Annotated in this window: 29 protein-coding genes; 24 read left to right on the top strand and 5 right to left on the bottom strand. The window is 46.2% G+C overall.

The window, feature by feature from the left end:
• Positions 1–192: 192 nt before the first annotated feature.
• From J2736_RS32765 to J2736_RS32740, 6 genes are all read left to right on the top strand, one after another.
• Complete coding sequence (locus J2736_RS32765; protein WP_310502716.1) at positions 193–1,704, top strand: glycoside hydrolase family 28 protein; 1,512 nt, start codon at positions 193–195, stop codon at positions 1,702–1,704.
• Positions 1,705–1,710: 6 nt separating this feature from the next.
• Entirely contained in the window at positions 1,711–4,131 is a 2,421-nt protein-coding gene (locus tag J2736_RS32760; RefSeq protein ID WP_310502719.1) for an alpha-L-rhamnosidase-related protein, read from the top strand.
• A 179-nt stretch (positions 4,132–4,310) separates the two neighbouring features.
• On the top strand, positions 4,311–5,348 hold the full coding sequence (locus tag J2736_RS32755; RefSeq protein ID WP_310502715.1) for an AI-2E family transporter: 1,038 nt from the start codon (positions 4,311–4,313) through the stop codon (positions 5,346–5,348).
• Positions 5,349–5,534: a hypothetical protein gene (locus J2736_RS32750; protein ID WP_310502714.1), complete on the top strand. Its 186-nt coding sequence runs from the start codon at positions 5,349–5,351 to the stop codon at positions 5,532–5,534.
• Positions 5,535–5,566: 32 nt separating this feature from the next.
• Positions 5,567–7,780 carry a helix-turn-helix domain-containing protein gene (locus J2736_RS32745; protein ID WP_310502713.1) on the top strand — a complete coding sequence of 738 codons (2,214 nt, stop codon included), beginning with the start codon at positions 5,567–5,569 and terminating at the stop codon, positions 7,778–7,780.
• A gap of 121 nt (positions 7,781–7,901) precedes the next feature.
• Positions 7,902–10,961 carry a glycosyl hydrolase gene (locus J2736_RS32740; protein WP_310502712.1) on the top strand — a complete coding sequence of 1,020 codons (3,060 nt, stop codon included), beginning with the start codon at positions 7,902–7,904 and terminating at the stop codon, positions 10,959–10,961.
• Positions 10,962–11,174: 213 nt separating this feature from the next.
• On the opposite strand, the gene J2736_RS32735 is transcribed toward J2736_RS32740, so the two are convergent.
• Positions 11,175–11,348, bottom strand: a complete 174-nt coding sequence (locus tag J2736_RS32735; protein WP_310502711.1) for a hypothetical protein — start codon at positions 11,346–11,348, stop codon at positions 11,175–11,177.
• A 32-nt stretch (positions 11,349–11,380) separates the two neighbouring features.
• Positions 11,381–12,202 carry an AraC family transcriptional regulator gene (locus tag J2736_RS32730; RefSeq protein WP_310502710.1) on the bottom strand — a complete coding sequence of 274 codons (822 nt, stop codon included), beginning with the start codon at positions 12,200–12,202 and terminating at the stop codon, positions 11,381–11,383.
• A 120-nt stretch (positions 12,203–12,322) separates the two neighbouring features.
• On the opposite strand from J2736_RS32730, the gene J2736_RS32725 reads away from it, so the two are divergent.
• Positions 12,323–14,350 (top strand): beta-galactosidase, encoded by a 2,028-nt coding sequence (locus J2736_RS32725; RefSeq protein WP_310502718.1) that lies wholly within the window; start codon positions 12,323–12,325, stop codon positions 14,348–14,350.
• A 115-nt stretch (positions 14,351–14,465) separates the two neighbouring features.
• Here J2736_RS32725 and J2736_RS32720 read toward each other — a convergent pair whose 3' ends face one another.
• The gene (locus tag J2736_RS32720; RefSeq protein WP_310502709.1) at positions 14,466–15,248 is read right to left on the bottom strand and encodes a phytanoyl-CoA dioxygenase family protein; all 783 of its coding nucleotides are present in this window, start codon (positions 15,246–15,248) and stop codon (positions 14,466–14,468) included.
• A gap of 136 nt (positions 15,249–15,384) precedes the next feature.
• Between J2736_RS32720 and J2736_RS32715 the strand changes: the two genes are divergently transcribed.
• The 14 genes from J2736_RS32715 to J2736_RS32650 all read left to right on the top strand — a co-directional run bounded on the left by J2736_RS32715 (position 15,385) and on the right by J2736_RS32650 (position 43,749).
• On the top strand, positions 15,385–16,260 hold the full coding sequence (locus tag J2736_RS32715) for an AraC family transcriptional regulator (RefSeq protein WP_310502708.1): 876 nt from the start codon (positions 15,385–15,387) through the stop codon (positions 16,258–16,260).
• Positions 16,261–16,331: 71 nt separating this feature from the next.
• The gene (locus J2736_RS32710; protein WP_310502707.1) at positions 16,332–16,946 is read left to right on the top strand and encodes a PH domain-containing protein; all 615 of its coding nucleotides are present in this window, start codon (positions 16,332–16,334) and stop codon (positions 16,944–16,946) included.
• A 170-nt stretch (positions 16,947–17,116) separates the two neighbouring features.
• Positions 17,117–18,265 (top strand): type III polyketide synthase, encoded by a 1,149-nt coding sequence (locus tag J2736_RS32705; protein WP_310502706.1) that lies wholly within the window; start codon positions 17,117–17,119, stop codon positions 18,263–18,265.
• Positions 18,258–18,974: a methyltransferase domain-containing protein gene (locus tag J2736_RS32700; RefSeq protein ID WP_310502717.1), complete on the top strand. Its 717-nt coding sequence runs from the start codon at positions 18,258–18,260 to the stop codon at positions 18,972–18,974. Before J2736_RS32705 ends, J2736_RS32700 begins: the two co-directional genes overlap by 8 nt.
• The gene (locus tag J2736_RS32695) at positions 18,974–20,128 is read left to right on the top strand and encodes an NAD(P)/FAD-dependent oxidoreductase (RefSeq protein ID WP_310502705.1); all 1,155 of its coding nucleotides are present in this window, start codon (positions 18,974–18,976) and stop codon (positions 20,126–20,128) included. The genes J2736_RS32700 and J2736_RS32695 overlap by 1 nt, the downstream gene beginning before the upstream one ends.
• A 9-nt stretch (positions 20,129–20,137) precedes the next feature.
• Complete coding sequence (locus J2736_RS32690) at positions 20,138–22,291, top strand: MMPL family transporter (protein WP_310502704.1); 2,154 nt, start codon at positions 20,138–20,140, stop codon at positions 22,289–22,291.
• Positions 22,292–22,375: 84 nt separating this feature from the next.
• Positions 22,376–26,845: an AAA family ATPase gene (locus J2736_RS32685; protein ID WP_310502703.1), complete on the top strand. Its 4,470-nt coding sequence runs from the start codon at positions 22,376–22,378 to the stop codon at positions 26,843–26,845.
• A 208-nt stretch (positions 26,846–27,053) separates the two neighbouring features.
• A complete protein-coding gene (locus J2736_RS32680; protein WP_310502702.1) occupies positions 27,054–32,165 on the top strand; it encodes an immunoglobulin-like domain-containing protein in 5,112 nt (1,703 codons plus the stop codon).
• 11 nt (positions 32,166–32,176) lie between these two features.
• Complete coding sequence (locus tag J2736_RS32675; RefSeq protein WP_310502701.1) at positions 32,177–38,545, top strand: S-layer homology domain-containing protein; 6,369 nt, start codon at positions 32,177–32,179, stop codon at positions 38,543–38,545.
• A gap of 170 nt (positions 38,546–38,715) precedes the next feature.
• The gene (locus J2736_RS32670) at positions 38,716–39,540 is read left to right on the top strand and encodes an AraC family transcriptional regulator (protein ID WP_310502700.1); all 825 of its coding nucleotides are present in this window, start codon (positions 38,716–38,718) and stop codon (positions 39,538–39,540) included.
• 118 nt (positions 39,541–39,658) lie between these two features.
• On the top strand, positions 39,659–40,747 hold the full coding sequence (locus J2736_RS32665; protein ID WP_397342153.1) for an amidohydrolase family protein: 1,089 nt from the start codon (positions 39,659–39,661) through the stop codon (positions 40,745–40,747).
• Between the two features lie 2 nt (positions 40,748–40,749).
• Positions 40,750–41,115 (top strand): Rieske (2Fe-2S) protein, encoded by a 366-nt coding sequence (locus J2736_RS32660; RefSeq protein WP_310502698.1) that lies wholly within the window; start codon positions 40,750–40,752, stop codon positions 41,113–41,115.
• 15 nt (positions 41,116–41,130) lie between these two features.
• Positions 41,131–42,195, top strand: coding sequence for an alpha/beta hydrolase family protein (locus J2736_RS32655; RefSeq protein ID WP_310502697.1), 1,065 nt, complete (start codon positions 41,131–41,133; stop codon positions 42,193–42,195).
• A 63-nt stretch (positions 42,196–42,258) separates the two neighbouring features.
• Positions 42,259–43,749, top strand: a complete 1,491-nt coding sequence (locus tag J2736_RS32650; RefSeq protein WP_310502696.1) for a glycoside hydrolase family 88 protein — start codon at positions 42,259–42,261, stop codon at positions 43,747–43,749.
• Positions 43,750–43,836: 87 nt separating this feature from the next.
• Here the strand turns inward: J2736_RS32650 and J2736_RS32645 are convergent, their stop codons facing one another.
• The gene (locus J2736_RS32645) at positions 43,837–45,291 is read right to left on the bottom strand and encodes an aldehyde dehydrogenase family protein (protein WP_310502695.1); all 1,455 of its coding nucleotides are present in this window, start codon (positions 45,289–45,291) and stop codon (positions 43,837–43,839) included.
• A 15-nt stretch (positions 45,292–45,306) separates the two neighbouring features.
• Complete coding sequence (locus J2736_RS32640) at positions 45,307–46,350, bottom strand: zinc-dependent alcohol dehydrogenase family protein (protein ID WP_310502694.1); 1,044 nt, start codon at positions 46,348–46,350, stop codon at positions 45,307–45,309.
• A gap of 128 nt (positions 46,351–46,478) precedes the next feature.
• Here J2736_RS32640 and J2736_RS32635 point away from each other — a divergent pair, with 128 nt between their 5' ends.
• From J2736_RS32635 to J2736_RS32625, 3 genes are all read left to right on the top strand, one after another.
• Positions 46,479–47,363 carry a LysR family transcriptional regulator gene (locus J2736_RS32635; RefSeq protein WP_310502693.1) on the top strand — a complete coding sequence of 295 codons (885 nt, stop codon included), beginning with the start codon at positions 46,479–46,481 and terminating at the stop codon, positions 47,361–47,363.
• A gap of 136 nt (positions 47,364–47,499) precedes the next feature.
• Complete coding sequence (locus tag J2736_RS32630) at positions 47,500–47,925, top strand: MerR family transcriptional regulator (protein ID WP_310502692.1); 426 nt, start codon at positions 47,500–47,502, stop codon at positions 47,923–47,925.
• Positions 47,926–47,942: 17 nt separating this feature from the next.
• Positions 47,943–49,187, top strand: a complete 1,245-nt coding sequence (locus tag J2736_RS32625) for an MFS transporter (RefSeq protein ID WP_310502691.1) — start codon at positions 47,943–47,945, stop codon at positions 49,185–49,187.
• Positions 49,188–49,312: the final 125 nt, after the last annotated feature.

The following is a 49,312-nucleotide window of genomic DNA, read 5'->3' as shown; positions in this document are numbered from 1 at the left end:
ACTCATTACGGAATATTTCATGAACCGCCGTATACCGAACGGTACGTACGGTGGTGTGAGAGGTCGGGGACTAGCCGTCCCCTCCTACTCGATTGCAGGCATGTTAACCCTGCAAAGAAATGTAGATTGCTGAGGGAGATCGAAGTCGGTAAGGTAAACCTATTAGATAAGAAGCATCATAGGAGGATAAGTATGCCAGCAACAATTGAGACCTATTCTGTACCGTCCATTTACTCGGAATCAACGTATTATTCAGTCAAAGCTGATCAAATCGGAGTACCGGTGATCTCCTTTCTGACGGATCGTGATTATGATTATGCTCATTTTTCTTTTTCCGGCGAGACGACCATAACCATTACGGTGTGCGAGCCGATCGATACGTATTCAATAAGTCCGTTAGCGTTTGAGATGCAAGGAACGGCAGAGGGGAATACACTAACCTTCAACATGGCAGAGTCACGTTATCTTATTGTGAAAATCAACAATTTGAAAGAGCTCGTCCTCATCGCTGATCCTTTAGAGGTGAACGTTCCGCCTGCATCTGGCAACGGTATTTATCATGTGGTCACGGATTATAATGCAGACTGCACAGGTAAGTCGTTGGCTACTCATGCGATTCAAGAAGCGATTAATTCCGCAAGTTCAGCTGGCGGTGGTATTGTTTATGTGCCCGAAGGTGTATACCTCATCGGTAATCTAACGTTGAAAAGCCACGTAACCCTGTATCTGCAAGGGGGAGCCGTCCTTCGAGCAACTGATCAGAAGGAGGATTACACCGTCGATTTTCATAAGGATTCCCTCAATTACGACGGGACTTGGCTTATTCAAACAGAGCCCAACTCCACTCATATTGCGATTACTGGCAGAGGGACGATAGATGGGAATGGCTCTTGGTTGAGAGCGAATCAAAACTTTGTTAGCAATTTAATCGTGCCCATCGCTACATCCAACTTTACGATTGACGGTATTATTGGCCGTGATGCAGGGCTTTGGGCGCTCATTCCGACTCGCTCCAATCATGTCAAAATTGCCAACTACAAGGGCTTCCAATCGCTGGTTGACTATGAGGATGACGCTATTGATATCGTAGAGTCCCAGCACGTGCGAGTTATACATACGATTGCGATTTCGGAGGACGACCCGTTCTCAACCAAAACATGGAATGAAGCGACAGATATTGCGAAAAATTGGCCTGGAACGCCTCAAGTACTTGAGGATGTGGTGTTCGATGATTGTGTAGCATGGACGTGCTGTGCGGCATTTAAGGTAGGGATGGGTGTCGAGCAAGCGCAGCGGCATGTTGTCTTTAAAAATGGATACGTCTACCAAGCTAGCCGTGCTATTGCGATTCATCATCGATTTGGTACGTTTCCTGCGGAGTATATCACCTTTGAGAATATCGATATCGAACAAGTGATTCACCACAGAAATGGACCCTTTTGGCTGCATCTGGAAATCGAAGATAGTGGAAGAGGAATAGGCCCAGTCAATCATGTTATTTTGAAAAATATAAACGTGCGCGATCAAGGTCGACTTCCCTCTATGCTGCGTGGAACAGACTCGTTCCTCATTGAAAATGTGACCTTCGAGCAGATTTATATGAATGGCAGTACGAAGCCGGCTGCCTCCTTAGAAGAGATGAATATTCGCAACCTAGCGCGATACAGTTTAAATGAAATTCGCTCCATGAATGAGGTGCTCTAATTGCGCGTGCTTCTTACGGACTTACCCTATAGCGAACAAATCGCACGAAATCAATCACAAAAACCCTGGGAGCAGGCGACAGGTTGGCCGAGTCGTTGGGTGACTTGCGCAGAGGCTGTTAAACCGCCACATGTCACTGTTTATCGTTGCAAGTTCACGCTTAGTGAAGCTCGTCGATTAAGGGTTCACGTATCTGGCGACGAAAGATATGAGCTGTATCTGAATCAAATAAGGATTGGCCGAGGCAGCGAACGTGGAGATCGCACCAATTGGTTTTATGAAACCTATGAGGTCGAGCTTCCGGCAGGAGAACATCAATGGATTGCCCGCTGTTGGGCGATTGGCAAGCATAAGCCATGGGCGCAGGTTAGCGTTCAGCCAGGCTTTCTGCTAAGCCCAGATGATGAAACGCTGGCCCCATTGATGGGGACCGGCGTTGCGCAGTGGGAAGCGAAGCCAATGCCCGGTTATCGGTTCATACCGACGCATTCAGGCATCGGTACCGGCGCTAAGCTGGTTATTGATGGCGCTGCTTTTGATTGGGATGCCCTTGCTGGGGGAGGCGACGGTTGGCATCCGGTACAAGTGACGGAGAAAGTCTACCACAGGACAGATAATTATCATTTTACATCGGTGCAGCGTCTGATGAGCCCTGCTACCTTGCCTGCGATGCAAGAGGTTCGGTTTACGCCGCAAGCTGTTCGCTTTGTGGAGCAGGCTGGCATCCTCGATTCAGAGAGTCAACCGATTGACGCAAGTCGCGATCTCCTAGATGAGCATGACAGTTGGCACGATCTAATTTCCGGAAAACCGATGTCCATTCCAGCTTTTACCCAAAGACGTGTCATTATCGATTTAGGTAATTACTATTGTTTCTATCCTGAGCTTGTTGTATCGGGCGGGAAAGGTTCCATCATTCGACTTCATTGGGAGGAATCCTTATATGACGAAGTGCAAGGTGGACGCAAGACGAATCGGAACGAGATTGAGGGCAAATGGTTCAAAGGTATCGGCGAAACGTTTCGTCCAGATGGCGGAGTTCACCGCAAGTTCGATACCCTCTGGTGGCATGCGGGACGATATGCTGAGCTGGTTGTGGAAACGGATAGCGAGCCACTAAACCTTGATGCGTTCAGACTGTTGGAAACGAGATATCCCTTGGAAATGGAAGGTTCGATTCATAGCAGTGATGAACGCGTCAATCAAATCGTAACCCCAGCCTTCAGAACGCTGCAAATGTGTGCGCACGAAACGTACATGGACTGCCCTTATTGGGAGCAGCTGATGTATGTGGGGGATACTCGCATCCAATCACTCGTTACTTACGTGAGCACGCTCGATGATCGATTACCGCGTAAAGCGCTGGATATGTTCCGAGCTTCGCGCAACAATCATCTTGGTCTTGTGAATTGTGCGTATCCAGACCAAGGCGGCAAACATATTTCCTCCTTCTCCTTGTGGTGGGTAGCGATGGTCTACGATTATGCCCTTTGGAGAGGAGACAAGGAGTGGGTTCGCGTCATGATGAGCAGTGTCCGTGACGAGTTGGATCGGCTATTGCTGCATCGTTCACCGAATGGGGCTATTAAGTTGCCAATCTCATGGAACTTCATGGATTGGCAGACCGCGCCTTCCGATGCATGGAGTCAGGGCGTGCCGCCGCATGCAGCGGACCGATTAAATGCAGCGTACAATCTGCAGATGATCCATACGTTGGAGCTAGTCGCGAAGTTGGAAGCTTACCTTGGCGAGGTCGAGATGGCATCGCGTGCACAACGGCTGGCTCAGGAGCTGGCGAGCGTGGTCGAGCAGCTGTTCTGGAATGAGGAGAGAGAGCTGTTTGCTGATGATACTGGTCATCAGTACTATTCGGAGCATCCTCAAGTGCTCTCCTTATTGTGCGAGTCGATTTCACCTCAGATCAGCCAGCGCGCAGTACCTGAAATGCTGAAAACGGATGTCGACTTGATGCGCACCAGCATCTATTTTGACCATTATACATTCGAAGCGTTAGCGTCTACCCATCAGATTGACGCGCTACTGGGTCGACTCGAGCCATGGTTTGGCATGGAGGCGAATGGGCTGAAGACGACGCCGGAAATATTCCTCGATACGACGCGTTCAGACTGTCATGCATGGGGCGCTCATCCGATCTACCATCTGTACACGAACTTGCTTGGCATTCGCCCGGCGTCGATGGAGTTCGCCTCCGTCGTTATTCGTCCGCAGCCAGGCTCGTTAACATCACTGTGTGGTGAAATCCCACACCAGAATGGCTTTATTGGAGCAAAAGTGGTGCGTAGTGACCATGATTGGCTTATTGAGGTTGCACTGCCGGATGGTTTACCAGGTACACTTGTTTGGAACAATGAAAGTTATCCCTTGAGTGAGGGGAAGAATGAATTTAATTTCAGGAGCGAGAATTAAACGAACGGGGTCAAAATAGATGAAACGGAGCCATTGCACCGAGGTGTAGTAGGTTCCGTTTTCTCATTTCGAAGTCGATTTCAGACGCTTTTTTTATGCTAGTCTTGTGTGTGAATTGCTATAAGAACGTTATTTCTGTACACTAGAAAAGGAGAGACAGTTCAAGTTTGTTCATTGGAATGGAGACATTTATCATCATGGCGTATATTAAGAATTTCTTTATGAATGGAACAGTACGGCGGTTTTCGATTCTCATTCTGATTGGCCTTATCTTATTCGTTATCAGAGACATGCTCAATCTAGTTCTCTTAACTTTTTTAATGGCTTTTCTGATGAACAGTATTCTAAATTTGGTAACCCTAAAGCTAAGCAGATACATCCCCATAAATAGTAAAGTCATTCTCATCTTCTTATATCTGGTCATGCTGACTGTCATTGTCGTATCCATCGTCAACTACATGCCTAAGGTGTTTGAACAAATCTTGCAATTAAAAGAAGTTTTAGTCAGAATGACGAATTCACCCGTACCTGATGATGAAGTCTCGCGCTTTATGTATAAAACGTTAAAAGATTTAAATTTGCAAAACTATATGAAACATGGCATTGAATATATCCTTCGCATCAGCAATTGGGGCACCACGTTTATTTTGGCAACGATTTTGAGCTTTTTCTTTAGTCTTGAAAAGAAGCGAATTGTTGCTTTTACTTCCCGGTTGAGTGAAAGTAAAATTGCTTGGTTCTATGTAGAATTGAAATATTTCGGTAATAAGTTCATCTTATCTTTTGGAAAAGTGATTGAGGCACAACTCCTTATTGCCCTGTTTAATACGATATTTACCGTGATTGGACTGTGGGTCCTTGGTTTTCCATATCTGTTTGCGCTAGCCATAATGATTATGCTATTAAGTTTAATTCCTGTTGCAGGCTTTCTTATTTCTTTGCTACCCTTAACTATCATAGGTTACAATATTGGCGGGTATTGGATGGTGATCTATGTGATCGCCATGATTATGGTGCTGCACTTCCTGGAAGGGTATTTCTTAAATCCCAAACTGATGTCATCCAAAATGAACCTTCCAATGTTCTACACATTCATTGTCCTCATTTTTTCCGAACATTATCTGGGGACGTGGGGCTTAATTGTGGGGATTCCAATCTTTATTTTCTTGCTCGATATTATTGATGTAGATACAGGGAAAGACGTGAGTCGATCGTAGATGAAGAACCAGCAAACCGTCAGTAGAGGGTTCGCTGGTTCTTTGCTTTTACTGGGGGATCATGTTGGCTATCCGTTGCAAGCGGGGAGGAATGCGTTTGAATTTCTCGTACTGCCGGGCTATGTTAACTCCGCGAAAGGTTGTATATTGCTCCTTCATCACATCAAGGATAGAATGGTAAGATAAACACCCTCTTATCATGAAGGAGAGAGCCCAACTTGAGAAGAAATTGGTTCCATCGCTTGCTACTTTCCTATGTGCCTGTGCTTATTCTTATCGTATGTTTATTCGTATTTATTGGGGTCGTTCAGCTTAACGATTTGTCTCGCAAAGAAGCGCTGAAATCTAGTGGCGTGTATGTGCAAAATATTCAGAGCAGCATCGATATGTCATTGAACTCGATTGAAACGATGATGCTGGAAACGATAACTCGCAATGTGAACATAACGACCTTCGCTGGCATGCAAAATGATACGATTTTTTTCATCGAGCTTTCCCGGTTGCTGCAGAGCCTAACCTCTACCAATCCGTGGATTGATTCTGTCTACTTGTATCGAGCTGGGGATAGCACGGTGATAAGTGATAAAACGAAGCTGAACGTTGAGCTATTTGGAGATAAATCATTTATAGAAAGTCACATAAATCATCCTGAATTGGATAGCTGGAGCTTGCCACGCGCTTACAGATTGACGAAAGACGGCAATATAGAAGGTACGGTCATCTCATTGGCCAAAAGCATTCCTTTGCAAAGTAAAGGGATCGCGATGATGGTCGTGAATGTGAAAGTTAACGGGATTCAAGAATTTTTGAGTAAATACGGTATTTCAGAAGTGAATCAGATTGCCCTCAGAGACAGTGAAGGTCAGAAGATTTTTCAGCAAGAAGGCAAAAATCCGAACGAAGACGACATTACTGTCGTATCCAACTACACTGGCTGGACGTATACAAGCTCTCTCAAAAAGCAGGAGCTGGGCAATATTTTCAACTATATGAAGAGTGGTTGGTTTATTGTCGGGTTCTTAGGTCTGCTGTTAGCCATCGGTTGGATTGTATATATTACGCGCAAAAACTATAAGCCAATCGAAACGATCATGTCTCGTATTGAGAAATACAATCAAGTGCACAAAGAGCGTCCGATTCAAGGACCTACGGTTGATGAGCTAAGTTATATTGATTACACGCTCAGCAGTATCATTGAGGTGAGTCAAGAGTATCAAAATCAAAGCCTCGTTAATCAAAAGTATCGACGTGTTCAGCTTTTTCATGAAATCGTGGATGGCAGCCGTCCGCTGGATCAGTCCGAATGGATCCATGAATTGTCAGAGCTCGGGATGAAAGAGTTGGGCAGCGCTGCCGTAAGTGTTGTTGAGATTGACAAATATATCGAGTTTCTAAGTCAACACTCGCGTGAAGATCAGGGTCTATTTAAATATATTTTGAAAAAAGTCGTGGAAGAGACGGCGGAAGCTCGTGGTTTGCGCATTTGGCAGGAATGGGTCACCAACCACCGGTTGTGTATGATTGTGCTGGATGAGCAGCATGAGGTGCGCATGGAATCTGTGATGCTAGCGCTGACCGATCAAGTGCGTCAATGGATGCAGGATAATTTGAAGTTGACGGTGACATTTGGCTTAGGATCAACGGTGGACAATGTACACGCAATTGACCAGTCGTATGAAGCGGCGGCAAGGGCGCTGGACTATAAGTCTGCGCTTGGCAGCAATCGGGTGATCGGTCATTGGGAAATCGAGCTGTTATCGCATGATGATCTATACGTCTACCTGCAGTATGTACGGACGATTGCACAAGCTTTCCGTGTTGGTAACGATGGGTGGCAGGAGCAGCTGAAATTGCTGTTTGAGGGTTTGCGTCGGCTTTTGCTTCCAAAAGAAGAGATCAGCGGTATTCTCAGTTATATGAACTACTATTTTTATCGGGAAATGATGGAGCTGCCTCCGGAGTATCAAGAACTTTGGAATAGGGAATTCCGTACACCATGGGATGAAAATATGGAGACACTTGAAACGTTGGATGAGCTTGAAACTTTTTATTTAAAAACGATTTCGTCCTGCGCACAGCAAATGGAAGACATTCGTGTCAGCAAGGGCAATCACGGTGTAGTACAAAAGGTAAAAGAGTACATAGAAGCCAATTTCAGTGATCCGGATCTTTCTTTATCGAGCCTAAGTGAACAATTCAATATGAATTCTTCCAGCTTAAGTACGATTTTTAAAGAAGATTTCGGTGAGAAGTTCGTCGTCTATCTGTGCCAAATCCGGATGGAGCATGCCAAGGAATTGCTAAGAACGACTCCGCTGCCTATTCAGGAAATTTCAGAACGTGTAGGGTACTTACATCAGATGTCTTTCATTCGTGCTTTTAAAAAAATGATTGGTACAACGCCGGGAGATTATCGGAAGGTTCATCAATAGGATCGCCACGCATGTTAATTGGGCAAAGAATTGTAGATTGAAGAGAACCTCCGAAGTAGGTAAAGTGAGTGAAAAGTGATGCCATGTTGCCTTTCACCTACAACTACTTTCGGAGGTTTTTATGTTAAATATATGGGAAAAATTGCATCATCCACCCAATGATTACCGGACGATTCCCTTTTGGTCATGGAATGATAAATTAGAGATCGCAGAATTAGAACGGCAAATTGAAGAGATGCATAAAGCGGGGATTGGCGGCTTTTTCATGCATGCGAGAGGCGGACTTCAAACCCCATATATGGGGGAGGAGTGGATGGATGCGATTCGTGCTTGTCTTGTAAAAGGCAAAGAATTAGGCATGTCGCCATGGCTGTATGATGAAAATGGGTGGCCAAGCGGGTTCGCAGACGGGCAAGTGCCTGCCAAAGGGGTGGCTTTTCAGCAAAAGAAGCTGATGGTTGAACAGGTTCCTTTTCAAAATCCTGCGGGGCATACCATTGCCTATTACGAGCAGGTGGAGAACGGATATAAGCTGCTAGGACAGGCTGATGAAGCGAAGGCACAGCTCCGAATCTACTATGAGGTCAATCCCTTCTATATTGATGCACTCAGTATGACGGCGGTTCGAGCGTTTATTGAGTCCACTTATGAGGTCTATTGGGAGCGCTTCGGGGAGGAGTTCGGCGATGTAATTAAGGGCTTTTTTACCGATGAGCCTCAGTTTGCTCGTGGTCAATTACCGTGGTCTTTTGAATTAGAAGAGGCTTTTCAAGCCGCGAATGGTTATGTGTTGAAGGAAGTATTGCCAGCATTATTCCTGCAATTAGACGACTCTGCGAAAGCCAGATACGATTACTGGGCATGTGTAACAACGATGTTCACGAAGGCGTATGCGAAGCAAATCGGTGACTGGTGCCAAAGTAAAGGATGGTCATTTACTGGACATGTGGTTGATGAACAAGCGCTAATGATTCAGGTAACCTCCACTGGGGATCCCATGGCGTTTTATGAACATTTGCATATGCCCGGGTGTGACTGGCTCGGCCGTTTCATTGGAGATGAACCGATTGTCCCGAAGCAGGTCGGATCTGTTGCTCATCAACTTGGGAAAAAGCAAACAATTACCGAAAGCTTTGGCTGTTCGGGTTGGGATATTAGCTTCGCGGATTTGAAGCGAATTGGTGAGTGGCAGTTCGTCCATGGCATTACAATGATATGCCAACATTTGCAAAGCTATAGCTTGAAAGGCCTGCGGAAGCGGGATTATCCACCTTCCTTGTTTGTCCAACAGCCATGGTGGGATGACTATAAGGGCTTCAATGATTATTTCGCCAGATTGTCGATGCTGTTGTCCGAAGGGACAAGACAAGTCGAGGTGCTGCTCTTGCACCCGATTCGCAGTGCGTGGACCTTGCAGCGCGGCGAGGATCGCTCCGACATTCCGCGGTTCCACGCGGCGTTCGCTCAGCTGTCGCGCTGGATGTGCCAATCTTTTATAGAGCATGATTATGGCAGCGAAACCATCATGGAGGGACATGGCCATGTGAAAGACGGCCAGCTCATCATCGGAGAGGCGGCCTATTGTGTGGTGGTTCTGCCGCCAAGTGTGACGATGAGCCGGACGACTTTCACGTTGCTTCAACAATTCGTACAACAAGGTGGCCAGCTGATTGCATGCGAACCTTATCCGCAGCAAGTTGATGGGGTGCTGGAGAGTGAGCTTGCGGGGTTGCTCTTGCAAGCGAACAAACCAACGTGGTCATCCGCAGCTATAGTTGACGCCATAACGAAGGTAAGTGCACCTTCCATTCGGATGAAGGACGAGCGCGGAGTTACGATCGCTGCGGACACCGTCAACGTGCAAACCTTGGAACTTGAAGGATCACGTATGTATTATGTCGTCAATTCAGGCGAGGAACACTATGAGCAGGTTGATATCGAACTGCTTCACAAAGGCTGTGTGAGCCTGATTGATCTTTCGAGCGGCGACGAGTTTGGATCACTAGAGCAAGAGGAAACAGCAGAAGGCATTCGGGTTCAGCTGCCGCTGCATGCTGGTCAATCCTATATGTTGCGATTGGTACCGTGGAACGGACAACCATCGGAGATGATTGAACTCGCACAGGCAAAGAGGGAGCGACAATCCTCAGAAACAACGATACTAAGTTCCCATTGGGACGTAGTCTCCCTCACACCAAACAGCCTTACCTTGGATACGTGCCGATTACGTGTGGAAGATGGCGAGTGGTCGGAACTGCTCCCTGTGATTCTTATCCAGGAGCAATTACTAGCGCTTGGTCGTTCTGTTGATATCGAGCTAGACTTTCCATTTCATGTCGGATGGGATACCGGGTATAACAGGGAGATATATGTTGTGATGGAAAGCCCAGAGCTTTTTGCCATAGAAGTTAATGGCCGTAAGGTCTCCTCCGAGAGTTGTGGAACTTGGCGAGATGTTTCTTTTCACAAGGTCGATATTAGCGGAAAGGTGCAAAGTGGAGAAAATCATATTTGGATGAAAAGACATTTTTATAACTCGCCTGAAACGTATCAAGCGATTGAGAATGCGAAGAAATTCGAATCAGAAGGAAATAAATTAACTTTTGACACCGAAATTGAGAGCATCTATCTTCTTGGCGAATTTGGTGTTGAATCCCAATCGGGGTATGTGTACGGTGAACGAAATGCGGTACAGACGGAGGGGCCTTTTGTACTTACCGGGATTCCTCAGGTCGTGCAAGTGAGCGAACTTGTTCAGCAAGGACTTCCTTTCTTCGCAGGTACGATTCGATTGCGGCAGCAGATCGTTGTAAATGTGGAAGATGGAGCATCTGCGAAGTGGTTCTTTCCAGAGCCGCCTCATGCTGCTGTAGGTAAACTGTGGATGAATGGACATGAAGTGCATACCTTCTTATGGGAACCCTATGAAGCTGACATCAGTAAATGGCTGGTTGCTGGGGAGAATGTCATCGAGATGGAGCTAACGAATAGTTGTCGGAACTTACTTGGCCCTCATCATCATATCCATGGTGAAATTTACAAAGTAGGCCCATCCAGTTTCACGAATACACCAGGTTGGACGGATAAAGGAATCCCTCATGGCGTCTCCATGTACGTAGACCGATACACGTTTGTCAGGTTCGGATTGCCGGTTCCGCCGCGTATTGTAGTGTCATCTTAAAAAACAGATCACAGACAGATATTATCTGACTGTGATCTGTTTTTTTTGGTAATCACCGGCCACGTCTGAGCCGTCGAATATTGCTGTCTCAGATAACAAACTAGTCTGTAATGAAGCGATTCCCTTCATGAGCCGTTGATAAACGCAGTCTCAGCAGCCAACCAGCACCAACTGTGCTCTGAGCCGTCGAAAATTGCTGTCTCAGATAACAAACTAGTCTGTAATGGCGCGAATTCCTTCATGAGCCGTCGATAAATGCAGTCTCAGCAGCCAACCAGCACCAGCCGTACTCTGAGCCGTCGAAAATTGCTGTCTCAGATAACAAACTAGTCTGTAATGGCGCCATTCCCTACTTGAGCCGTCAATAATTGCAGTCTCAGCAGCCAACTGTTTCTAGAAATCAGCCGTGGTCCACTTCCTCAATTCAAATCTCTAAATCGCTCCGGCGTAAGGCCAATTTGTTTGCGAAAACTCGCAATAAAATGGCTCGTATCCCGAAACCCTACACGCACAGCAATCTCTTTGATGGCGAGATGTCGTTCAGTGAGCAATATCTCTTTGGATTTGCGAAGGCGCATCATAATGAGATAGGCATAAGGTGAAAGACCGAAAGCATGCTGAAACAAGGTATTTAAATGGCGTGGTGTAATCGCAAGGACTGCGGCCATCTGCTCAATGCCAGTATCCGGATTCGGATAGTAATCCTCTAACCAATCCGTTAGTGGCTGCAAATGAAGCATTTGATTCGTAATCGACGTGCGATTATTGGTTTGGGCATGCTTTTTAATCTGAATCAAGAAATGGTACAAATCAGCCGATGCATCATAGCCGGAATAATCAGCTTGTGTCTTAAGTTTGTTCAAAATATGGGTGAGAGCTAGGCTGAGAGGACCATCCTCGTCCCAACGGAAGACGGCGGATTCCAGCATATCTAGTGTGCTTAAGATCGTATGAACACTATTACCTCCGAACGTGACGTACTGTGTGCACCAAGTAGGCGTAAGGGCATAATAAGCGTGCGGTTCACCGGGCAGCATGAGGACACCAGAGCCTTTGGTTAAAATGACTTTCTTATTGCCCATTTCATACTCGCCTTCACCAGAAAAAGTCTGCAGCCATTGATAATAAGGGAGGCCATCCTTACGGTTGAGCTTCTCCTGATCTTCGTGATGTCCAATGCTTTCTATAAATAAAGGGTAGGGCTGGGCTGTGCTAGGCGTTAGGAGAAATCGGGTATGCATACTGTATCATCCTGTTCCATTTTCTTATATCAGAATGTAATTTTATTATATTTTAACATGAATATGAATTTTATATAATGGACTTATTCTTATATGAATCTACACGAAGAGGTGCAAATTGTGATACATGCTAAGCTGCCAAAAATTTGGTACGGTGGAGATTACAATCCCGAACAATGGGATAAAGAGGTCATGGATGAAGATTTACGTATGTTTAACCTTGCAGGAATTGATGTCGCGACGATCAATGTTTTCTCGTGGGCGCTGTCACAGCCGAATGAAGATACGTACGATTTTACTTGGCTGGATGACATCATTCATCGTCTCCATGCGAATGGAACTTATGTATGCTTAGCAACGAGTACAGGAGCTCACCCGGCTTGGATGGCTAAGAAATATCCGGATGTTTGTCGTGTAGATTTTGAAGGACGTAAACATAAATTTGGTAAGAGACATAATTCTTGTCCGAATAGTCCAACTTATCGTACCTACTCGGAGCGAATTGCCGACAAATTAGCCCAGCGATATAAAGATCATGAAGCTGTTCTCATTTGGCACGTATCGAATGAATATGGCGGATATTGCTACTGTGATAACTGCGCCGCTGCTTTTCGCACATGGCTGCAAGCACGGTATACAACATTAGAGCAGTTAAACAAAGTGTGGTATACAGGATTCTGGGGTCACACATTCTACGACTGGGAAGAAATTGAGCCGCCTAATGCACTTACTGAGGAGACACCTGGTGATCGCTCTTTCTTTCAATCGATTTCACTCGACTATCGCAGATTTATGTCGGATAGTTTACTAGATTGCTATAAATTAGAGTATAACGCGATCAGACGACATTGCTCTGAAGTGCCCATTACCACGAATTTAATGGGTCTTTACAAAGAATTAGATTATTTCAAATGGGCGCCTTTTTTGGATGTAATCTCATGGGATAACTATCCAGCGCTAGACACGCCGGTCAGTCTGACTTCCATGACACATGATCTCATGCGCGGCTTGAAGAACGGTCAGCCTTTCATGCTAATGGAACAGACGCCAAGTCAGCAGAACTGGCAGAAGTACAACTCTTTAAAACGTCCCGGTGTCATGAAGTTATGGAGTTATCAAGCGGTTGCTCATGGCGCGGATACCATTCTGTTCTTCCAGCTTCGCCGTTCAGCGGGAGCTTGTGAGAAGTTCCATGGGGCAGTGATTGAGCATGTCGGACATGAACATACGCGTGTATTCCGTGAGTGCGCTGAGCTAGGACATGAACTGGTGCGCTTATCAGATAAAGTGCTTGATGCAAGAGTGAAGGCACGTGTTGGTATCGTTTTTGATTGGGAAAACCGCTGGGCAGTTGGACTCTCGAGCGGACCGACCATCGCGTTAGATTATGTAAATGAAGTTCATAAGTACTATGACGCCTTGTTTAAGCAAAATATACAAGCAGATATGATCGGCACGGATACGGATCTCACGGGTTATGATATCGTCATTGCACCTGTACTTTACATGGTAAAAGAGGGATATGCGAAGCGCGTGGAACAATTCGTTCATGCTGGAGGAACTTTTCTTACTACCTTCTTTAGTGGCATCGTCAACGAGCATGATCGTGTGACCCTTGGCGGGTATCCGGGTGAATTACGGAAGGTACTCGGGATTTGGGCGGAAGAAATCGACGCGTTATTCCCAGATCAAAGCAACGAAATCCAGTTGAATAAGCCTTGGGGAATGCTTGAGGGCAGCTACCAATGCGGGATTCTGTGTGATTTAATTCATGCGGAGGGTGCGGAAGTGAAAGCGGTGTATGGCAAAGATTTCTATCAAGGCATGCCTGCACTTACGGTGAATTCATACGGAGCGGGTCAAGCTTGGTATGTGGCTACAAGTCCAGATCCAGCATTTTTGCAAGGTTTGTTGGGGAATTTATGCCAAGATAAAGGAATTATGGCACCAATCACAGCAGTACCTGGTGTAGAAGTTTCTATCCGAACGAACGACAATAACGATGACTTCGTCTTTATTTTAAACCATAATGATCAATCTTCGACGATTGCGCTTGGAGACTTGAAAGGAACGGACTTACTATCCGGTGATTTCATTGAAAATGAAGCGACACTGGCAGCCAAGCAAGTCCTTATTATAGCGAAGTAAATTCGGGTCAATAGCGCGGACTGTGAACACGCAAGATAAGGTGATGGCATCAGATGGCATCATCTTATCTTGCGTGTTTTCTCATTTTTACTGGAAATAAAATGATGGTATAACGCTAAGCGTCTTTAATAATCTTGTAGTTAGGCTTCACCTTCGTAAAATTAGGATTCTCACCGCTGACCATTAACCCCATGCCCCAGTCATAATGCTCCTGTGTCGTCGGAAAATCACTAGCCTCCCGATATTGGAACAACACATTTCGCCGTGTTCTTGAGCTTTTATTCGATGATGAGCCATGTATCGTTAAATAGTTAAAGAACAAGACATCGCCGGCTTCTGCCTCACACGGAGTTCCCAGATGAATGGGATATTCCTTATGATTCAGATAATGACTGCCGATATGCGGCAAACTCCCTGCGAGGTGTGAGCCCGGTATAACGCGGAGGCAGCCATTTTCTTCGTCTGCGCGATCCAAATGAACACTTGCCGCTAGCATCGTATGCTTCTCATGCGGGAAATACGGATAATCTTGATGCATGGGGAAAGCTGCGCCATTCTCAGGCGGTTTAACCAGCATTTTCGAATGATGGAGTTGAACGTTCGGTCCTATAATTTGTCTCAATACCGCTACCATATTCGGATGAATAACAGCTCGCATGAAGGCTGAATCGTGATAATGCACATCATGAAAGCCTTTGAGGACGAGCTTTTTTAATTCCTCCACAGGTAAATAGTCTCCTTGCCAAGCATCATTTCGATCAGCTTTCGCGAGTGCAGCACGCTTAATAATGCTCTCAACCGCTTCTCGCATCTCTACGACTTCCGTTTCATTAAAAACACCTTTGACTAACAAATACCCATTCTCTTTATAAAAATCAACATCCTTGGGTTGTATCATGGTACCATGCCTCCAATTTGTGCTTGCTCATTAAACCACTATCTATCTATAATTATAGGAGAACGCGTCGATGTAATCTTTTTCAATAGAGGACATTCTTTTGCACAATAAGGCCATTTTGGAAAAGGTGAAGTTCATGTATCAGTATAAAGAAACATATGCCATGTTAAATGAAGCGTTAACAGTGATCCAAGGTGCGCAAGCTATTTTTAAAGTGCATTATTGGGGAGTTGATCCCTGTCTGTACGATAATCAACCACATAAGCATTCCTTTTTCGAAATCTGTTATATTTTGGATGGGGAGGGTGAATATTCAGACGGAGATCTCGTATTTCCGTTGCGTCGGAGAACGCTGTTCTGCTCCAAACCTGGCATTACGCACCAAATTCGAACAGGCCAAGGACTCAACATCGTATATATTGCATTTGAATTAGATGAGAACATGAGTGAGGACGTGGTTCGGGACGCGTATCACGAGCTTGCTATGCATGGTGATGTCATCCTGTATGAGGCTGATCTTCAGCCAACGGTTCAATTATGGTTGTCCCTTCTGATTCGTGAGGGGCATGGCAGCTTACCGTATGCGGCTGTGCATGCTGTGGCTTATGCTTTGCTGGTATCGTTTCCAGCAGTATTCGGGACAACTACGAGATCTTCCGTCGTTCGTCATAAAAGCACGCATGTCTTGATGAGACGTGCAAAGCTCTATATTCGCGACAATCTCTCGCAAACGCTGCAACTGAAAGATGTTGCCGATTATTTGAGTGTATCAGAGCGGCATCTCTCACGCCTTTTTTCAGAAGGGATTCATGAGAATTTTACTAATTTTATTCGTAGAGAACGTATCCGACAAGCCACACATCTCTTACTTAACAGCGAGTTGCCAATTAAAGAGATAGCTGAATTGACAGGGTTTTCCTCGGTTCATTATTTCTCACGCACATTTCAAATGGAAAAAAAGCTTCCGCCAGGTCAGTTTCGCCAAAAGGAGAAGCGGTACGATGGCGAATAATCTCCTACTTATCTAATTTCTACCAATAAAGTATAATAGGGGTTAATCTACAAAATGAGAGGATGATTGCAGTGTTCAAGAAATTTGCAGCAGATGCATTAGGCTTAAGTGATATTGGTAAAGTAATTAGCCCAGCGGATTTCGATAAGGTCGATTCTGATGATTATGTGATGCATGAGGATGGCGAGAAGATTTACTTCATTATTAAGTCCAAGAAGGATGAATATTGTTTTACGAACCTTGCCCTCATCCATTTAGATGGAGATAGTGCGATTAGCTCTAAGCGAGTGCTGAAACGTTTTAGCTACCATACACATGCGATCTCCCAAGTGTATATGGAAACGGCAGGAACGATCGACCTTGATGTGGAGATTAAATTCATTATCGGTAACACAAACTTCTCCATTGATGTAGATAAAAAGCAAATTGAACAGATCAAAGATTTGTACAAAGCTTTGATAAAAATTTCGGAGACAGTCGCGCATAACGAGGAGTTATTCGAATACGCCAAGCAAAGCATAGCTGTTGCGAAGGAAGCCACAGGTCGCATCTCCACACAGACAACTTCACCGGTCACCCAATTCGATGCGATTAATGAATCCACCTACAATTGGTTGAAAGGGAAACACACGGAGTTAAAGGTTAAGGATTTCGGTGCCATTTTCGAACGTTATATTAATAACTAAATGACACATAGATGAAGAAAGCCATGCTGTTGCATGGCTTTTTCGTTTGTATTTTTTTAGCCTACCATGGAAAAATTTCTCATATCCGCTGCTGCACATGAATAGATATGTGTAAAGTGACCTGCATGTCCAGCTAAGAATTGAATGAGCCAAGGGGATGAGATTAGATCATGAAACAAGAAGATCAGGTTATCGCAATTCTTGGGATTGGGACAACTGTGCCTGAATTCCGTCTAGATCAAGCAGATACTTCTCACCGATTAACGGACGCCTTACGTGACAATCCTAACTCCGCGCGCTGGGCGAAAAAAATTTTCAAGCAATGCGGCGTAGAAACCAGATATACGTGTGAACCGAACCTGCTAGAAACAGCAGAGAATTGCCGATATTTTTCACAAAACAATGACCAAGCGCCATCGACTTCTGATCGAATGGCGACGTACAAGCGCGAGTCTGTGCCTTTAGCCTTGCAGGCGGCCAACAGAGCATTGGATGATGCTCAAGTAGACGTGTCTGACATTACGCATCTGATTACCGTAAGTTGCACGGGGCAGTTCCTGCCTGGACTCGATGCTGCGTTGACACATCAGTTGGGACTAGCCGCTAATGTCAATCGAATCCCATTTAATTTCCTAGGATGTGCGGCTGGTTTGAAAGCTGTGTGTTTGTCACGCCAAATCGCCTCCAACATGCCAACAGCCAAAATACTAGTAGTCTGTGTTGAACTATGTACACTTCACATTCAGCCTTCTAGTGATCGCGAAGCTTTATTTGGTGCTTCCTTTTTCGGAGATGGTGCTTCTGCTTGTGTAGTAGGTGTCGGTAACGATCAGCAGCAACCCATTTTTCAACTAGGGAACGATCATTCGATTCTTTTGCAAGATTGTGCGGATGAAATGAAATGGGATGTAGGAAATCATGGCTTTGATTTGTATTTATCACCGAATATTCCTAAATTAATTGGGACATGGATCCCCGAACAAATAGAGCATCTGCTTGCCGGTGGTCCTCGACCGGAGATATGGGCGATTCATCCTGGCGGTAAAGGGATTATCGATACGTTAGAGGAAGTTTACGGATTATCTGCCGATGAAACGCATCCGAGCCGAACCGTATTGCGCAATTTTGGCAATATGTCCTCTGCAACGATTCTTTTTGTATTAGATCATACTAGGCAGGAACTCGCGAATCGCGGAGCAGGACCAACAAGCGGAATATCCCTTGCATTCGGACCAGGACTTACTTGTGAAATGATTCAAATTACTTATTTGGGAATACCTGTCCATGATGAAAAGCAATTAGATGAATCCTATGTTTAAAGGACTCAAACAACGGGCTGTGCAGCATGAATTAATGGATGACTTTTCGTCAGGTGGCCCTGAACTTCGACAAGCTCTGCAGCATTTGCGATTGCTTAATCGTATTTTTGGTGCAGCAGGGCCAACTTTATTTGGTTTTAAGCGCCTCTGGCTACAAGCAGGCAAACCCCGGACGTTATCGATTCTGGATGTTGGATCTGGCTCTGGAGATATCAATCGGCATCTTTTGCGCTGGGCGGATGACAATGGGGTAGCACTAAGCATCACGTTAGTTGATATCACCGAGGAAGCTTGTGAGGAAGCACGAGAGCTTTTCCGCAGCGAACCACGTGTACGTGTCATGCGAAGCAGTTTATTTGAGCTTCCAGAAAATGGAGCCGATATCACGACCAGCACACAATTTGTGCATCATTTTAATAATAACGAACTTCCTCAAGTGGTCGGTTGTCTATTGAAGGCATCGCGGCTAGGCGTCGTTATAAATGATATTCATCGGCATTGGATCGCGTGGGCAGCCGTATGGGTTACAGCACATCTCATTTCCAGTAATCGATATATTCGGAATGATGGGCCTTTGTCGGTAGCGAAAGGTTTCCGTGCAAGGGATTGGATGTTCCTTCGAAATGCGCTGGGCATCTCAGATATGTTGGTTTCTTGGAGACCTTTATTCAGATATGCGGTTGTGATTGAGAAAAGGGAGCAAGCCTGATGATTCACACCTATGACGTTGCCGTTATTGGAGCAGGTATCGCAGGTAGTGTGATGGCGAAGTCCTTAGCTGATCACGGCTGGAATACCGTATTGTTCGATCGCAAAGCATTCCCAAGGCATAAGGTTTGCGGAGAGTTTCTGTCCCCTGAATCCCTTGCAATGATGAAAAAGCTTGGACTGCGTGAAGCAGTTGCTGCCCTGAAGCCAAGTAAGATCAAGCAGACAACCCTGATTCTTAGCCGAGGAAAGCGACTGCAGATAGCTCTTCCGGGAACAGCTTGGGGCGTAAGCCGATACCAGCTGGATACGGTTCTTCACCAGGCCGCTTTGCGCTCAGGCGTGCAGGTGCAGACGGAAACCATGGTAAGTGCTGTACAGCCTGTTGAACGGGGATTTGTGATTGAGACGAAACAGCAAGGAGAAGCTCACGAGTATCATGCGCGGGCTGTGATTGCTGCTTGCGGTGCGATTGGGTTAAGCACACTGAACAAGCATCTTCAGCGAGATGTTGTTAAGGCGATACCTGGCGCACATCTAGGCGTGAAATCCCATTATGAAGGGATAGACATGCGTGGAGTTGTTGAACTCTATTTCTTTGAAGGCGGTTACCTAGGACTATCGCCAATTGAAGAGGGACGGGTGAATATGGCCGCTTTACTGGAGCGAGGAAAGTTTCCGGATGCGGAGAAATCGATTCTCGGGTTGATTGAAGCCGCAAGCGCTAGACATAGTAAGCTGTCCGAACGCCTATCGTCTGCACGAGCAGTTCCTGGAACACAGGTGGCTGTTTCGCCTGTAAAGCTAACGAGCAAACCGATGGCATGGAATGAAATGCCTTGCCTTGGAGATGCGGCCATGATGTTACCGCCGCTTTGTGGTGACGGGATGTCGATGGCGCTGCGATCAGCAGCGCTATGTGCACCTTTGGCCTCACGGTATCTAAAGGGAGATATTTCCTTAGCGGTGTGGGAACAGATGTATACGCATGCTATTCATCGGGAATTCAAGGGACCCCTGAAATGGGGCCATCTGTTGCAAGGAATGTTTCGTGTGCCGTATCTCCCTAACATGATGTTTGCTGCAGCCCAATACACACCTCGCTTAGCTGAAAAATTGGTTAGAGCGACTAGGCTTAACGAATCTGAGTTTTGAGAAGGGGACATGACTTTGCGCAAACTTGCCATGATTTCCCTTCGCTATCCTAAGATGATCCTGCTAATCTGGGTTATTTTTTTCCTCTATTCCGGGTTCTTCGCCCCCAAGTTACCTACCGTACTGAAGGATCATGGGTTAATTTCGGACGGTGCCTTTGTCAAAGTACGAGACACATTAACCGCAGATTTTCATCTCCCAGCCAATCCGATTATGGTCGTATTTGAAAAAAATAAGAAGCTGGACGCCAGACAATTTGAGCGATACATTCAACAAGATTTGCAAACCTTACATGGTATGCGAGGTTTGCAACAGATCATATCTCCTCTCGAAACAGAAGGGATGTTTCAGGGGGATTTTGCTTATGCGCTGCTTGATTTTAAGCAAAGTCCACATGAAATGAAACCTGTCTTGCGTGAGCTTCACATGCGCTTGCCTGCGCACAAAGACATGAAAGTGACATGGACAGGGAAGTCTGTTGTGCAAGAGGATGTAAATCGAGCGAGTCAACATGATTTAAGAAGAGCGGAAAGCTTAGGCCTTCCAGCGGCCTTCCTTATCCTTTGGTTGGCTTTTGGCGGCGTGACGTCAGCTTTCATCCCAATTATTGTTGGGGGGATTGGCGTTACTAGCACAATGGGCATGATGTATGGAATGGGAACTAAGATCGATTTATCTAACTTTGTACTGAATGTCATTCCGATGGTAGGGCTCGCGCTTAGCATCGATTTTGCCTTGATGATGGTTAGTCGTTTTCGCGAAGAAATACATCAGAATGATGTAGGAACAGCCATCCTTATCACAATGACTACAGCGGGAAGAGCCGTCTTATTCTCTGCGCTTAGTGTAGGTTTAGGTCTTATGGGGATATTGTTCATTCCATTGCCCATGTTTGCGACCGTAGCGTTAGGTGCAATGATCGTAGTAGCCGTTTCGGTCTCCCTGACGTTAACTTTAGTACCAGCGCTTCTGACTTTGTGGTGGCCTGCCATTCAGGCCGAACGCAGACCTTTTTCAATGGCAAAAGGTAAGAACAATTTTTGGGTTGTCATGGCGCGATTTGTCATGAGAAAACCTGTTCAAATGACCTTGCTCGCGGGTTGCATCCTTCTATGTTGCTTCTTGCCTTTAACGAAGATGAAATTAGCCATTCCTGATGCGACATCCTTACCGGAAGGATATGCTTCCCGCTCCGCTTTCGAGGTGTATCAAACGCATTTTGGCAGTAGTGAAAGGAACTCAGATGTTATCTTTCTTGTGACTGGAAGATCAGCCCAACTGACGGAGAGTGAGTGGAAACACGCTTTCTTGCTCATGCAAAAGTTAGAGAGAGAGCCGCTCGTTGCCAGGGTAGATTCGGTTTTTAATAGAATGCCAGTGCCCTATGATCAACTCTATGGGTTATTTCACAATGCAACGACCAAAGCCAAATACGAGCCAATTCTTCATGCTTTTGTGCATGAGAACAAGATGCTCATGCAAGTGCGACTAAAGGATGAACCGTCCTCCCAGCAAGTGAGGGACTGGCTGAGGGTTTGGGAAAGAGAGGGAAAATCGGGGACGCTTCCATATCTGCTAGGTGGAGAAGCCAAATATCAGCAGGAGATTTTCGATGATATCTTTGACCATTTACCCTATGTGCTGCTGTTCATTCTTGTTTCGAATTATTTGGTGTTATTCATCGCATTCCGTTCTATCCTTGTTCCTCTAAAAACGATCATCATGAACCTGTTGAGCCTTGGAGCTTCTTTTGGAATTCTTACCTGGCTCTTTGAGCAGGGGCATTTCGGTTTGGAGCCGAGCAAAATCGCTATTATGATTCCCGTCTTTATCTTTGGGCTCGCGTTTGGAATTTCAATGGATTACGGCGTATTCTTAGTCTCGCGAATCTATGAGGAGTATCAGCGGACTCATGATAATCATCGGTCTGTGCTTATCGGTTTATCTTCGATAAGTAAAATCATCAACTCTGCTGCTGCCATTATGATAGCTGTCACATTGCCGTTTGCGTTTGGCGAGGTTGTGGGTGTGAAACAGCTTGGACTGGGTATTGCAGCTGCCATATTTATCGATGCAACGGTGATCCGGTTAGTGCTAGTGCCAGCGCTGATGATCATCTTAGGCAAATGGAATTGGTGGGGACCGCAGAATCATAGTAGATGAGACTACCATCCGCAAAACGAACTGTGTATGATATAATTTGCTTCATTAGAACAATGTGCTCGGAATGAGTGTGTGGGAGGCAGTATGGTCACGAAGAAAATTAGAGACGGTTCTCTTCCTGAATATTGGACAAATCAGCAGGGCGGACTGCAGGACTTTTTGAGAATCGCAGAAGCCATGACAGAAACGGTTCTAGCGTTTCATGAAGAACATGGTGTTCATCGTCGTTTGAGTCCGGAAGTGTTTGGCTGTCAAATCGAAGATGAAGCCATTCGCGTTACGCTGCTCAAGTTTCATACGGACTCACAGGTAGGAAGTGAGTTAGCTGTGTCCAGCTGGGCGTATCGTGCGCCTGAACAATCCAGGAGGATGTGCTCAGACATCGATGAACGGACCGATTTGTATACGCTGGGGGTTATCTTTTTCGAGCTTTTGACGGGTGAACTTCCTTATCATGCGGCAGAGCCGACAGAATGGATTTATGCCCATCTCGCGAAACGACCGCCACACCCAAGCGTGATGAAACCTCATATTCCACATATGTTGGGGAACCTTATTGTAAAACTGTTAGCAAAAACACCGGAAATGCGCTACCAAAGTGCCTATAGCCTGCTCTACGATATTAAAAAGTGTCGCTCCACTTGGGAGGAAAACGGCGCTATTGAAGCTTTCCTGCTCGGAAGTAAAGAGTTTGCGAGTCAACTGCGGATGCCGATCGTTGTGAGTGGCCGTGATCATGAGCTGTCCGAATTGACGAACGCATTTGTGAAGACGATGGACGGGAAGGCGGAAATCGTGGCTGTAAGCGGAGAGCCGGGAAGTGGCAAATCAACGATTGTTCGTGAATGGTTCAGAACGCAGCAGCAAGAGAGAGGCTATTTTATTTCCGGGAAATCGGAACAACTGCTGCGGGATATCCCGTATGCACCGTTAATCCATGCTTTTCGAGAGCTCATTCATCGATTTCTATCCAGCAGCACGGAACAGCTCACACGTTGGAAAGACAAGCTAATCGCTGCACTAGGCGATCATGCGAGCATTATAACTGAAATTATTCCGGACATGATCTTACTCATAGGCGAGCAGCCAGCAGCTGACATGTTGCCATGGACGGCGTCAAGAAATCGACTTCATTTTGCTTTTCAAGCGATGATTCGGACAATTGCCGTGAAAAGATCACCTCTTGTTTTATTTCTTGACGATGTCCATTGGGCGGATGCGGCAACATTGGATTTTATTCATAGCATCACGGAAAATGAAGATTTAGGATATTTCTTATGTATCGTCGCCTATCGCGAGAAAGAAATGCCTGCAGGACATTGGCTTTGTGATCAAGAGGCCATACCGCATCGGCGAATCGTGCTCTCTTCATTAACGTTGGCAGAGACCGAGCAGTATCTATGTAAAATGCTGCAAATCGAGGAATCTCGATCGCTTGCTGAGGTGATTTTTCAGAAAACAGCTGGCAATCCGCTCTTTATGAAGCAACTCTTACAATCTTTATACGATCATAAATGGCTGCGTTTTAATACCCATGAGGAAAGATGGCAGTGGGATGCTGAGCAAATTCGTAAGCAAGATGCGCTGGGTGATGTTCGGGACCTTATGATGGATCATTTGCAAACGCTCCCCGATCCAACGGGAAAAGCGATAAGTCGAGCAGCGTGTATCGGTCATTCATTTGATTTACATACGTTGGCAGCGATTTGCCAAGATTCCATTGAAGATGTGATGCTGCATTTGGAGCCAGCACTGCGTGAAGGATTGGTTCTGCCTGTGCGAGAACGTGAGTCTTGGCAAGGGAGATCTCAGGCAATAGATGCTGGGTCCTTCGCCTATTCACAACCGAATGTGTGGTTTGTTTTTATCCATGATACGATTCAACAAGTTGCTTATGAGGCAATTCCCACCACTGACCAAGAAACGATTCATGTGGCATTAGGACGATACAAATGGGGGCAATATTCGCCTGACAAGCCGGAAGAACAGTTGTATACCCTGTTACACCATCTGATGCTGGGGAAAAATCAATTAATCGATCGTGAGGAAAAGTTGAAAGTGGCCGAACTTTCATTACAAGCGAGTCGGAAAGCTAGAAAATCGGCTGCTTACTTCTCTGCTGTTACTTTCATTACATTCGGTACAGAGCTATTGACCGATCAGGAGTGGGTATCACGATATCCCCTCACATATGAAATATTTTCGGAACGCATGCAGGTAGAGTATGCATGTGGCCATCTAGATGAGGGACAACGGTTATTCGAACAGCTTATCGCTCATTCTGGCGGCAGTGTGGACGAGCTTCGAATACAGGCAATCAAGCTTGAAATAGATATTAATCGCGGCCAGGCGAAAGCAGCTTTTGAGGAAGGCTTGCAGCTGTTGGAACGATTGGGAGTGAAGCTGCCAAGGAAGGTTGGGACAGCGAGGCGCAAAAAGGAACTGAATCAAACACGCATCCTGCTTCAAGGTGACATGGCAGGTGAGCTGCATGCTTCACAAAGACAGGAAGCCTCTCCGCATGAATTAGCCATGCTTCAATTGTTGCCCATCGTTGCGCGAGCCTCATCTTTTGTAGATATGAATCTGTTTGTTGTGATAATTTGTCAAAGTATCCGCAAAATGCTCAACCACCATACGGCAAATCAATTTCCGGAAATCATCTCGATTTTTGCCTCTTTCATCTCCAGTGAAGAGGGTTGGCATAAGGAGGGAAATGAGCTATCAGAAGCAGCATTACACCTAGGTGAAGCGTCATTCTCTCCTGTGAAAGCAAAACTTTCATTCATTTATGCCTTAACTCATTTCTGGAGTATGAGTACGCAAGAGACTTGGCCTCTGTTTAAGGAGGCACATCGTATCAGTCTGGCGAGTGGAGATTTCTATTATGCAGGATTTTCGCTTCGCGGCATGATGTTTAGCTTATTTTACGGCGGTCAATTGAGTGAGTTGCGCGAGTTTTGTGAAACACAAGGCGGGAATTTATACAAGAAAGATCCCTTCACACAACAATCATTTCGACTGTATCAACAGTTTACTAAATGTTTGCAAGGTGAAACAGAAGGGCGTTTATCTATGAATGATCGTTCATTTGAAGGAGAGAAGTTTCTGGAGGAAATGACCCCTGCAGACATTCGAATTGGCCTTCTATTTGAATATCATATTTGCACCATTCAACTCATGTATATGTTCGGCCAATATGAGTCAGCGGTAGAGCTTTGGGAACGAACCGAGCATAGTGAACGATACTATACGTATCACTCGCATTTGCCTGAGGGACTGCTGTACGGTTACTTGGCCATGTCACGGTTGTATTCAACCCTGTGCGAAGAGCAGCAGGCAGAGGCAGCTCGGAAGATGCGATCGATGCTCGCTTATATGCGCAAGTGGTCGGAGCTGGGACCCCGTCACTTTGAACATAAGTATTTACTTATGCAAGGAGAGGCGTTACGGCTGAAAGGGAAGTGGGAGCAAGCATTAGTCTGTTTCGATGAGGCGATAGCGTCAGCGAGTGAATCCGGGTATACCCATATGGAAGCTATGGCGTGTGAGCTTGCCGGGAGCTTGTTGCTAGAAATGGGCAAAAAGAAGTTCGCCAAAACGTACCTGATGGATGCCTACCACGGTTATCAGCAATGGGGAGCGCACGAAAAGTGCTTGCAGCTGCATGAACAGTACGCGGATTTGCTGCTGGTGTCACAGGAGCATGGTCGCGTATGGGAGCAGGATTTGAAGCTTGCCCGAGAATCGGCAAAAGTTGAACAGGTGGATGTGGATGACGAGCAGTCATTGGAAGTGGAACGGGATATGTTCAAAAAGGCGGCAGCTCGGCTGACGCAAGCAAGCGGCTTGGAGCAGCTGCTAGGTCAATATCTAGTCACCTTAATTGAAAATGCTGGGGCAGCCAAAGGCTTTTGGATCGTCAATAAAGACGGTGACTGGTGGATCGAAGCAGAGCATGACGTTAATCGTAATGTGTCAAGAAGCGGTCATTCCGCTCCGTTGGAAAGCTGCTTTGATTTACCGATTTCAGTGGTCCGGTTTGTAGCCCGAACGCAAGAGCCGTTGATACTTGGCGATGCCCATCTGGATGATCTATTCGCATGGGATCCTTATATACGCAGCGTTCGACCTCGTTCCATCATCTGCTTACCCGTTCAGCAATTGGACCGATTAGCAGGCATAGTCTACTTGGAAAATGAGGCCGTGACCGGGGCGCAAGCCAGCCAGCGTATGGAGCTTATGCAGATGTTGTCTGCTCAACTTGCGGTGTTAAATCGTTTCGCGAGTGAAGTGGCTGATGGCAAAATGGAGCCGGTGATCTCGGATACAGGGAAATCGAGAATGGAAACGAGTCTGCTGCTTCAATCGCTGACCGAGCGTGAAAAAGACGTGCTGCGATTAATGGTAAAAGGCTTGTCGAACCCAGAGATTGCACAACGATTGGAACTAGCAGTTGGAACGGTGAAGAACATTACACTGGTCATTTATGGCAAGCTTCAGGTGAACCGGCGCACACAGGCCGTAGCGAAAGCAAAGGATTGGTCGATCTAGGTGGAGATAAGGAGTTAAGCAGGAGGTAGGAGCTGCTTAACTCCTTTTTTGCTGCGCCGAGTTGCTCATACAGGACTATTTTCGTATCTTATTTTCCCGAAAATGACCTTTGGTACTATCGAATCTTGTCGATTCGCGCTTAGAATAGGGTGGTTCTAGCATCTTACATCTTGTATCTAGCATCGCTGGTTCGAACAAAGGAGGCTTTATGAGAAAAATTGTTGCGCTTGTAACAACGATGTTACTGGCTACTGCTGCAGTACCTTTCACCAATACAACGATGGCTGCCACACTAAAACCAGCTGGTGCCGTCAAGCAGCCTACGGCTGTCACAATTAGTTCTGTTGGAGCAACGGTTGCTCCGGTAAATGGTAATTACTTTTTTACAGCTGGGCAGACGATCAAAATGAGTGTGGCTTTTGAGACATCAAGTCCCTCTGTCAAGTGTGATATGGAATCGGTCATTCCCATATCCATCAACGGTACACAGGACTGGCTTCGCGTATTCGACGCGGTGTTTGAAGGATATTCACCACCCGTCTACGCTCGGGGAATAACGGCGGATATGGCCTCGGGTGCCATCTCGATCCAAAGAGGACCAGATAGCTGCGGCCCCTCTGACGGCGTGAACCTTCCCATGAATGGGTGGAATGCGAATGCCAATGGCACAACGTATTTTACAGACGGCACATCGATGAATAATGTTGACTATTTCAAGAGTCTGATTGCAACGCCGATGTATATTGACAACACGGCGCCATCGATTGATTTTGGTAATTTGCCAGTGGACACCAGTTACAAGAAGTCATTGGGGATTACACTGACGGCCAATGATCTACCGCTGAACGAAAACTTGAAGCTCTATTACACGTGGACACAGACGCAGACAGCACCATTGCCTACAGCCATTAACACAGGGATAGCAAGCGGAACTGCTGTGCCAGATCCTGCTGCACCTGGTACTTATTTTCTTCATGCTCGCGTGGTTGACGTTGTTGGACATGAAGTTGTCCAGACCAAAGGACCTTTTTATTTGGATAATACGGTACCAACCCTTACTTTCGGCAAACAGTCGGATGCCACTTATAAGAAAAGCCATGGTGTAACTGTCACGACCTCGGACACACCGCTAACAGCCAATACGACGCTTTACTACACATGGTCGCAGAGTGCATCAGCACCGGCAGCATCGGCTATTTCAAATAATCTGCTCAACGGAGCAGCTCCTATAGATCCAACCGGTACTGGCTCTTATTATTTGCATGCGAAGGCGGTTGATCTTGCTGCTAATACAATCATTAAGTCAGCGGGGCCATTTAATTATGATAATCAAGGGCCAACAGCAACGATTACACCGAATTCTGGCGTAGCGAAGGCTAGCCATACCATTACCTATACGGTGACAGATGCGAATGCTGGTTTAAAACAGGTGAATTACGAATGGCTGAAAGATGGTACTTCCTATTCGACGGGTACCGGGAGTATCGCCGGAGGTACGCTTGCGGTGCCAAACACCGCAGAAGGCAGCTACAAGTTGAAGCTCACCATGAAGGACAACTTGGATAATGTAAGCACACAGGAAAGTTCAACGTATATCATTGACAAAACGGCACCAAGCGTCACGTTTACGACGCAGGGCAATCCTGTACCAGCCCCCTCCACCCAAGTGGGCTTTACTTTGCAGGAGTCGAAAGGAACGTTAGGCCAGGCGCATTATATCTGGTCAACCGATGTAACGACACCTCCTGCGAGTGATTCTCGTTGGCAGCAGATTTTTGATGGTACAGGTGCTAAGACGACATGGACCACGACATTGACTTCGCCACCAACAGCGAATGGTCTCACCTACCTGTATATCAAAACAAGTGACAGTGCAGGTAACATCGGATTTGCAAAAACAACACAGGGATTTAAACTCGACACGACGGCGCCTACGGTTTCTTTTACACTAAATTCAACGACAGGCTACAGTAAATCGGTTACTACCGCTTTAAATGTGACAGATAACATCACAACCGCTCTAGCCTCATTTGTTATCAAATATAAAATAGATCAAGTAGCAACAACGGACGGCAATGATACATCATGGAATACTTCAACAAGTAATGAGTTTTCGATGACTGGCCAGACGGGAAATTTTTATATCCATGCCAAAGTGTATGATGAAGCTGGGAATGCAACGGTTGTAAATAGTGGGGCCTTCAAGCTGGATAACACGAGCCCGACAGGAACGTTACTAATTCCGAATAAGGTTACGAATATCACAACAGTGCCGATCCAATTAAATGCCACAGATGCACAAGGCTCCGTCGATAAGATGAGGTTCGCCATAGACGGCGGCGTGTGGGGTAATCTGGAGACTTACGTGTCGACACCGCCACTTAAGCAGATCACCATTCCTGCGACGCAAGGTGTACACACGATAGCTGTTCAATTTATCGATGCCTTGGGCAATTATAGTACCACGTATTCCGATACGGTAACGTATGACACGGTTAAGCCTGTGTTAAACAAAATTGTGTATAGTACAACTTCTTGGACAAACCAGCCTGTGTCTGCAACATTGTCCGCGACGGATAATGTTACACCTGCGGCCGACATTATTGTCGATAGTGTGACAGCGGCTACGTATCAATTTCAGTCCAATGGGGTGTACACGTTCACTTTCCGAGATAAGGCTGGAAATGTGAATACAGCGCAGGCGAAAGTAGATTGGATTGACAAGACCAATCCGATCATTACGCTGCAAAACAACGGCTCCTCGTCGCAGCAATCTGTGAGTACAGCCGTAACAGCGAGTGACACGGGGGCACCACAGAGTGACTTAACGTTCGTTCATGCCTGGTCGAACTCCAGTTCGACGGTTCCAACGACATGGACACCGCTTCCGGCTAATGCAGGAGGCGATCGTATTGCAACGAAATCTGGTGTGACCGGTACGTGGTATTTATGGGTGAAAGTCACAGATAAAGCGGGAAATGCTGCAACGCTCATCAGCAATCCGTTTCTCATTGATAATACAAAACCAATTGGCACAGTTTCGTACAAACCTACTGGTTTGACGGCGAATAATGTGACAGCGATGCTTTCGACAAACGAACCTGTTACGGTAACGAACACAGACGCTGGGAAGAAAGAAGTTGTGTTCACGGATAACGGACAGTTCCAATTTGAGTTCAGAGATGCTGCGGGCAATGTAGGAACGGCGTTAGCAGCGGTTACTTGGATTGATCGCAGTCTGCCTTCAGCAGAAGTCACACTCTCTCCGAGTGGGTGGACGAATGGTCCAGTCCGCGTCACGATTGATGCGCAAGGCAGTCCTGACCGCGAGTTAACGAATTTTGAAGTAACAGGCGATGCACAAGTCATTAGTCAGACGGTGACTCAAGCTGTGTATGAATTTACAACCAACGGTTCGATTCACTATACTGTACGCAATGTAAGTACAGGCATCATGAACATCGATGAAGTGATCATTGATAACATCGATTTGATTGCGCCAACAGGGGATTTCATCTATAGCACGGAAAATGCAACGAATCAGGATGTTACAGTGACTTTGATTACGCAAGATGAAACCAATGGGATTGTACGTATTTTAAATAATGGGGGCAGCCCTACATATACGTTTACCGAAAATGGTTCATTTACATTTGATTTCGAAGATGAGGCAGGCAACCTAGTACACAAGACGGCTATAGTCAATTGGATTGACAAGGAAGCGCCACTAGCACAGCTTACTTATAGCAGTTCCAATTGGACGAAAGATCCCGTCGAAGTCAACATTTCCTTTACGGATGCTTCATCAGTTGCAGTGACGAACAATAATGGGAATCGTCATTATTCATTCACAGAGAATGGTACATTCACTTTCGAATTCCGCGATTCTGCTGGGAATGAAGGACAAGCCGTGGCAACGGTGACGTATATCGACCGGGAAGCACCAATAGCAACTGTTTCTTATAGTCATATCGGGTGGACGAATCAAGATGTAGTCGCGACATTAGTGGTAGAAGATAACTCTGGTGAACCCGTACAGTTTCTAAGCACCGGCGGAAATACACATACGTTTACGCAGAATGGAACGTTTACTTTTGTTTATCGAGATACGGCAGGTAATGAGCAGGAATTTGTAGCAGCTGTTGATCGGATTGATAAGACAGCACCAGTAGCAACTATTCAATATTCGGAAAATTTGAAGACAAGATCAGATGTGCGAACCACCGTTCTTGCGGATGAACCCATTACCGTCATAGGGAATAACGGCAATACAACATATGACTTTACAAGTAATGGGAGCTATACATTTGTCGTTAAGGATCGGGCTGGCAACCAAAATAGCGTAACGGCAACAGTCAATTATATAGACCGAACACCTCCGCTACCGCGACTTTCGTACAGTACATCAGCTCCTACAAAGGATGATGTCATCGTAACGGTAGATGCGGATGAGCCGTTCTATGTATTAAACAATAACCGAGCGAAGCAATTCGTGTTTAAGGACAACGGTACGTTTACTTTTTATCTGCAAGATATTGTTGGGAATTTAACTGAAATTCAAGCGGCAGTAAGCAATATCAATAAAACGAAGGCAAAAGTGATTGCTTCATTTAGTGAAACGCTGCCAACGCGAAATGATGTGAACGTTACACTAACATCAGACCAACCGCTTACTTATGTCGGTTTAATTGGCAACAAGGTTACTTTTACGAACAACGGCACGCGTTGGATAGATGCCATAGACTCGCTTGGTAATACCTATGCGTTGCGTGTGGATGTGACGAACATTGATCGTGAGGCACCGAAGTTTCGTTTTGTCGGAGGCGAGCAGTTGCTGATAGAAGTGGGCAACCCTGTCCATCCATTAGCAGATGTCTCGGCGATCGATAATATAGACGGTGACATAACTTCAAAGATTAACGTCAGTACCAACTCGATCAATCCACAAGTACCAGGTGAGTATACAGTTGTGTACCGTGTAACGGATCGTGCGGGCAACGAAAGCCTCTTGACTCGGAAGGCGATTGTCATCGCCCCAACTGATTTCACGATTTACGTGAATTCGGTGAAGGTTCAAGATACAGATGTCATCGTATACGGGGATGCAATCCAGCTATCGTTGTTTGGCCATCAAGGCAGCAACATCATCAAATGGGCGCGAGGCCCCAAGAGTATTGGGGATTTTAAGACCAATGCCAACAGAGTAAGCAACGGCATTTTACCGATAACGGAATACGGCTATTATACTTTGTTAATCCAAGATCAAGAACGACAGTTGAAGCTGATTCGTGTGTATATTTTGCCGAGACAAGCTTCTTAGGAGTGTGAGCAATGAATAAAGTGAAGTTTAAGCTGGGTAAAAAATTGTTGTTAATAGGCGCCATGCTTGTCCTGCTCTTTCCTATTGGAAGCGGTTTGGTATCTGCCGTTGAAGCCGAGTTGACGCCGGTGACTGTTGCCAATACCTTCATGGAAATCAGTGTTGATAAGGAGTCCGGCAGGTTCAGTGTCAATACGAAGCAAGGTTCTCCTCTAAAAGGGGGAGACGACAATAAATCGCTCCTCTTTAAAGATCGACTTCCGGAGACTTCGTTTACGACGTTTCGCATTAATGGACAAGATTATATTTACGGAAACAGTTATGGCTTTATGGGGTCTACTAGTGGTTTTACGTTCTCTCCAGCCAATCAAGGCTTCACGAATAAGTCAACATGGCGTATTGAAGGGCTCGATATTACACAGACATTAACATTAGTTAATGATCCAACGAACCCGAATGCAGGTAATATGAAGGTCACTTATCTCGTGAAAAATACGACCAAACAAAACCAAAGTGTTGGAACTAGGATTTTGCTGGATACGATGCTTGGCTCGCAAGATGCTTCTCCGATTTCGATAGCTGGCGGAAGTGAATATATTCGCAACGAGAAGGTCATTACGGGACAGCTTCCGTATTACTGGAGCGCGACAGATAATCCACTGAATCCCAAAGTGATGTCCTACGGTTTCATGCAAGGTTGGGGAAATAAAGCGCCGAATCAGATGGTTATTGCTCATTGGAACGGGATTTCCCAGACCAAGTGGGATTACACGGTGAATCCTATGCTAGATTTCACGAGCAAAATGAATGCCTACGGTTCGGCCGACAGTGCGGTGGCTCTCTACTGGGAGCCAGATGGACTCGCTCCTGGAGGAGAAGCTGTATATGAGACGTACTATGGGCTGGGCAGTTTTTTCACATCTCAGAAAGAAGCTACGTATAGGCTGCAAGTCGGTGCGCCGAAACAACTGACATTAACGGATGATCGCAATGGTTATAAAGAAGCGGAGTTTGACATTCGCGTCGATATCGACAATGCCATTGATCGCTCGGTCCAAATGGACGGTGTCGAAGTAACACTCGCTCTCCCTGCAGAACTAGATCTTGCCACAGGGCAGACAATGACCCAAAAGGTAGGCGTCATGAAGGTCGGCGAGACGAAGACTGTTACATGGCGAGTCAAGCCAAAGGTACAACTTACGTATAAAGCTGCCCCATTTCAGGTTATTGCACAAGCGGCTGGCGGGGAGGAGAGTATTCAAGCTTCCTTCATCGTCCTTCCTGCACTGACCGGTGAAATACCTAATATGCAGCTAATGGAAGTATTTCCTAAGAAGGTTTACACATTGGATGATAATCCTGCGTTAACTTTGCAAGGAGCAGGTTTTGAAATATTGAAAGGATCATCCGGATGGAATGTCGATCTCATTCGAGATCGCGATGGCGCGAGCGTGGCTGTTCCCCTCTCAGATGTATCGATTCAAGATGATAAACAGATTACGGCTAAGCTAAATTTGAAAAGTGATCTTTGGAAGCAGCACAAGCTGGAAGTTGGCTCGTACACGGTGAGGTTGACTGCTGGTGGCAAAGTATTTACCAAAAAAATGGAATTTACGACTGATAAAGCCTATAAATCAAAAGATTACGGAATTTTACTCGTTGTCGGTGACAACATGACGGAAAATGAGGGACAGACCTATCAGCTTGTTCCTGTAAAAAGTGAGACCGAGCTCACGGAGTTGAAAACGCAATATGAACGTACTGGAGGCCGCGAAGTTGCCTTGTTGGAGTTCCGAGGTTCGATTCGCGGTAAAAATGGAGAAAATGGCAAGGTTATTTATGAGATTGATCAGGGATCAACGATTAATTCGGTGATACGCCATGATACGACGGACATGTTAACAGCTATTTTCGGTGAAGCTTCACAGAAGATTACGATTCAAAAAAGTGCCAAGGACAGCTCACACAGTGAGGACTATATCAATGTAAAGGGGAATGGTGCGCTTTCGATCCCTAACTTTAAATTTGCTTATGGTCCTTTCCGTATTGAGTTGGAGGATGGAAAGAAATACGCACTCGAAGCGAACGAAGAACAGGAAGAATCCAAGATTGAGATTGAGTGGGATGTATTAAAAGGATTATCCGTCATTCAACGCCTCGCGTGGTTTCAACTGAACATTAAGAACGCCGTAATCGGAACTGAGAGCGTGTCGTTTGGCGGGAGGCTAGCCCTGGATTTTGAACCAGGTTCCAAGAAAACGGAAGACGGTAAAGAAGATTCGCCAGGTAACAATAATCCTCCGAACCCGCCAAATGAACAAGATTTAACAGAAAATACCGATGGTGAAGATGATGGTGCAGGTTCGGTATTAGTTTCCGTTGATTTGGATGAAGCTAAATTTGGTATAAGGCAGAATGCCGATGCTTTTGGACCTGCAGGTAAATTCGGCTTTTTAGGGTTGCGGGCTGAAGGGGAGGCCGGGTTACCTTCCAATCTGGTTCCGGGTCTTGATCTTGGGCTCAACGGTATTGTTCGTGTAGACACATTCGAAAAGAAATACGAGGTTGAAGCGAATGTTCAGTTCAAAGTTGTCGAAGTTAACGGACTGCTGACCATTCGATTAACGGACGGAAATTTTCCAATTGTGGATAATTTCCGCTTTGTGGTCGGGGGAGAACCAGGAATACCCTTAATTCCTATCGCTCCAGTTGCCTATATAACGAAAGGTGGAGGCGGAATTTACAACATCTTCGATTCGATAATGGGCAACTATAATTTCCTGCCACCTTTGAAATTGGAGATGATTGGCGGACTCAGTGTTGCTAAAGTGTTTAAAGCGGATGATGCCACAGTCGGACTTTCGATGCGCGGCGTTGAATTTTCTGGTGCGTTCGAAGTGCTCGGCATCCAGTTGTTAGAAGAGGTGTATGGCAGCGTACTGCTGAAAGACTCTTTGTCTCAATTCGGCATTGAACTCATGGCTGGTGCGAAGATTAATATTAAAAATATTATCACTGGTGAAGTGTATGTTGTCTTCCGATATGATCCTGAGCAGCACGGCAAGCTCGGACCTGTCTATTTAGCAGGTGGCGGCAACGTGCAGGTGAAGCTACCGCGAGGCTTAGTACTCGCAGCTGCTGAAGGTGAAATTAGCTCAGAGAAGATAGCAGGCAACGTAGAGTTTCTTGGTATCCCGTGGGGCTTTGAATATGAGTGGGGGGACAAAAAGCCACAAATAAGCGTAGGTAAGATTAATCTGCTCAAAAGCAGAAGCTTCGCTTTAGATGGGGAATCTCAATCTAGTGAACCTTTGGCTGGCGACCAGCCAGACAAGAGCTTCATCGAGCAAACGTATTATGATGAGTCGGGCAATGTATCTGGCACGATGAGCTTCGGTACCAATATGAAATCCGTCGCTGCTTCCGGACCGAGAAGTCATGTGCAGCAGCCAGCTCAAAGAAGATCATTGAGGTCTGCTGATTCGTTCGAATACGCGATACCTGTTTCATCGGGGATAGAAATGGCTTTGCTGGAAATTGCCTACTCAGGAGATCCTGCTGCACTTCAGGTTCAGGACCCAGAGGGGAATAACTACCCGCTTGTAGCAGGCGAGAATTATGATATTCAGGAAGTTTCTGCTGCTGATTCATCGTCAGGGGAACTAGAGCAAAGTGTGCTTATTTCGATTAAAAATCCAACCAGCGGCACGTGGCGAGTGACTTCAGATCGTGAACTGGAATGGACACTTCAACATGTAACCGTGCCTCCAACTTTGGCAAGTGTTGATGTTCAGCACACGGATTCCCATCAATTAACGGTGAATTGGCAGGGTGAACATACGACGAATGAAAAGGTCACGATATTCCTTAGCTCAAACAACGAAAACGATCCAGGCAGCTTGCTTATTCAGGACCTCGATGTTTCTGAAGAAAGAGCGCAAATTACGTTGCCTGAATCGTTAGCAAGCGGGACCTACTACGTCAAGGCTGTCCTGTCACAAGGAGATACGAATCTAAGCAGCGTCTACAGTAGTCAATCCTTCAACGTTGTGAATCCGTACCAACCAATGAAACCAAATCACGTTCAGTTGAGTCCTGCAGGGAACGGCTTGTTCAAGCTTTCTTGGGATGAGCAGGTGGCAGATGGATACACGGTACAAGTGCTTAATGGGAATGGCGAGGCCATCTCTAGCTTGGGTGTGATTGAGCTGAAAGGCGACCTTCATGAGGCCATGATCGGTGGGACGGTGAACACCGAAGGGGGTCAAAAAGTCGGTATGCTGCCTGGTACTTCGTACAAAGTATCGATGGGTGCTTATAAACTTGTAGATGGCGTCAAAGTGTACAGTGAGCCTGCGGTTACAGCAGCTGTCCTGCTGCCAGAGCCACAGTCTGCAAGCATGCAGTTATCTGTTCTTCATGCCAATAACGAACCGGTAACCAATACGTTTACGCAGAATGGTACGACAACGTATATCATGAATGAAGCCGACTTTCAGCTGCACATGCATGCAGATCAATCCGTATCAACGGAAGTCATTGTGAATAATGTGAAGCTAGAAAAGCCCATATTGGGAGCGGACTGGAACAGATCCATTTCATTACGCGAAGGAGAAAATGTTATCCAATTGTTCGCGACCAATCAGCAAGGCGATCGAAGTTCGGCCAGTGTTCGTGTCATTTCCGATATGACCTTGCCAGATCTGAAAGTAGAGAACGCGCGAACGAATTCTGATCAACAGACGGCTTTAGTAAAAGGCATGGCTGAGCCAGGTAGTCGGGTGACAATCAATGGCGAGACGGTGGCCGTTCAAGAAGGCGGTGCATTCGAGCAATCGATTCCTTTAGATGGTTACCTTTCTAAGCCTATTGTGATTGCAGCCAAAGATATGGCAGGAAATGAAACAGTTCTAAATACGGAAGTTATTAATAATACGGTGACTTCCTTAGCTAAAGTTGAACTTCGTCCTGCTGCAACTCTGTCGGAAGACGAAGAGCTCCAGCTTCCTGCAGGCAGTGAGCAATCTTTAGAATTAATAGGTACAGACAAGGAAGGAAACTCGTTCGATCTTGATCCTAACAGTGTACAATGGAGCGTTCTACTAGGGGATACGAACGGAAGCATTTCAGAGCAAGGGCGATTGCATACTTCCTATGAGGGCGACATGGTCATTAAAGCTTCTTATTCGGTTGCAGGTGACTTTGCCTTTGAGGATACGCTTATTGTACATGTAACTCAACCTGCTGGAACACCAGAATCGCCGCCAGTTGACTATGACGATTGGTATATACCTCCGACGACGACGCTTCCAGGGGATGACAGTGAAGAGGCTGGAAGTCCAGTCGAAGAAACATTGCACAACATTCTAAAACGGTTGATTGAGCAAGAGCAAGGCGTAGACTTTGTAACTTCAGCCAAAATCGAAGCGAATCAGGAACGTATCATTCCAATTCGCGATCGTGCTGTTATTCGAATACCAGCGCAACCGCTTAAAGAAAGCGTTGGACTCGGCATTGGTGCAGTACGTGTTCCGAAGAAGTATGAAGTTGGCGGCTTAAAGGTGATTGGCGATATCTACGAATTCAAGTTCGATAAACCTACTCAACTTCAAGCACCTGCTGAACTCACGGTACGCTATTCAATGGAAGAACTCCAGGATCCTGGGCGAGCTGCGATCTATTATTACAATGAACAGACTCATAGCTGGGAATACATCGGTGGTCTGATAAATCCAATAACAGGCGTCGTTACGGCAACGTTGCCTCATTTCAGTAAATTTGCCTTACTGTATAATGGTGAATTGCCGATCTTCATGGATATGATCAATCGCTGGTCGCATGATGTCGTATACCGTTTGGCCTCCATGGGGGCAGTAAACGGTGTTCAACGCGATGAAGGCTTAGCATTCGAGCCGATGCGTGCCATTACACGGCAAGAATTTGCCAAAATTGCGGTTGGGGTTATTGGAGCAGTAGCATCAACGCCTACAGGCGAACTTTCCGCCGAATTTGTGGATCGAGAGCGCGTAGCTGAATGGGCGAAGCCTTATGTAACGGCAGCTATCGAGAAAGAGTGGATCGGCGGTACGAGGAGAGATGAGCAGCTTTACCTGGATCCAACCGTACCTATCTCAAGAGCGGAAGCCATAGCGATCATTGGTCGTATGATTCGTTCGCAAACGGAGTTGAAACCAACAGATATCAAAGTTTCATTTTCGGATGCACACGCGATTCCTGACTGGGCTATGCCCTATGTAACGATGCTTATTCAGCTTGGCGTCATCAGTGGTTACCCCGATGGTTCACTGAGGCCGGAGGCACAAATCACGAGAGAAGAAGCAGCGGCTATCATTAGTAAAATGCTGGATGTGAAGAACTAATGCAATCGAGTGTTTCCCTTCATGGGAGATGCTCGATTTTTTTTGTAGCAAGGAAGGGTAGGCAGTGGAAAGGGTCTTGTGCGTTAGAAGTGATTATGAAATGATAGAAAGATCGGGATTTCCCCCATTCAATCCGCTATTGTATCTCAGAATGAAAGCAGGCCATAAGCATGAATTATGAATTTCTAATTTCATTTACTCCCAAAATTATCGATGTCGTCAAGCGAGATCAGCCCTTCTGGGAAACGTTCCAATACGTATTAGAGCGAGACCGTACACTTCTCCATGTCATGGCATATGTCTACTCCGGTCAGGGGATATTGGAGCTTGACGGGAAACGGACACCGCTCGCTTCTGGCTGCACATTCCAGGTTCCTCCAGGTAAAGCGATGCGGATCACGACAACGCCTGATCATACATTGTGCTTTTATTCGATACATTGTCGATACGGAATGGCACATTGGGAGGGTACTGAGCTTCGCTTAGCACCGAGTGAAGGTGCTTTGCCCCTTCCAGAGACGCAATTATGGCCTGAAAATAATGGGCTCGCAGATAAATTCCAGCAGGCATTCACATTATGGAAAAATAAAAATAGCGGTTACGAATGGCAGGTGAGACAACTGCTAATTGATATGTTGCAAAGCTTTCTGCAAGGGAAGCTCCCTGCGGGAGAGATCAGTTCTGCTGGATCTGTTCAAGAGGCTATTGATTTTATGAAAACCTCGTATAAGGAGGAGTTGACGCGGGAACGAATGGCTGAACGGTTATCGTTATCACCGGGCTACTTTTCCATTCTTTTTAAAAAACATACAGGCCTAAGTCCAATTCATTATTTAAATAGAATTCGAATGGATCAAGCGAAACACCTATTGAAAAATACCAGGTATCCCATCAAGCAGGTGGCAGAGGAAGTCGGATTTCAGGATTCTTTTTACTTCTCCAGAATGTTTGTGAAAGAAACAGGTATGGCGCCAAGCGATTATCGGAAATCATAAAAAAAGTTATCTAACAATAATCCAGATTATTGATAAAGTTTCTTCATGTACGGAGAATTGAAAACGTTTTATAGTAAGATCTATAAAACAAAAGTTCCTGCATGGAGGCGATATGAATATGAGTAATGCCCCTCGAATTATTGATACGGATGTTCATAATGCGGTACCGCATAACAAGGATTTACTCCCTTATCTGGCAAGAGAATGGCATGAGCAGCTTCTATCAGCAGGACCTGGTGCTCCTGGTGTCTATTACTCGCCGCTTGGTGTGATGCGCAAAGATGCTAGACCAGATAACGGCGGGATACCTGGAAGTGACCCTCATTTTCTAAAAAAGCACCATTTGGATAGATATGGCATTGATTATGCGATATTGACAGGCTCTGGCATTTTGGGTGTGTCTTTAAATCCAGATCCCGATTACGGGAATGCGGTTTGCAGCGCTTATAATGATTGGTTAGTGGAGACTTGGCTGAAAGTAAGCCCACAATATAAAGGTTCCATCTTGATCAATCATTCCGATCCGCAAGTAGCAGCTAAAGAAATTGATCGCATGGGCGGCCACCCTGATATGGTGCAAGTCATTATGGCATCCGGCTCACCGATGTTATTCGGACAACGTTTTTACCATCCGATTTATGAAGCAGCAGAACGCAACGGGTTGCCGGTTGCCATCCATCCAGGAACAGAAGGACGGGGCATCGCGGGCGCACCTACACCATCCGGGTATCCCACGAAATATTTTGAATGGCATAATATTTTACCGACGAATTACATGGCCCATATTAACAGCTTGGTCTGTGAAGGGGTTTTTGTGAAATTTCCTAAGCTCAAATTTGTCGCGATCGAAGGCGGGCTCGCTTGGTTGCCGCATCTTATGTGGCGAATGGACAAGAACTACAAAGGTCTCCGGGATCAAGTGCCATGGCTGACACGACTTCCTTCTGAATACATCCGGGAGCATATTCGATTAACGACACAGCCGATTGAAGAACCAAGTCAACCTGACCACATCAATCAAATTTTGGATATGCTTGGCGGGGATCATATGGTGATGTTTTCCTCCGATTATCCGCATTGGGATTTTGATAATCCGAAGATGGCCCTACAACCGATCCGCAAAGAGCTAAGACAGAAAATACTAGTGGAAAATGCTATGGCACTTTATAATCTCACAACAGCTCCGATTACAGCAAAGGAGGTGTAGACATGACGATAAGATCTAAATCAAGGCATGTCGTAGCAACGGTTGCTGAAATCGAACAGCTAGGCAGAAAGATTGTGGAAGTGAAAGGGATGGAAATCGGGATTTTCAGCGTTGATGGACACTTCTATGCTTGGCGGAATGTGTGTCCGCATGCGGCTGCGCCTGTCTGTGAAGGGACGGTTTGTGGAACCCGGCTTCCCTCCATGGTTTACGAATATATACATGGCCGAGACCAAGAGATTTTGCGTTGTCCTTGGCATGGTTGGGAGTTTGATCTAAAGACGGGCATCCACCTAGTTGAGGGAGGCGTAAAGCTTCGGGGATATGACCTAGAAGTGGATGGCGACCATATTTACATGCTTATATAAGGAGATGGTAAGCCAATGTTGGACATGTACGAGGATCATATAAGACGAAAGAAAACAGCCTCGTTATCTGAATTTACAACAGAATATCAGGACTTCAGGTATCATGCCTCATCGGTCACGCCTGATATCAAGCTTGCCATCAACGTCATTAAGCCACTTGGTCCGGCTCCAATGCTGGTAAAGCTTCATGGGTGGCACATGAGTATGCCCGAGCCTCAGAAGAGGGTAACGCCAGCAGACAATATGGACCATTATTTGGTAGTCCAGGTGGATATGCGAGGCAGAGCCTTTTCGGAAGGGGAGGCTGATTGCAATGGGTATGAGCTCATGGATATTTATGATGCCATTCAATTTGTACGAAAAGAATATGCGCACTATCTTTCTGATCCTGAACTCATCTATTTAGAAGGAGGAAGCGGCGGAGGCGGCAATGTCCTGGCGATGTTAGGCAAGTTCCCGGATACGTTTGCTGCTGCTTCCTCCTTTTACCCCATGTCTGATTATGCGAAGTGGTATGTGCAAGATGAAGTTGGCGAGTTTCGAGATGAGATGGATGTTTGGATCGGTTGTCCGCCAGAGGTGGACAGCGAAAGATATGAAGCTAGAAGCGGGATTCATCTCGTGAATAACTTGCATACCCCGCTTTATTTGGCCCATGGAGATGGAGATATTCGCGTCCCTGTGGACCATGCGAGAGCCTATGTTCGACAAGCGCAGGCGTATGGCAAATCGCAGCTCATCCAATATGAAGAGCTCCCAGGTGTTGGTGGTCGAGGTCACCAAGATGGCATTACGGCTGAACAATTGGCAGGCATTCAGGAAGCATCGGATGCAAATCGCCGAAACCACGCTGTACCTGTGACCATTCCACAACAAGGGACACTGCAGATCGGCGGGTATCTCTACACGAAACCTTTTCAAATTGTGCTGGATTCGATGGATCATGTCGCGCAAGTTGAATACTCTCTCCCCAATAATACATATCAGTTGCGTGCAAGGAATCCTTATCCCTACACATTGTCAACGTTCGATGGCAGGGTCATCACAGGAATATGCAGTGTAATTACGAACAGTCAGTAGATGATACTGGCTTTTTTATCTTGGCAACGTAGTGACTATGAATCGATAAGGTTGTGACGGAGTATGGAAAAATCGAGATTGAAAAATAAGGATTCTTACTGGCTTGCAGATTCCTATAGTGCTGACGAATCTGTTGTTCCAGCGGATAAACGTGTTCCGTTTGGATGGCCGGCAGCATCCGTTAGCGGCATAGAGGAGCGTAAGATTATACTATTATGGAAAAATAGAGCATCGCACGACTCCGCTTGGTTGAGAATTACGGTGGCACTGGATTTACGTGAAGAAGTGAAGTTGGAAGTTAGAAGCGCCGTATCGCATATTCTGCTAGGGAACTTCGATATTCGCTACGCGTCGGTACTTCAACCATTCCAGCTCCTCCTCTCCAAAGAGCAGGTACAGCTTGCTGTAAGCGAAGGCATTTCACTTAGACAGACTGAAGGGAATGTGCCTTTATGGATATTTGTCCCCGATCGAGGAATGCCGACATCGGCTGGGGAAGCGCCGCTTCTGTTTCCACACTTGTATGATGCGCAGGATCATGTTGTGGATGTGGATCGGTGGGAAGCCATGAAAATAACCTTGGCCACTTTATCTTCTTTACAAGCTTTTGGGTGGTTAGAAGGCTGTGTTTTACATGGATTAATGGAGTTAAATCGCGTAACGGGGGAGCCGCTATACCGCGAGGCTTTGTCACGGCACTTTCATATGTTTATGGATGAGGAAGAGAAGCTGCGTTATGAGAATCCACGCAGTATGCCTGTTGATGATCAGATATATGGCATTGAAGGGACGTTGCCCTTCGCCATGCTCGCACAGTTGGATGCCACACACCCCACCCTAGAACGCGCAATCCATTTCTGGATGGACCCGCGTAATGAGGACGGTGTGTTGCTTGATCATACGATGCTTACCGCAGAAGGAAACTACACGCTTGCTTATCCGATGGCTGTGCTCGCTAAGCAGCGGGGACGATTGGATTTAGCTCGTCTTGCCCTCCGGCAGCTGGAAGCAAGACAGAAGTTGACGCTTGGCGATGATCTGTACCTACGCTATCATCAGGACGGGAGCTATTCGTTTCGAAATTGGTCACGTGCCTACGCATGGTATTTGTTAGGCTTGGCTCGTACGCTGAAAGAATTGGATGGCGCAGATTTCTTAATGAACGATGAGATGCACGCTATTCAGGCATTGAAGCAAGAACTACGGCGTGTTTCGCGAATCTCAATGAGCTATCAACTTCCTAGTGGTTTGTGGTCAGTGTTCCTGGATGATCCGGATACAGGTCCTGAAACCTCAGGCTCTGCAGGGATTGCAGCGGCGCTGGCAATTGGCGTCGAGATGGGCTTGTTAGACAAGGATGCATTAGCTGCTGCAACGCTTGCCAAGGAAGCATTAACACCGTATCTGACACAGGACGGTATTCTTAGCGGTGTTTCTCAAGGCAATAAGGGAGGAGAAAGCTTGCAGCGCGGAGGGTATCGCGTCCTTTCACAAATGGGAACAGGCCTGGCTGCACAGCTATGGGCTGTGATTGAGGACAGTCCAGGGAAATAATTGTGGAAATAAAGAAGCATGTTCAATCAATGGCTTTCATTGCTTGAACATGCTTTTTGTATGCAAAATAGTTGTGATGATTACAATTTAAAAAGGAAAGATGCGAGGTTTCTTTTGAACAGAGACCCATTTACTTGTCGTGAATTCTTCGAACCCGAGGTCACCGCCGTAATGACCGATTCCTGAGGATTTCTCGCCGCCGAACGGTGCATTCATATCCATATTGATGGTTGTATTGTTCACGTGCGTCATCCCGCTTTCGATCGAGCGGGCGAAGGCCATGCCTTTTTCAATATTCGAGGTAAACACTGCGCTTGATAACCCATATTCGGTATCGTTTGCCCAAGCCAAAGCTTCTTCTTCCGTGTCAAAGGGAATAATAGAAGCGATCGGCCCGAAAATCTCGGTCTGCGCAAGCTTGGAATCTGGCTTGACGTCGGCGAATACGAATGGCGTAACGATGTTACCGATACGCTGGCCTTCGAGCACAAGTCGAGCGCCTTCTTGCTTGGCGATTTCCGCCAGTCCAAGCACTTTCTCGATTTGCTTTTCATTGATGAGCGGCCCTACGATAACCTTTGGATCCGCAGGATTTCCATAAGGGACTTGTTGCAATCTGTCTGCCAATCGCGTGATAAACGCCTCATAATGCTTACGATGAACGAAGAAACGATTCGTACAGATGCATACTTGACCTGAATTCATCAGCTTACTGAAGACAGCAGCATTGACGGCTTGATCCAAATCAGCATCTTCAAGGACAACGAACGGATTGTTGCCGCCTAGCTCCAACGATGCACGCTTGAGATGTTTGCCGCAAAGCTCGCCGATATGGCGGCCGACGCCCGTTGAACCCGTGAACGAGATGATGCGCGGTACGGGATGCTCGATCATGTAGTCCCCGACTTCTGCGACATCATAACCGACAACGTTGAGCACACCTGTGGGCAGCCCAGCTTGCTCGAAAATATCGGCGACGATAGGTCCGCCAGTTATATATGTCTGGGAGTCCGGTTTCAAAACAACGGCATCTCCCGCAGCAATGGCTGGTGCGACGACTCGCATCGCCATGTACAAAGGGAAGTTGAATGCGTTGATGACTCCGATCACGCCAACTGGGAAACGATAAACATGGTTTTCCTTATCCGGCAAGGGAGAAGGAAACACATGCGGCGAGAACATGGAATCGATGTAGGGGATAGCGGCCATAATGGAACCTACAGAAGCCATGAATTCGGATACAGCTTTGGTGACGGAGCTTCCGGATTCTTGCACCATTAAGCCGACAATCTCGTCTTTTCTAGCTTGCAGCATCTGAACGGCGCGCGTAAGCACAGTCTTGCGCTCTTCAGCCGTAGAAGAAGCCCATGCTTTCTGCGCGTTCTTCGCAGCCAGATAAGCTTCATCGATGTCGTCGCGATTCGCGAGTTTGATCTGAATCACTCGTTCATTATTGTAAGGATTGATATTGTCATATACGGTGTCGCTTGATCCGTCACGCCAAACGCCGTTAATGTACTGCTTATTGTATTTTTCGGACATGGGAATGCCCCCTTGTTAGTATTTGGTGATAACCGTTACGCCTACACCAGCATAGTTGTTCATTTCTTGGAATGCGGAGTTAATATCGTCGAGTGCGATTTGTTTGGTAACAAGCTTGCCTGGCGCCAGTTTGCCGCTCTCCACCATTTGGAGCATCTCGCGGTACTCTGGAACTGGCATACCTGCGGAACCGACCAGTGTCAACTCTTTCAACAGCAGGAGATTGACAGGAACTGGCGTCATCCCGCCTTGCGGGTTGTTGCTTACGCCGAGCTGTAGGTGACGCCCGCGTTTGGTTAAGCTCATGACGGCGTTCACGAATGTATCTTGAATGCCCAGCGCGTCGATCGAGAGGTTAGCTCCACCTTTGGTGAGCTCCATGATCGCCTGCGGCGCATTCACTTGCTTGCTGTTCACCGTCGCTACGGCGCCCATTTGCTTAGCGAAGTCGAGTTTATCATCCGCGATATCAACGGCAATGACATTCGCACCTGCCGCAGTAGCAATTTGAATGGCGGACAAGCCAACACCGCCGGAGCCATATACGGCTACCCATTCGCCTGGACGTACTTTCCCTTGAGCAACAACGCCATGGAAGGCTGTCATGAACCGGCAGCCCATCGCGCTTGCCGTAAGGAAATCGACACCATCAGGCAGGTGAAGCAGGTTCAGGTCTGCATTTGGAATGTGAATGTATTCCGCAAAGCCACCGTCAAAATGAAATCCTACCATTTTCAAATTGTCACAAAGGTTGTGGTGCCCCGATTGACAATGCGGACATACACCGTCACCTTGATTGAAAGGGACAATCACGCGGTCGCCTTTTTTGAAATTGCGAATATCCTTACCGACTTCTTGTACAATGCCGCTCATTTCGTGACCAAGTATATGTGGGAATGTCTTGATTGCACCGAGTCCACCGTGCCACCCGTGCAAATCGCTGCGACAAATACCCGTCGCTTCTAATTTCAGTATGACGCCGTCTGGCGCTAGGGTTGGATCTGCGACTTGTTTGACAACCAAGGGTTCGTTAAATGCTTCTAGTACGGCTGCTTTCATGTAAGATCATCTCCATGTAAGTGTTGTTTGAACTTCGTCCCCTATTATAGAAATTCAGAATGATAATGTATAATACATAATTAATTATAAGTATATAGCTTGTAGTCTATGGAAGAGGGGCAGAAGTGATGGAGCTTCTTCAATTGCATTATTTTCAGATCGTTGCCAGATTAGAGCATATGACCAAGGCAGCAGAGGAGCTAAATATCGCCCAGCCCTCACTCAGCAAGACGATTTCCAGATTGGAAGAGGATCTTGGTGCACCTTTGTTCAGTCGGCAGGGTCGTAACATCCGATTAAATCAGTTCGGCAAAGTGTTTCTTGCACGAGTGGAGCGCGTTTTTCGAGAATTAGAAGAAGGAAAAAGAGAAATCAAAGATATGATCGGATTGGAGCGAGGTAGTATTACGCTCGCGGCATCGCTGACGAGCATTCTCCCCGAGCTGCTTGGGGAATTTCTGAATCTGTATCCGAATGTGCACATCCGACAAGTACTGGAACGAACCGCGGTTATCAAACGCATGTTGGAAGACGGAGAGATCGACCTGAGCATTACGACTACACCATTCGAGGGAGCGGATATGGCATGGACACCTCTTCGAACAGAAGAATTCTTTGTTGTCGTCCCTGATAACCATCCGTTGGTAGGCCGAGAAAGCGTCTCGTTGATTGAACTGAAGGACGAAACCTTCATCGGATTGCGAACTGGCTATTGGTTCCGCACTTTGACGGACAGTATCTGTGAGCGTGCTGGATTTATACCGAATACGATGCTTGAGGTGGATGAGGCGGATGCCGTTGTTTTGCTTTTGAGAAAGGGACTTGGTATCATGTTCGCGCCTGAGCTGGCGTGGCAAAAGCGCGCCGTTTACATGCCTCATAGGCTAAGGATTACAGACCCAGGCTGCACAGTGACGACTGGCATTGCGTGGTCGAAGAAGCATTATTTATCGCTCGCGGCGGAACGATTCCGTCAATTTGTCATTACATATTTTGAAAATATAAAGCCCTGAGGCATGAAATAGAAGCAGATGACACACAATATAACTGTAAAAATATATCAGTAAAAGTTAACGTTGACGTTAACGTATATTCGGATTATGATGAACTCATCGCGATAAAGCAGTTGAGTTAGATGGGAGTGTATCGATGGATAAATACAAAATTGATGATGTAGCGAAAGAAAGTGGACTGACGAAGAGGACGATTCGCTACTATGAGGAAATCGGCGTTTTATTCCCTCCAGAACGTAGTGAGGGCGGCATGCGCTTATATACGCGCAAACATATCGAAAGATTGAGTCAAATTGTCAATGCTCGGGATGTTCTCGGATTTTCGCTGATGGAAATTCAGGATTTCGTAGCGATTCGTGAAAAGCTGGACGAACAGAAGCAAGTCTATTGGAAAACCGAAGCAGCCGAAGAGAAGCTCTCGCAGTTGCGGGAAATAAAAGTCATGGTCGATCAGCAGATGGACATGGTTGATCAAAAAATTAATAAAATGATTGAATTTCGCAAAGAAATCGAACACATGCAAAAGCGCGTCAATGATGGTATTTCTAAAATGACAACATAAAAGGAGTCTTCTGGGTCATGCAACCAACAGCTACGAGTAAGGCCAATACGGCCGCACAGCATCAGAATACACAGAAAGTTAGTATGTTTACGCAGCCGAAAGCGGTATGGGTGGTCGTTTTCGCCAGTATTATCGCTTTCATGGGTCTAGGTCTGGTAGATCCGATTTTACCTGCTATTGCTAAAAAACTACATGCCTCCCATAGCGATGTCACCTTGCTATTCACGAGCTATAACGCAGTTATGGCTATCGCGATGTTAATTACGGGTGTCGTCTCGTCCCGTCTAGGCATCAAGAAAACACTGCTAACAGGAATCATTATTATTGCCCTTTTTTCTGCATTAGGTGGGATGTCAAATAGTATTTGGAGTCTAGTATGGCTGCGTGGAGGCTGGGGACTAGGCAATGCGCTGTTCGTCGCAACAGCATTGTCTGCCATCGTCTCTTTGTCCAAAACAGGCGTTGCTCGCTCTATTATTTTGTTTGAAGTCGCGGTTGGTCTTGGAATCTCCGTTGGTCCCTTACTGGGAGGCGAACTCGGCGCCATCTCATGGAGAGGCCCATTCTTCGGCGTTGCCGGTCTTATGGTCATTGCTTTCTTTATGATTTTGTTTATAATGCCTAAACAACAAACACAAATTCGCAAAACCAAAGCATCGTTAGCGGATCCATTCCGCGCTTTGAAATTCAAAGCTCTTCGTACCTTCGGAATCGCGGCTTTTCTATATAACTTTGGTTTTTTCACTCTACTTGTATACGCAGCATTAGTCTTAGGCAAGCTAGGATTAGATGAGCATCAACTTGGTTATGTTTTCTTGGGCTGGGGACTTATGCTTGCTTTTACATCTGTCTTTACAGCACCGAAACTGCAAAAACGCTTTGGTACAGTATCTTCCATGTGCGTTCAACTATTGTTATTCGCTGTTACTTTGTTTGTCATGGCGAACTGGACAACGGATAAAACAGTTATCATTATCGCAGTTATCATTGCGGGAGCGTTTCTTGGTAATAACAACACTTTAATTACAACTGCCGTAATGAACGCTGCGCCGGTCGAACGTCCAACCGCTTCAGCAGCCTATAGCTTCTTGCGTTTCATCGGAGGGGCAATCGCTCCGTTCCTTGCAGGTAAATTGGCGGAATGGTTTAACCCGCAAATGCCGTTTATTGTTGGCGGCGCGTGTGTAGTCGTGGCTGTTATCTATCTGTGGATGAATCGCCAGCATTTGAAGCACGTGGATGAAGTGGAAAGTGCGCATTAATATATGTTGTAGGAGAGCCCGCTGCTCAGCGAGGCCACTGAAAAAGTATACTAAGAAAAAAGGCACAGACTCTCATTTTATGAGGGCGCTGTGCCTTTTTTCTTGTATACTTTAAGTATTACGTC

The organism is Paenibacillus qinlingensis (genome assembly GCF_031455095.1).
In the GTDB taxonomy this organism is placed as follows: domain Bacteria; phylum Bacillota; class Bacilli; order Paenibacillales; family NBRC-103111; genus Paenibacillus_E; species Paenibacillus_E qinlingensis_A.
Note: the sequence above shows the minus strand (reverse complement) of the source record. Positions and strands in the feature narration are given on the sequence as shown.

Bases quoted from the DNA above. Each gene is read 5' to 3' on its own strand.
- J2736_RS32765 (WP_310502716.1), top strand. From the start codon at position 193: ATGCCAGCAACAATTGAGACCTATTCTGTACCGTCCATTTACTCGGAA.
- J2736_RS32755 (WP_310502715.1), top strand. From the start codon at position 4,311: ATGGAGACATTTATCATCATGGCGTATATTAAGAATTTCTTTATGAAT.
- J2736_RS32750 (WP_310502714.1), top strand. From the start codon at position 5,349: ATGAAGAACCAGCAAACCGTCAGTAGAGGGTTCGCTGGTTCTTTGCTT.
- J2736_RS32740 (WP_310502712.1), top strand. From the start codon at position 7,902: ATGTTAAATATATGGGAAAAATTGCATCATCCACCCAATGATTACCGG.
- J2736_RS32730 (WP_310502710.1), bottom strand. From the start codon at position 12,202: ATGCATACCCGATTTCTCCTAACGCCTAGCACAGCCCAGCCCTACCCT.
- J2736_RS32720 (WP_310502709.1), bottom strand. From the start codon at position 15,248: ATGATACAACCCAAGGATGTTGATTTTTATAAAGAGAATGGGTATTTG.
- J2736_RS32715 (WP_310502708.1), top strand. From the start codon at position 15,385: ATGTATCAGTATAAAGAAACATATGCCATGTTAAATGAAGCGTTAACA.
- J2736_RS32705 (WP_310502706.1), top strand. From the start codon at position 17,117: ATGAAACAAGAAGATCAGGTTATCGCAATTCTTGGGATTGGGACAACT.
- J2736_RS32700 (WP_310502717.1), top strand. From the start codon at position 18,258: ATGTTTAAAGGACTCAAACAACGGGCTGTGCAGCATGAATTAATGGAT.
- J2736_RS32695 (WP_310502705.1), top strand. From the start codon at position 18,974: ATGATTCACACCTATGACGTTGCCGTTATTGGAGCAGGTATCGCAGGT.
- J2736_RS32690 (WP_310502704.1), top strand. From the start codon at position 20,138: ATGACTTTGCGCAAACTTGCCATGATTTCCCTTCGCTATCCTAAGATG.
- J2736_RS32685 (WP_310502703.1), top strand. From the start codon at position 22,376: ATGGTCACGAAGAAAATTAGAGACGGTTCTCTTCCTGAATATTGGACA.
- J2736_RS32680 (WP_310502702.1), top strand. From the start codon at position 27,054: ATGAGAAAAATTGTTGCGCTTGTAACAACGATGTTACTGGCTACTGCT.
- J2736_RS32675 (WP_310502701.1), top strand. From the start codon at position 32,177: ATGAATAAAGTGAAGTTTAAGCTGGGTAAAAAATTGTTGTTAATAGGC.
- J2736_RS32670 (WP_310502700.1), top strand. From the start codon at position 38,716: ATGAATTATGAATTTCTAATTTCATTTACTCCCAAAATTATCGATGTC.
- J2736_RS32665 (WP_397342153.1), top strand. From the start codon at position 39,659: ATGAGTAATGCCCCTCGAATTATTGATACGGATGTTCATAATGCGGTA.
- J2736_RS32660 (WP_310502698.1), top strand. From the start codon at position 40,750: ATGACGATAAGATCTAAATCAAGGCATGTCGTAGCAACGGTTGCTGAA.
- J2736_RS32655 (WP_310502697.1), top strand. From the start codon at position 41,131: ATGTTGGACATGTACGAGGATCATATAAGACGAAAGAAAACAGCCTCG.
- J2736_RS32650 (WP_310502696.1), top strand. From the start codon at position 42,259: ATGGAAAAATCGAGATTGAAAAATAAGGATTCTTACTGGCTTGCAGAT.
- J2736_RS32645 (WP_310502695.1), bottom strand. From the start codon at position 45,291: ATGTCCGAAAAATACAATAAGCAGTACATTAACGGCGTTTGGCGTGAC.
- J2736_RS32640 (WP_310502694.1), bottom strand. From the start codon at position 46,350: ATGAAAGCAGCCGTACTAGAAGCATTTAACGAACCCTTGGTTGTCAAA.
- J2736_RS32635 (WP_310502693.1), top strand. From the start codon at position 46,479: ATGGAGCTTCTTCAATTGCATTATTTTCAGATCGTTGCCAGATTAGAG.
- J2736_RS32630 (WP_310502692.1), top strand. From the start codon at position 47,500: ATGGATAAATACAAAATTGATGATGTAGCGAAAGAAAGTGGACTGACG.
- J2736_RS32625 (WP_310502691.1), top strand. From the start codon at position 47,943: ATGCAACCAACAGCTACGAGTAAGGCCAATACGGCCGCACAGCATCAG.